54 protein-coding genes (2 of these 54 running past the window's edge) are annotated in these 56,028 nt (G+C 61.1%); 31 read left to right on the top strand and 23 right to left on the bottom strand.

Features of this window, described 5'->3' with window-relative positions:
• A protein-coding gene (locus AB4Z15_RS01995; protein WP_442015814.1) for an FAD-binding monooxygenase crosses the window boundary here: on the top strand, positions 1 to 1,527 show its 3' portion. Its footprint begins 390 nt before the window's first position; the window shows 1,527 of its 1,917 coding nt (coding positions 391–1,917); its start codon lies off the left edge, out of view; the stop codon is at positions 1,525 to 1,527.
• Positions 1,528 to 1,688: 161 nt separating this feature from the next.
• A complete protein-coding gene (locus tag AB4Z15_RS01990) occupies positions 1,689 to 2,315 on the top strand; it encodes a helix-turn-helix domain-containing protein (protein WP_442015813.1) in 627 nt (208 codons plus the stop codon).
• 116 nt (positions 2,316 to 2,431) lie between these two features.
• On the opposite strand, the gene AB4Z15_RS01985 is transcribed toward AB4Z15_RS01990, so the two are convergent.
• The 3 genes from AB4Z15_RS01985 to AB4Z15_RS01975 all read right to left on the bottom strand — a co-directional run bounded on the left by AB4Z15_RS01985 (position 2,432) and on the right by AB4Z15_RS01975 (position 6,103).
• Entirely contained in the window at positions 2,432 to 3,565 is a 1,134-nt protein-coding gene (locus AB4Z15_RS01985; RefSeq protein ID WP_442015812.1) for a tyramine oxidase subunit B, read from the bottom strand.
• Between the two features lie 147 nt (positions 3,566 to 3,712).
• A complete protein-coding gene (locus tag AB4Z15_RS01980) occupies positions 3,713 to 4,966 on the bottom strand; it encodes an allantoate amidohydrolase (RefSeq protein WP_442015811.1) in 1,254 nt (417 codons plus the stop codon).
• Entirely contained in the window at positions 4,967 to 6,103 is a 1,137-nt protein-coding gene (locus AB4Z15_RS01975) for an FAD-dependent oxidoreductase (RefSeq protein WP_442015810.1), read from the bottom strand. It lies immediately after the preceding gene.
• Positions 6,104 to 6,224: 121 nt separating this feature from the next.
• Here AB4Z15_RS01975 and AB4Z15_RS01970 point away from each other — a divergent pair, with 121 nt between their 5' ends.
• Positions 6,225 to 7,109 carry a LysR family transcriptional regulator gene (locus AB4Z15_RS01970; RefSeq protein WP_442015809.1) on the top strand — a complete coding sequence of 295 codons (885 nt, stop codon included), beginning with the start codon at positions 6,225 to 6,227 and terminating at the stop codon, positions 7,107 to 7,109.
• Positions 7,110 to 7,197: 88 nt separating this feature from the next.
• Here the strand turns inward: AB4Z15_RS01970 and AB4Z15_RS01965 are convergent, their stop codons facing one another.
• Positions 7,198 to 7,614 (bottom strand): winged helix-turn-helix transcriptional regulator, encoded by a 417-nt coding sequence (locus AB4Z15_RS01965; protein WP_442015808.1) that lies wholly within the window; start codon positions 7,612 to 7,614, stop codon positions 7,198 to 7,200.
• A 50-nt stretch (positions 7,615 to 7,664) separates the two neighbouring features.
• Here AB4Z15_RS01965 and AB4Z15_RS01960 point away from each other — a divergent pair, with 50 nt between their 5' ends.
• Both AB4Z15_RS01960 and AB4Z15_RS01955 read left to right on the top strand, forming a co-directional pair.
• Entirely contained in the window at positions 7,665 to 7,967 is a 303-nt protein-coding gene (locus AB4Z15_RS01960) for a RidA family protein (RefSeq protein ID WP_442015807.1), read from the top strand.
• Positions 7,939 to 8,073, top strand: coding sequence for a hypothetical protein (locus AB4Z15_RS01955; protein WP_442015806.1), 135 nt, complete (start codon positions 7,939 to 7,941; stop codon positions 8,071 to 8,073). Before AB4Z15_RS01960 ends, AB4Z15_RS01955 begins: the two co-directional genes overlap by 29 nt.
• Before the next feature lie 109 nt (positions 8,074 to 8,182).
• Here AB4Z15_RS01955 and AB4Z15_RS01950 read toward each other — a convergent pair whose 3' ends face one another.
• Positions 8,183 to 9,700 carry a sensor histidine kinase gene (locus tag AB4Z15_RS01950; RefSeq protein ID WP_442015805.1) on the bottom strand — a complete coding sequence of 506 codons (1,518 nt, stop codon included), beginning with the start codon at positions 9,698 to 9,700 and terminating at the stop codon, positions 8,183 to 8,185.
• Entirely contained in the window at positions 9,697 to 10,407 is a 711-nt protein-coding gene (locus AB4Z15_RS01945) for a response regulator transcription factor (protein ID WP_442015804.1), read from the bottom strand. The genes AB4Z15_RS01950 and AB4Z15_RS01945 overlap by 4 nt, the downstream gene beginning before the upstream one ends.
• A 169-nt stretch (positions 10,408 to 10,576) precedes the next feature.
• On the opposite strand from AB4Z15_RS01945, the gene AB4Z15_RS01940 reads away from it, so the two are divergent.
• The 4 genes from AB4Z15_RS01940 to AB4Z15_RS01925 are packed head-to-tail and all read left to right on the top strand — an operon-like array spanning position 10,577 to position 12,670.
• Positions 10,577 to 11,083: a hypothetical protein gene (locus AB4Z15_RS01940; protein WP_442015803.1), complete on the top strand. Its 507-nt coding sequence runs from the start codon at positions 10,577 to 10,579 to the stop codon at positions 11,081 to 11,083.
• A gap of 55 nt (positions 11,084 to 11,138) precedes the next feature.
• Positions 11,139 to 11,354, top strand: coding sequence for a cold-shock protein (locus AB4Z15_RS01935; RefSeq protein WP_442005047.1), 216 nt, complete (start codon positions 11,139 to 11,141; stop codon positions 11,352 to 11,354).
• A gap of 58 nt (positions 11,355 to 11,412) precedes the next feature.
• The gene (locus tag AB4Z15_RS01930; protein WP_442015802.1) at positions 11,413 to 12,015 is read left to right on the top strand and encodes a DUF1214 domain-containing protein; all 603 of its coding nucleotides are present in this window, start codon (positions 11,413 to 11,415) and stop codon (positions 12,013 to 12,015) included.
• Between the two features lies 1 nt (position 12,016).
• Complete coding sequence (locus AB4Z15_RS01925; protein ID WP_442015801.1) at positions 12,017 to 12,670, top strand: DUF1254 domain-containing protein; 654 nt, start codon at positions 12,017 to 12,019, stop codon at positions 12,668 to 12,670.
• A gap of 368 nt (positions 12,671 to 13,038) precedes the next feature.
• On the opposite strand, the gene AB4Z15_RS01920 is transcribed toward AB4Z15_RS01925, so the two are convergent.
• Both AB4Z15_RS01920 and AB4Z15_RS01915 read right to left on the bottom strand, forming a co-directional pair.
• Entirely contained in the window at positions 13,039 to 13,569 is a 531-nt protein-coding gene (locus AB4Z15_RS01920; protein WP_442015800.1) for a TetR/AcrR family transcriptional regulator, read from the bottom strand.
• A gap of 98 nt (positions 13,570 to 13,667) precedes the next feature.
• A complete protein-coding gene (locus tag AB4Z15_RS01915; RefSeq protein ID WP_442015799.1) occupies positions 13,668 to 14,822 on the bottom strand; it encodes an epoxide hydrolase family protein in 1,155 nt (384 codons plus the stop codon).
• A 63-nt stretch (positions 14,823 to 14,885) separates the two neighbouring features.
• Here AB4Z15_RS01915 and AB4Z15_RS01910 point away from each other — a divergent pair, with 63 nt between their 5' ends.
• Positions 14,886 to 15,836, top strand: a complete 951-nt coding sequence (locus tag AB4Z15_RS01910) for a helix-turn-helix transcriptional regulator (RefSeq protein ID WP_442015798.1) — start codon at positions 14,886 to 14,888, stop codon at positions 15,834 to 15,836.
• Between the two features lie 108 nt (positions 15,837 to 15,944).
• Here AB4Z15_RS01910 and AB4Z15_RS01905 read toward each other — a convergent pair whose 3' ends face one another.
• The 7 genes from AB4Z15_RS01905 to AB4Z15_RS01875 form a co-directional block, all read right to left on the bottom strand.
• Positions 15,945 to 16,241, bottom strand: a complete 297-nt coding sequence (locus AB4Z15_RS01905) for a hypothetical protein (RefSeq protein WP_442015797.1) — start codon at positions 16,239 to 16,241, stop codon at positions 15,945 to 15,947.
• A 172-nt stretch (positions 16,242 to 16,413) separates the two neighbouring features.
• Complete coding sequence (locus AB4Z15_RS01900; RefSeq protein ID WP_442015796.1) at positions 16,414 to 17,487, bottom strand: LacI family DNA-binding transcriptional regulator; 1,074 nt, start codon at positions 17,485 to 17,487, stop codon at positions 16,414 to 16,416.
• Between the two features lie 152 nt (positions 17,488 to 17,639).
• On the bottom strand, positions 17,640 to 18,818 hold the full coding sequence (locus AB4Z15_RS01895; protein WP_442015795.1) for an NAD(P)/FAD-dependent oxidoreductase: 1,179 nt from the start codon (positions 18,816 to 18,818) through the stop codon (positions 17,640 to 17,642).
• Between the two features lie 56 nt (positions 18,819 to 18,874).
• On the bottom strand, positions 18,875 to 19,921 hold the full coding sequence (locus tag AB4Z15_RS01890) for a Gfo/Idh/MocA family oxidoreductase (protein ID WP_442015794.1): 1,047 nt from the start codon (positions 19,919 to 19,921) through the stop codon (positions 18,875 to 18,877).
• A gap of 189 nt (positions 19,922 to 20,110) precedes the next feature.
• Positions 20,111 to 21,451: an MFS transporter gene (locus AB4Z15_RS01885; RefSeq protein ID WP_442015793.1), complete on the bottom strand. Its 1,341-nt coding sequence runs from the start codon at positions 21,449 to 21,451 to the stop codon at positions 20,111 to 20,113.
• Position 21,452: 1 nt separating this feature from the next.
• Positions 21,453 to 23,153, bottom strand: a complete 1,701-nt coding sequence (locus AB4Z15_RS01880; RefSeq protein ID WP_442015792.1) for a hydantoinase B/oxoprolinase family protein — start codon at positions 23,151 to 23,153, stop codon at positions 21,453 to 21,455.
• Positions 23,146 to 25,212, bottom strand: coding sequence for a hydantoinase/oxoprolinase family protein (locus AB4Z15_RS01875; protein ID WP_442015791.1), 2,067 nt, complete (start codon positions 25,210 to 25,212; stop codon positions 23,146 to 23,148). The genes AB4Z15_RS01880 and AB4Z15_RS01875 overlap by 8 nt, the downstream gene beginning before the upstream one ends.
• A gap of 509 nt (positions 25,213 to 25,721) precedes the next feature.
• Here AB4Z15_RS01875 and AB4Z15_RS01870 point away from each other — a divergent pair.
• Positions 25,722 to 26,762, top strand: a complete 1,041-nt coding sequence (locus AB4Z15_RS01870; protein WP_442015790.1) for an AAA family ATPase — start codon at positions 25,722 to 25,724, stop codon at positions 26,760 to 26,762.
• A gap of 407 nt (positions 26,763 to 27,169) precedes the next feature.
• Here AB4Z15_RS01870 and AB4Z15_RS01865 read toward each other — a convergent pair whose 3' ends face one another.
• The 5 genes from AB4Z15_RS01865 to AB4Z15_RS01845 all read right to left on the bottom strand — a co-directional run bounded on the left by AB4Z15_RS01865 (position 27,170) and on the right by AB4Z15_RS01845 (position 31,892).
• Positions 27,170 to 27,991 (bottom strand): mesaconyl-C4 CoA hydratase, encoded by an 822-nt coding sequence (locus AB4Z15_RS01865; protein WP_442015789.1) that lies wholly within the window; start codon positions 27,989 to 27,991, stop codon positions 27,170 to 27,172.
• The gene (locus AB4Z15_RS01860) at positions 27,951 to 29,399 is read right to left on the bottom strand and encodes an MmgE/PrpD family protein (protein WP_442015788.1); all 1,449 of its coding nucleotides are present in this window, start codon (positions 29,397 to 29,399) and stop codon (positions 27,951 to 27,953) included. The genes AB4Z15_RS01865 and AB4Z15_RS01860 overlap by 41 nt, the downstream gene beginning before the upstream one ends.
• 8 nt (positions 29,400 to 29,407) lie before the next feature.
• Complete coding sequence (locus tag AB4Z15_RS01855) at positions 29,408 to 30,592, bottom strand: cytochrome P450 (protein WP_442015787.1); 1,185 nt, start codon at positions 30,590 to 30,592, stop codon at positions 29,408 to 29,410.
• Positions 30,589 to 30,780: a ferredoxin gene (locus AB4Z15_RS01850; RefSeq protein WP_442015786.1), complete on the bottom strand. Its 192-nt coding sequence runs from the start codon at positions 30,778 to 30,780 to the stop codon at positions 30,589 to 30,591. Before AB4Z15_RS01850 ends, AB4Z15_RS01855 begins: the two co-directional genes overlap by 4 nt.
• Before the next feature lie 200 nt (positions 30,781 to 30,980).
• A complete protein-coding gene (locus AB4Z15_RS01845; protein WP_442015785.1) occupies positions 30,981 to 31,892 on the bottom strand; it encodes a LysR family transcriptional regulator in 912 nt (303 codons plus the stop codon).
• Positions 31,893 to 32,009: 117 nt separating this feature from the next.
• Between AB4Z15_RS01845 and AB4Z15_RS01840 the strand changes: the two genes are divergently transcribed.
• The 12 genes from AB4Z15_RS01840 (at position 32,010) to AB4Z15_RS01785 (ending at position 42,419) form a co-directional block, all read left to right on the top strand.
• Positions 32,010 to 33,215, top strand: coding sequence for an FAD-dependent oxidoreductase (locus tag AB4Z15_RS01840; protein ID WP_442015784.1), 1,206 nt, complete (start codon positions 32,010 to 32,012; stop codon positions 33,213 to 33,215).
• 54 nt (positions 33,216 to 33,269) lie between these two features.
• Positions 33,270 to 34,418, top strand: coding sequence for a CaiB/BaiF CoA transferase family protein (locus AB4Z15_RS01835; protein WP_442015783.1), 1,149 nt, complete (start codon positions 33,270 to 33,272; stop codon positions 34,416 to 34,418).
• Positions 34,415 to 35,284 (top strand): HpcH/HpaI aldolase/citrate lyase family protein, encoded by an 870-nt coding sequence (locus tag AB4Z15_RS01830; protein ID WP_442015782.1) that lies wholly within the window; start codon positions 34,415 to 34,417, stop codon positions 35,282 to 35,284. Before AB4Z15_RS01835 ends, AB4Z15_RS01830 begins: the two co-directional genes overlap by 4 nt.
• Complete coding sequence (locus AB4Z15_RS01825; RefSeq protein WP_442015781.1) at positions 35,281 to 36,078, top strand: SDR family oxidoreductase; 798 nt, start codon at positions 35,281 to 35,283, stop codon at positions 36,076 to 36,078. Before AB4Z15_RS01830 ends, AB4Z15_RS01825 begins: the two co-directional genes overlap by 4 nt.
• 31 nt (positions 36,079 to 36,109) lie before the next feature.
• Positions 36,110 to 36,826 (top strand): alpha/beta fold hydrolase, encoded by a 717-nt coding sequence (locus AB4Z15_RS01820; protein WP_442015780.1) that lies wholly within the window; start codon positions 36,110 to 36,112, stop codon positions 36,824 to 36,826.
• Positions 36,827 to 36,886: 60 nt separating this feature from the next.
• A complete protein-coding gene (locus AB4Z15_RS01815) occupies positions 36,887 to 37,801 on the top strand; it encodes a dioxygenase family protein (protein ID WP_442015779.1) in 915 nt (304 codons plus the stop codon).
• The gene (locus AB4Z15_RS01810; RefSeq protein WP_442015778.1) at positions 37,798 to 38,862 is read left to right on the top strand and encodes a maleylacetate reductase; all 1,065 of its coding nucleotides are present in this window, start codon (positions 37,798 to 37,800) and stop codon (positions 38,860 to 38,862) included. The genes AB4Z15_RS01815 and AB4Z15_RS01810 overlap by 4 nt, the downstream gene beginning before the upstream one ends.
• Before the next feature lie 119 nt (positions 38,863 to 38,981).
• Positions 38,982 to 40,217, top strand: coding sequence for an NAD(P)/FAD-dependent oxidoreductase (locus tag AB4Z15_RS01805; protein ID WP_442015777.1), 1,236 nt, complete (start codon positions 38,982 to 38,984; stop codon positions 40,215 to 40,217).
• On the top strand, positions 40,214 to 40,372 hold the full coding sequence (locus AB4Z15_RS01800) for a hypothetical protein (RefSeq protein ID WP_431114909.1): 159 nt from the start codon (positions 40,214 to 40,216) through the stop codon (positions 40,370 to 40,372). Before AB4Z15_RS01805 ends, AB4Z15_RS01800 begins: the two co-directional genes overlap by 4 nt.
• A gap of 20 nt (positions 40,373 to 40,392) precedes the next feature.
• Positions 40,393 to 41,721, top strand: coding sequence for an MFS transporter (locus tag AB4Z15_RS01795; RefSeq protein ID WP_442015776.1), 1,329 nt, complete (start codon positions 40,393 to 40,395; stop codon positions 41,719 to 41,721).
• 23 nt (positions 41,722 to 41,744) lie between these two features.
• Positions 41,745 to 42,050 carry an antibiotic biosynthesis monooxygenase family protein gene (locus AB4Z15_RS01790; protein ID WP_442015775.1) on the top strand — a complete coding sequence of 102 codons (306 nt, stop codon included), beginning with the start codon at positions 41,745 to 41,747 and terminating at the stop codon, positions 42,048 to 42,050.
• A 180-nt stretch (positions 42,051 to 42,230) separates the two neighbouring features.
• Entirely contained in the window at positions 42,231 to 42,419 is a 189-nt protein-coding gene (locus AB4Z15_RS01785; RefSeq protein WP_442015774.1) for a hypothetical protein, read from the top strand.
• Positions 42,420 to 42,438: 19 nt separating this feature from the next.
• Here AB4Z15_RS01785 and AB4Z15_RS01780 read toward each other — a convergent pair whose 3' ends face one another.
• Complete coding sequence (locus tag AB4Z15_RS01780) at positions 42,439 to 44,850, bottom strand: LuxR C-terminal-related transcriptional regulator (protein WP_442015773.1); 2,412 nt, start codon at positions 44,848 to 44,850, stop codon at positions 42,439 to 42,441.
• 466 nt (positions 44,851 to 45,316) lie between these two features.
• Here AB4Z15_RS01780 and AB4Z15_RS01775 point away from each other — a divergent pair, with 466 nt between their 5' ends.
• From AB4Z15_RS01775 to AB4Z15_RS01745, 7 genes are all read left to right on the top strand, one after another.
• Positions 45,317 to 46,507, top strand: coding sequence for an acyl-CoA dehydrogenase family protein (locus tag AB4Z15_RS01775; protein WP_442015772.1), 1,191 nt, complete (start codon positions 45,317 to 45,319; stop codon positions 46,505 to 46,507).
• Positions 46,508 to 46,519: 12 nt separating this feature from the next.
• Positions 46,520 to 47,026 (top strand): flavin reductase family protein, encoded by a 507-nt coding sequence (locus tag AB4Z15_RS01770; RefSeq protein WP_442015771.1) that lies wholly within the window; start codon positions 46,520 to 46,522, stop codon positions 47,024 to 47,026.
• An 81-nt stretch (positions 47,027 to 47,107) separates the two neighbouring features.
• The gene (locus AB4Z15_RS01765) at positions 47,108 to 48,586 is read left to right on the top strand and encodes an aldehyde dehydrogenase (protein WP_442015770.1); all 1,479 of its coding nucleotides are present in this window, start codon (positions 47,108 to 47,110) and stop codon (positions 48,584 to 48,586) included.
• A 66-nt stretch (positions 48,587 to 48,652) separates the two neighbouring features.
• The gene (locus AB4Z15_RS01760) at positions 48,653 to 49,027 is read left to right on the top strand and encodes a nuclear transport factor 2 family protein (RefSeq protein WP_442015769.1); all 375 of its coding nucleotides are present in this window, start codon (positions 48,653 to 48,655) and stop codon (positions 49,025 to 49,027) included.
• Positions 49,028 to 49,086: 59 nt separating this feature from the next.
• Positions 49,087 to 50,097 (top strand): fumarylacetoacetate hydrolase family protein, encoded by a 1,011-nt coding sequence (locus AB4Z15_RS01755; protein ID WP_442015768.1) that lies wholly within the window; start codon positions 49,087 to 49,089, stop codon positions 50,095 to 50,097.
• Positions 50,098 to 50,161: 64 nt separating this feature from the next.
• Positions 50,162 to 51,367, top strand: a complete 1,206-nt coding sequence (locus tag AB4Z15_RS01750) for a VOC family protein (RefSeq protein ID WP_442015767.1) — start codon at positions 50,162 to 50,164, stop codon at positions 51,365 to 51,367.
• A gap of 71 nt (positions 51,368 to 51,438) precedes the next feature.
• A complete protein-coding gene (locus AB4Z15_RS01745; RefSeq protein WP_442015766.1) occupies positions 51,439 to 52,380 on the top strand; it encodes an NAD(P)H-binding protein in 942 nt (313 codons plus the stop codon).
• A 215-nt stretch (positions 52,381 to 52,595) separates the two neighbouring features.
• On the opposite strand, the gene AB4Z15_RS01740 is transcribed toward AB4Z15_RS01745, so the two are convergent.
• Positions 52,596 to 53,405 carry an alpha/beta fold hydrolase gene (locus tag AB4Z15_RS01740; RefSeq protein WP_442015765.1) on the bottom strand — a complete coding sequence of 270 codons (810 nt, stop codon included), beginning with the start codon at positions 53,403 to 53,405 and terminating at the stop codon, positions 52,596 to 52,598.
• Positions 53,406 to 53,513: 108 nt separating this feature from the next.
• Positions 53,514 to 55,085, bottom strand: coding sequence for a GMC family oxidoreductase (locus AB4Z15_RS01735; RefSeq protein ID WP_442015764.1), 1,572 nt, complete (start codon positions 55,083 to 55,085; stop codon positions 53,514 to 53,516).
• Positions 55,086 to 55,271: 186 nt separating this feature from the next.
• Between AB4Z15_RS01735 and AB4Z15_RS01730 the strand changes: the two genes are divergently transcribed.
• Positions 55,272 to 56,028, top strand: partial view of a helix-turn-helix domain-containing protein gene (locus tag AB4Z15_RS01730; RefSeq protein WP_442015763.1) — the 5' portion only. The gene runs 251 nt beyond the window's last position; the window shows 757 of its 1,008 coding nt (coding positions 1–757); it begins with the start codon at positions 55,272 to 55,274; its stop codon lies off the right edge, out of view.

Here is a 56,028-nt window from a genome sequence, read left to right as displayed (position 1 = left end):
AGCGAGTTCCCGCACCTGATCGTGAACCAGGCACGCGTGCTGGACTACTTCGCAGAATTCATGGCCAACTCCCCCACGCGCATGACGCCTGACTACGGCTACGAGTTCCGCAGTCTCGAGGTCACTGGTGTTGGTGACTACCCGGTGGAGGTGACTCTTGGGCACACCTCCGGGCCCAATGAAGGACAGGAGAGGGTGATCCGGGCCAAGTATGTCGTCGGTGCCGATGGGGCGCGCAGCAAGGTCCGCGAGTCCATCGGGTGCCATCTGGCCGGGGATCAGGCAAACCATGCCTGGGGTGTGATGGATGTTCTCGCCGTCACGGACTTCCCGGATATCCGCACCAAGTGTGCCATTCAGTCCGGTGCGGGCGGCAGCATCCTGCTGATCCCCCGCGAGGGCGGACACTTGTTCCGCATGTATGTGGACCTGGGCGAGGTGAAGCCCGAGGATCACGGCGCCGTGCGGAAGACGACCATTGAGCAGATCATCGGCAAGGCCAACGACATCCTGCACCCGTATACGTTGGATGTCCGCAACGTCGCGTGGCACAGCGTTTACGAGGTAGGTCACCGGCTCACGGACAGGTTCGACGACGTCCTGCCGGAGGAACGCGGCACACGGACCCCGCGGGTGTTCATCACTGGCGATGCCTGCCACACCCACAGTGCAAAGGCCGGCCAGGGCATGAACGTTTCCATGCAGGACGGCTTCAACATCGGCTGGAAACTCGGGCACGTCCTGGAGGGCCGCAGCCCCGAGTCCTTGCTGGATACCTACTCTGCTGAGCGGCAGGTGGTGGCGAAGAACCTGATCGATTTCGACAAGCAGTGGTCCACGCTGATGGCCAAGAAGCCCGAAGAGTTCGAAGACCCGGCAGAATTGGAGACTTTCTACACCAGCACCGCGGAGTTCCCTGCCGGTTTCATGACCCAGTACGCCCCGTCGATGCTGGTCGCCGAGCCGCGGCACCAGGAACTCGCCGCGGGCTTCCCGATCGGTAAGCGCTTCAAATCCGCACCGGTCCAACGGGTCTGCGACACGAACCCGATGCACCTGGGCCACCATGCCAAGGCCGACGGGCGCTGGCGGATCTACGTCTTCGCCGATGCCGCACCGGCAGGCGCCGAAGGCCCGGTGGCGGACTTTGCCGAGTGGATCGCGACCTCGCCTGACTCGCCGCTGGCCGCGACGCCGTCGGACGCTGACCGCGACGCCTGGTTCGACGTGAAGGTGATCTACCAGCAGGACCACACCAACGTGGACATCAACGCCGTCCCCGCAGCGTTCAAACCCACCGTCGGACCGTTCAAACTCACCTACCTTGAGAAGGTCTTCGGCACGGACCCCAAAGCAGACATCTTCGAGCTGCGCGGCCTCAGCCGCAACGGCGTAGTGGTGGTCGTCCGCCCGGACCAGTACGTCGCCAACGTCCTGCCCCTGACCGCAACCGCGGAACTGAAAGAGTTTTTTGCACCACTGTTCACGGGGCACCGGACGGCGCAATCAGCTCTGGCTGAGGCCTAAACGATAGAGGCGACGCCTGAAAACGGTCTAACTGCCGGGGGATCCTATGGATTCCCCGGCAAGACTCAGGGTTTAGAGGCGGAGCCCCAAAGCCCCATGTGTCAGGCGGGTCTCGGTGGGGCCCCGCCAAGCATTCTGCGCGGCCTGCCTATACTCAAATCATGACAACTGAGAGCGCCCCGAACACATCCTCTGCGGGGGACTCGTCTCCTCCGGAAAGTGGTCAGCAGGGCGCTCTGGAAGCCATCATCGCGCTGCAAGTAAGGCGCCACAGAGTCGAAGCCGGCATGTCCGCCGCGGAACTTGCCATCCGCACTGGGCTTTCCAAGGCCATGGTTTCCAAGATCGAGTCCGCGAGCACTTCATGTTCGCTGACGACCCTTCAGCGGCTGGCGTTGGGGCTTAACGTTCCTGTCACCGCCCTTTTCCAGGGGGCTGATACCGAGCGCGAGGCCTCTCTCACTCGTGCCGGGGAAGGGAGCGTCACGGTACGGACCGGGACCCGGCACGGGCACGAGTATCGTTTGCTGGGCTCTCTTAAGCGGCGGGAGCATGCCGTCGAACCCACTCTGGTCACCCTTTCGAGTGCCTCTGATGTTTTCCCGCAGTTCCAGCACACGGGTACCGAATTCATCTACATGCTCGAAGGTCGAATGGTTTACAGTCACGGATCCTACGAGTATGAGCTCGCACCAGGAGACTCGTTGTTGTTCGAGGCTGAGGGACCGCATGGCCCACTTCGGCTGATGGAACTACCCATTCGTTTCCTGGCAGTTGCTTCGCATTAATTGCCAGTAGCTGAAAGCGGGAATGTGCCCCACGCCGGTTTGGCGGCGTGGGGCACACATCTTTACTTATGGACCGCAATCTCCGGGCGCGGCCCAGTGGTAGGAAGCCCTTGGGATCAGGCGAGAGCCGGGGTGTCCCAAAGGTTCAGGACGGTGCCGATGTTCTTCTCCTCGGCAGCGCGGTAGAGATCGGTGGCCCAGGCGACATCCTCAATGGGCATGCCGCCCACGGAGTAGAGGATGACTTCTTCATCGTCGCGGCGGGCAGGGAGCTTGCCGGTGGCAATGTCCGCGATCTCCTCGATTTTCGAGGCCGGAATCTTTCCTTCCTCCAGAAGCCCGAACCAGTGTGATCCCGGAATGCCGAGGATTTGGTAGGCAGTGGGTCCATATTCCTCGAGCCACGCCTGGTAGAGGCCTCCGGCGTCGATGACCAGGCGGGCATCGCCCTGCAGGAAGTCGTCGTCGAAACGGGCAGCGGCGGGAAGGAGCAGTAGCGCTCCCGGCTTGATGGCTGATTTCGGGAAGTACGGGAAGGCGTCGCTGCCGGCGGCATCGGTGGATGTGGTCGCCATAACCACATCGGCGTCGGCGATGGCGTCTTCGATGGTTTCAGCTGCGGTGACATTGGTGAGTTGGGGGAAGGTTGCTTTCGCCCAATCCACAAAGGTGCCGGTGCTTCCTTCGCTGCGGCCCTTCACGTACAGGGTGTCGATCGAAGGGCGCAAAGCCAATGTGGTCGAAAGGACCGAGCGGGCGATGACACCGGGGCCAACCACTGCGGCGACTTTGGCGTCGACCTTGGCCAGGTGCTTGACGCCGACGCCGGGAACGGCGCCTGTGCGGTATGCGCTCAGCAGGTTTGCGCTCATGATCGCGAGTGGTGCGCCAGTGTCGCTGTCGTTCAGGACGAACACGTGGATCGAGCGTGGAAGTCCCTTTTTGCGGTTTTCAGTGTTGGAGCCGTACCACTTCACGCCTGAGGTGCCGAAGCGGCCACCCAGGTAGGCGGGCATAGCCATGAAACGGCGATCCGGTCCATCCTTTGGCATGCCTTCGAACTCAGGAGCGGCGGGGAAGGTGATCATGGCGCCGTGGGAGTTGCCGTTCTCGCCGGCCATTCGATAGTCCCCTTGACGCAGTAGAACAAGGGCTTCCTCCATGACGTCCGTGCATCGGACGAGATCGCCGACGCCGGCCTCGATCATGTCGGGCTCGCTGAGGTAACGGAAGTTGATCTGTGTGGACATGACACTCCTTAGTGATTGAACTTCATGAAACAGGAATTACTGACAGTAAACTGGCCAGGGATTTCTGATGAGTCAAGCCCGTGTTTCCGGCTTGTTACTTCTTTCTCGGGGACAATTTTTATAAGTCCGGGTGTTTTGGTGAACGCCTCAGTTCATGAGGCTCGCGAGTGCGTCCGCCAGGGCCTGCGCCCCGAGTTCGGCGTCCTCGTCCACCACGTATTCTTCGGGGGAGTGGGAGACGCCGCTGGGGTTTCGGACGAACACCATGGCGGTGGACACGAGCGGTGAGAGGACGCCTGCGTCGTGGCCTGCTCCGGTGTCGAGGAAGGGTGCATCCGGCAGTGCTTGCTGCAGTTGATTCTGCAGGCCTATGTCGAAGTGAACGGTGGGGCTGAGGGATTCTTCTGTCATTTCAACGGTGCAGCCTTCTTCAGCAGCGATCAGCTGGGACTGGTTGTGAATGGTTTGGACCAGTGCCGCGGTAGTGGCATCGTCCGGGTGCCGGACATCGAGCCAAAAGTCCACCCTGGAGGCGATGACGTTGGTTCCACCCGGGATCGGCTGAAGCCGCCCGACAGTTGCCCGGGCGTGGGATTGGTTCTTCGCGGCGTCTCGGATGGCTACAACCATGCGTGAGGCGGCGACCATGGGGTCGTTGCGGTCTGCCATGAGCGTTGTCCCGGCGTGGTTGCCCTGTCCTTGGATGCTGAGCCGCCAACGGCCGTGTCCCAGGATGGAGGAGGCAATGGCGATGGGCCGGTCGAGATCGATGAGCCCACGGCCTTGTTCCACATGGAGTTCAACGAAGGCCCCGATACCGCCAAGGAGCTGGTCATCCTTGCCGATGTAGCGGGGGTCCAGGCCGTTGGAGCGGGCGATGTCCGCAAAGGTGTTGCCGTCCGGATCCCGCAGGTTCCGGGCTTTGTTGGGGTCGATGGCCCCCGTCATCAGGCGTGAGCCAAGGCAGGCAACCCCGAAGCGGGAACCTTCTTCTTCCGGGAACACGGCGATGGCCAAGGGTCGGGTGGGAATGGCGTTTCGGGCTTTGAGGATGTCGACGGCGACGAGGGCCGAGGCGACGCCGAGGGGTCCATCGAACGGGCCTCCTCCGGGGACGGAGTCGAGGTGGCTGCCGGTGACAAGGCTGTTGCTTCGATCCCCGCCGGGGGTGTCCCACCAAGCCCAGATGGTGCCGTTTCGGTCCGTTTCCACGGACAGGCCGCGTTTGGTGGCTTGATCGATGAACCATGCCCGAAGGTCCAGTTCGGCGGTCGAATAGACGGGACGGGTGTAGCCTCCGCGCAGTGGATCGGTGCCAATGTCGGCGATGTCGGACAGCAACCCGGTGACGGTGGCCGCCGTCGTGCTTGTCTCGGCGGTGACAGGCGTGACGTGTTGCATTTAGTGGGCTCCTGCTGATGCGGCTGCGAGGCGGAACTGTTCCGGGACGGTTCCCGTGCCAGTGGCCAGGTCTGCGGCCAGTTGGCCGATAAGCGGCGCGAATTTCGCGCCGTGGCCCGAACAGGGGGAGAGGAGGGTGATGCCCTCCGCGCTGTCCAGGAGGAAGTCCTCGGTGGGCGTATTGGTGAAGAGGCACGTGGTCTCGGCGTACGGTTCGGGGACCAGCCCCGGGAGGTATTTCTCGACGTAGTCGATGACTCGACGGCGGTTTGCCGGGTCGATCTGTCCGTCCTGGTCCGCTGCGGAAGCCAGGACTTTGCCGCCGTTGTACTCGGCGACCTTTTGTCCGCGGAAGCCCGCATCGCGGCCGCCGGGCAGACCGTAGGCCTGCCAGCCTTCGCGTTTGTGGATGAACGTGGGCCACGGCGAGCTGCTGTCGGCGTAAGGGAAGTGGTATGCCTGCTCCTGCCGCACTTTAAGGGCAGGGATGCTTTCCAGGAATGAAGACGGCAAGGACAGGGAGCCCAGCAGCTGCGGGAGCCAACCGCCGACGGCGACGATCACCTTTGCGGCCATCATTGAACGGCCGTCTTCGGAAGCCAGTGTGTAGTGGCCGGCTGATCCTTTGATGGAGGCCACGGCCCAGTTGGTGTGCAGCGCTGCGCCGTGGGCCACTGCCTGGTCAGCCATGGCGGCCACTGATTCGTGGGCGTCGATCACCCCGGCGCCGAGGTGCCACAGTACTTGGGTGTCGAAGGCAATCTGCGGCCATCGTGCCTGCGCTTCGTCGGGGGACAGGAGTTCATGGTCAATGCCGTGTGCGAACAAAGCCGCGGCAAGGCGTTCGGGTTCCCTGACGGTTCCGTAGTCGACGGCGCCGGTAGGTGTAATGAGCTGTTTGCCGCTCAAGAGCGCGAGCTCGTCCCAACCGGCCTTGGCCTCCTTGACCAGACCCGTGTAGAAATCGCCCGGGTAGGCGTAGCGGAAAATCCGCGCCGATCCATGCGAGCTCCCGGCGTCGTTGGCCGGCGTCGAGCGTTCAAGCAGTGCGACTTCGTGTCCTCGGGCGGCAAGCTGCCAAGCCGTGGCCGCACCTGACAACCCGGCTCCGACGACGACGTATTCGATCGATTCCATGGACGGCTCCCGTACGTGGTTGTTGATGCGTTGTTTTGCTTCAACCAGTTACCCATCTCCCGTTGGGGTGCGTCCAATATCATTTGTGTAGCAATTATTAGCGTCAATTGAAAGAATCATCATGGAACTGCGACAGCTCCGCTACTTCCTCGTGGTCGCGGAGGAGCTCCACTTCGGCCGCGCGGCAGAACGCCTGCACCTTACACAGCCACCGCTAACTGTCGCCATCAGGCGGCTGGAGCGTGAGCTCGAGGTTCAGTTGTTTGACCGGACCACACGACGCGTTGCACTGACCCATGCTGGGGAGGCGTTCAAGCGGCGCGTTCAAGACGCAGTGACCGAACTCGATGAAGCGGCGGGCGACCTTGCCAGTGTCGCGGCGGGCCTCAGTGGCCGGATCAGGGTGGGCTTCGTCAGTTCGGCCAGCTACACCACCATCCCCGAAGCCATCAGGGCTTTCCGCCAACAACGCCCCCGCGTGGAACTGATCCTGAGCCCGCTCACCAGCGGTGAGCAGATCGAACAACTCCTTGACGGTGATTTGGACATAGGGCTGATTCGGGATCCCGGAGAAGTTCCGGGACTGACAATGGAACTCGTGGGCACCGAAGACCTCGTTGCCGTCCTGCCTGAGGCCCACCCACTGGCGTCGCGGGAGGAAATTCGACCCGCAAATTTGGAAGGGGAACCGATGATCCTGTTCCCCTACCGCCTGATGCCCGGATTCGTGACCCGGGTACACCGGTTGTTTGACGGATTGGAGAGTTCCCCGCAGGTGGTTCAGCAGACCATCCACCAGGAAACTGTCCTCGGACTGGTAGCTGCGGGCTTGGGAATCTCCATCCTTCCCGAATCCGTCCGGCGCTTCCAGATGCCCGGCGTCGTGAGCCGACCCATCGCCGGCAATCCGCAGACAGCCCTCTACGCGGCCAGGGGACGCAGCCATTCGCCAGCAGTGGACCATTTCATGTCCGGCCTTCTGAGCAGTACGAGGCTGCGGGGCTGAAACTCTATTTGGCGCGGTGGACGGATGGACGATCCGCTTCTACTGGGTGGCCCGATCCCTCTGCGGCGTCTCACAGAGTCGCCCATCGTCAGGTGCCTTCGCCCAGGTCCTGGACGTCGAAGGTCTCGCGTGCCTGTTCGATGCGGGGCATGTGCGCTGCGGCCCATTCCAGGAGCACGTCGATAGGGTGGCGAAGTGTCTTACCTAATGGTGTGATGCGGTACTCGATCGCCACGGGGCGCGAGCTGAGCAGCTCGCGTTCGATGATGCCGTTGCGTTCGAGGCGACGCAGCGTCGCCGTCAGGGACTTCTGCGACACCGATGGGATCGCGCGCCGCAGTTCGCTGAACCGGCACGGCCGCTCGCAGAGTTCGTTAAGCACGCTCAATGACCACTTGTCCAGAACTTGATCGAGCAATTCCCGGTGCGGGGTGCTGATCTCCAGAGGGTCAGCATGGCTGGTGGTATCCGGCATGAAACCTGGTCTCGTTGAAGTGTCCTGCATGTACCAGGTATCAAAGATATACCAAGTTCATTTCTTTTGTCAGGAGTCTCATGTCTGTTCAGCGTTTCAGCCCGGAAGGCCTGATGCAGCCGACCCCGTACCACCACGTCGCCGTCGGCACCGGCACCCGTCACGTTCACGTCGCCGGCCAGATCTCCCGCCTGGCCGATGCTACGCCCGTCGCTCCGGGCGACCTTGCCGGCCAAGTCGCCCAGGCTCTCCGCAATACCGCGACCGGGCTCGCCGGCGCCGACGCCACCTTTGACGACGTCGTGCGTTTGACGTTCTACGTCACTGCCTGGGCTCCGGAGAAGATCCGCTTTCATGGAAGGTATCGAAAGCGTCGCCGCTGAGATCGGACTGCCGACGCCGATGCCGCCGACCTCGCTGATCGGCGTCGAGTCTCTGTTCGAGCCCGATGTGCTCGTCGAGGTCGAAGCAACTGCACTACTGGATTAGGAACGCCAAATAGCCCGACCGCCGTCGGGTTATGAGGGGCAAGGGTGCGGACCGTTCCCGTCCCTGCGCCCCGTGGCACTTGGCGGTGGAGCGCCAGCAGCAGGAGCGCCTACAAGGCGTCCCGCGGTGAGGTAGCGGGCATGCGGGGGACCCGGATGCAAAAGCAGGCACCTTCGTCGGGGAAGTGTGTGGCTTCTGCGGTGAGGGCGAGTCCCATCCGTTCTGCGAGCCGTGCTGCGATGGAGAGGCCGAGGCCGCTACCGGTGGGGCGTTGTCCGTTGTAGCGGTGATAGAGGACGCCGCGGTCGAAGGCGACGGCGGTGTCTTCGGCCGTGAGGCCCGGGCCGCTGTCTCGCACCTCGATGACGATCACGTTGGAGGTGACAGGGAACTGCTCAGGGGATTGCGCCACGCCCTCGGTTGTGGGGCGCTCTTCGAGCCCGACGCGGAGGATGAGCGGTTTCCCGCGCGGGGTGACGCGCAGTGCGTTGCCTACGAGCCCGTCGATGATCTGGCGTAACCGTTGCGCGTCCGTAACTGCCAGCAGGGGTTCACTCATGGCCGCTTCCGGCAGCTGGAGGGTCAGCTCCACCCCGGCCTCCGTGGCTGCGCCCTGCCATGTCCGCTGTACTTGTCCCAAGAGCGCTGCGACGTCGACGGGTTGGAGGTCCAGGGTGAAATCGTCCGCCTCCAGTCGGGCCAGTGCGAGAAGGTCACGGACAAAACCATCGATACGGTCTGTCTCCGCAGAGAGAGTTCGCCCGATCCGGGCGGTGTCCTCCGGAGGGATCAGCCCGTCCTCCAGGGCTTCGGCGTAGCCGCGCACGGCGGTGAGGGGCGTGCGGATCTCGTGGGAGATGGAAAGCAGGAATTCACGTTGCCTGCCTTCGCTGGCCAGCAAGGCGTGATCCAGGGTGTTGATGGCTTCTCCCACATCGCGCACTTCAGTAACTCCGGCCGGGTCAATGCGAACGGTCCGTTCGCCGGCAGCCATCCGCCGCGCGGCTGCAGCAGTCCTGACGAGGGGGCCGGAGAGGCGCCGGGCGAGCAGTGTTCCGGCAAGCACCGCGATTAACAGGCCAGCCGCAAGGGCCAGCAGCGTGCGTTGGAGGAGCTGGGAGGAGGCGGCGTTCACGTCGTCCAAGGACCTGCTCAGCACGATCCCCCCGCTCCTGGGGAGGGCCCTTGCCTCCACAAGGAGTTGGGCACCGTCATGGACAACTGTCGCGGACACCTTGTGGCCGGAAAGCACTTGTTGAATGTCGGCTGGACTCACGAGCTGTGTGGCTGGCCCCCGAACGGTGCCGGTGGCGGTGATGGTGGACAGTTCGTAGGTGTCCGGTCCAAGAAGGTGCCTCTCGCGAAGGTCCAGCGCCTGGGAGGCAACGGGTGCCGCGGCGAACGCGTCGGCCTGGCGGAACAGCTGCTGTCTGGCCTGCTCAACCGCCGCGGATCGTATCAGTGGGTAAGCGGTGCCTCCAGTGACCAGTACCGCCAGGACAGCCACTGCGGCGGTAACGAGCGTGATTCGTCCTGCCAGCGAGCGCAGCCAACCCGACGCCGGATTCCGGCTTTCGCGGTCAGTGTGACCCTCGAGCCCCCCGTTGGCAGCATCATGGATTTTCACGTGCGGCCGCCATCTACAGAGTATCCAACCCCTCGCAGCGTACGGATGGGGCTGTCATCGCCCAGTTTGGAGCGAAGCTGGGCTATATGTACGTCCACGGTCCGCCCACCCGCGTAACTGGCCTGCCCCCAGACCGATGACAGGAGCTGCTCACGGCTGAACACCCTGCCCGGGCTGGCCATCAAAAAGGCGAGCACGTCGAATTCCCTCGCGGTCAGCTCCACCGCTGAACCATCGATGCTGACAGTGCGGCTGCCCCGGTCCAGGGTGACGGAACCAACACGCAGGACACCGCTGCCGGGGGCGCCCGTGCTTCGGCGCAAGACCGTTTTGAGCCTGGTAACCAACTCCCGAGGTGAAAACGGCTTAGTCATGTAGTCGTCTGCGCCCAGTTCCAATCCCAAAAGCATGTCCACCTCCTCGTCGCGGGCAGTGACAAAAATGATCGGTGTCCAATCCTCCTGGGTGCGCATCCGACGGCATACCTCGATTCCGTCGATGCCAGGCAGCCCGACGTCCAACACGACAGCGACGGGTCGAAGACTTCTCACCCGCTCCAGGGCGCCTTCACCGGTGGGTTCAACGTGTACGCCGAACCCCGCTTGACTCAGATACAGCCGTTCCACGTCGGCGATCGCACGCTCATCTTCCACGATCATCACGAGACCACGGGACGGCGTCGCATCGGGAGTGGATGGTTGTTCCATGCTTCCATTGAACGCTCTGTTCTGGTCGGCGACGCAGGAAGGGCCCCATACTTTACCGTCCCCTTACATTCCCCGAACCTGTCCCGGACGTCGGCAGGCGATAGTGGAACGGTCAGGACCCATCCTGGCCCAACCCACCAGGGTCCCAACGGATCACTCAGGAGAAGTCATGAACAACAAGCAAATGCCAAGCGGTGACGTTATCCGTCGATGGCGGATGCGCGCTGCCGCCTTGGCGGCAGGTGCTGTCCTTCTCGGGGGAGCAGCAATTGGGGCAACAGCTGCCTCGGCAGACGGTCAGAGCCCGCCCCCTTCTCCAAGCGCGTCATCCTCAGCCTCGACGGCGGGACCGGACAGCGCGAGCCACGCTAAACATCCATTTGCCCGAGCCCTTCCAGCCGTGCTGAGGGTCACCATCCGGGCCGAGGCCGGGTTTGGGGACAAAGCCCATGAGGTGGCGTACCTCTTGATCCACCACCCCAAGGCGTTCGGCAAACTGCCCGCAAATCTGCAGACCGACCTGAAGACCTTGGAAGCAGCCCCGGCATCAGAGCGCGACGCAGACGCCTCAAAAATCAAGGACACCGCCCTCAACGGAGGCTACGGCGAGCAGATACAGAAACACGCAAAAGACATCCAGACGAAACTGGCCCAGACACCAGCAAAGTCCCAATAGAGGGCTTAGGTCAGCAAAGTCCCAAGGCTCAAGTACCGCAAGGATGGAGCATGAAATGGCGACTGGTACGGTCAAATGGTTCAGCACGGAAAAGCGTTTCGGGTTCATTGCCCCCGACGACGGTTCAGATGAGGTCTTCGCCCACTACTCGGCGATCGTCAGTGGCGGGTACCACTCCTTGGAAGGGAACCAGCGTGTCCAGTTCGATGTTGTGCAGGGCTCCAAGGGACCCCAAGCGGAAAATATTCGTCCTGTCGGGTGGCCGCGATAGCCAAGCTGCTCCGTCCCTCCCCAGCTTCACTCAGTGCTGCCGGTGGTAGCTTGCGGTCATGGTGAATGCCCTCGCTTGGTTCTCGCAGTCCGGCATTGTGCAGGGCTTGCTTCTTGGTGGGGTGCTTGCGTTCTTGACAGCGATCGTCGTGATGAATGCCGTGGGCGGGGCGATCACGACGACGGTCAACGGCTGGAGTGCCATCCCCAGGTGTGGCCAGCGTGGAAACGGAGTCTTTGTGCGGGCCGCCTGCGCGAAGGCCCTGCCTCTGGTTAATGTGTTTGAAGAGGCCGCGTATTGGACCACGAAGGTTGATGGTGCAGGACAAACCTTGAGCGGCCGGAACGGATATGTGCTGCGTTTTCGTGCAGGGCAACTCCCGCCCCATAACGCTTTCTGGTCGCTCATTCCGACCGATGTCGTCGGATACATGGTGAAGAACCCGACTAACCGGTACAGCATTGGCGACCGTTCACCCCTGGTGCGGAACGCTGACGGTTCCCTCGATATTTATCTCCAACACCAAGCCCCGGGCAGAAACGAGCAAAACTGGCTGCCGATTCCCTCGGGGAAGTTCAAGCTGACGTTCCGTGTGTATCTGCCCGGGCCGGCAATACTCGAGGGCACGTACCATTTGCCGCCTGTCATGAGGGCGCACTAACATGAACCGCCTCATCCTGAAGTACGGACGTCCCCTTACTGTTGCCATACTGCTGATCTTCGGCTGGGTCATCTTCCGGCGGATCGTCAACGGGGACGACATCATCCCCTTGGCGTTAGCCGCAGTCATCATCTGGGGGCTGGGGACGCCGGCTTTCATCTTCTTCTGGCCGCGGCTTACGGTCCATGGCTACAAGAAGGCAATTCTCAAGCATGGTCTTGGGCAAGGCCCGATCCCTGTCAACACGCTGTATGCCGTGCCTGGAACGTCGTCCCCTTCGGCCTCCCATGGGAGCCTCATGGCGACCGGAGCCGATGATCTTCTCTACATTGGCGGCTGGCTTGACTTGGGGAAGGGGCCGCAAGTTCTGCACGTTCCGGACATGGCCGAACGCTACTTCAGCTTGCAGTTCACCGACCCGTCGACGAGCGCCAACTTTGCCTACGTCGGCAAACGGACCACGGGAACCGAAGTCGGTGACTATGTTCTCAGCGGGCCAGGTTGGAAGGGGGTGATGCCCACAGGCATGACACAGATTTCCTCACCAGCCAATTCAGTGCTCGTCATTGGCCGTGTTTTCGTCGAGAACGACGACGACCTGCCGGCCGCTTACTCGCTTGCGAAGCAGATACAGCTGGCCGCGCTGAAGCAGTAGAAGTCACCAAACCCGCAGTTCGCATCGGCCATCAAGACTGGTGCCGGACAACGTTCGTCCTCAGAGGAGCTGACTGCAGGGCGAATGGGTCAAACTAGCTAGATGCCGATTGTTGAGATTCACAGCCGAACAGCTTGGCCGATCAACCGTAAGGGCGAATGTGCGAGAAGGCAGCAGGGGAGATGCCCTGCAGTTCGCGATCGAGAACGCACAGCAGCAGAGGAGCCTTTCACGGGAGCAGATCATGGAGGCCATCGCGCGCCGCGGGCGTCGACCAGAAAATCTGTAGACGCGGCTAAAGAACGTGAAGGGTCACAGCGTTCGGAGAGCCGCCGTTTCCCCCTGACGGGCGTCGGAGGTGCCGGCCGTTATGGCGACCAGAGCGCACATGGCTTTAACCGCATCCTCGTGGAAAGCCAGTTGTCATGGCACAGTGACCGCCACGTCCAGAATGAAATAGCGTGGCCCATGATGGCACCGAGCCGGCCGGTCCTGTCTTGCTGTGAAAACGGTTCGCAAAGGACGTCGCGGAAGTAGGCGTCGCGGGTTTCGAGGTCCTCTCGGTGTCCTTTCGGGAGCGCATCCTTGTCCGCATAGATGCGCGTCAGCATGGCCTCGCCGTCGCGATAGAAGCGGTAAAGGTCGGACAAGCCGAACTTCAGCCGTTCCAGGGGATCGGAATGCCCGGACCAGTCGGCAGGGTCCGGAAGCTGCTGCTGTCCGCGCCAGTGCGAGGAGCACGCGGAGAATAACGCCTCATCGTCAGGAAAATGCCGATAGACCGTCAGGCGCGTGACACCGGCCTTCTCGGCGACTCCGGCGATCGTCGTGCGCGCCGGTCCCACCGAACCGTGGAGGGCCACTGCGGCATGGACAATACGCTGCCGTGTGCTGTCCACAAGTTCGGCCCGCCTGCTCATCTGATAGCGGCGGGATTCGCCGCCGGGCCCAACCTGATCGACGTCGGCCCTGATCGAGGCCGGCGCCCGCAGTGGTTTCAGCGCAGCTTCCTGAAGAACTCCCGGACGTCGTCGACGAGCCGGTCGGGGGCCTCCATGGCGGCGAAGTGGCCGCCGCGGCTGAATTCGGACCAGTGCACGAGAGTGTGTTCGAGCTCGACAGTGCGCCGGATCGACACGTCCATGGGGAACACCGCGACCCCGGTCGGCACTTTGGAACGTTCACTCGCGCCCCAGGCTCCGGCGTGCGCGGTTTCATAGTAGCAGTTGGCCGAGGACCCGGCGGTGCCGGTCAGCCAATAGAGCATCACGTTGGTGAGTAACAGATCCCGGTCCACCGCGTCCTCGGGCAGTTCGGCGGCCGGATCGGTCCACTCCTTGAACTTCTCCACGATCCAGGCCAACTGCCCGACCGGGGAGTCGTGCAGCCCGTGCGCCAGGGTCTGCGGCCGGGTGATTTGGATCATCATGTAGCCGGACTGCTCGGTCTTCAGGTACTGCAGGTGATCCAGCCTCGCCCGCTCGGCCTCGGTCAGCTCTCCCGCCTCGTCCGGGTTGACCTCGGTGAACGCAGAGAGCCCGTTCGCGTGCACGCCGGCGACCTTGTCGGGGTTGAGCCGGCCGAGCCCCGGGGAGATGACCGCGCCGGTGTCCCCGCCCTGCGCGCCATAGCTGTCATAGCCGAGCCGGTTCATCAGCTCAGCGAAGGCCCTGGTCACCCGGTTGGTGTCCCAGCCAGCCTCGCCGGTGGGTCCGGAGAATCCGCTGCCGGGGATCGACGGGATCACCAGGTGGAACGCGTCCGCCGGATCTCCGCCATGTGCCCTGGGGTCGGTCAGCGGGCCGATGACATTCAGAAACTCCACAATCGAGCCGGGCCAGCCGTGGGTCAGGATCAGCGGCAGCGCGTCCGGCTCGGGCGCGAGGACGTGCAGGAAGTGGATGTTCTGTCCGTCGATCTCGGTGGTGAACTGTGGGTACTTGTTCAGTTCCCGCTCGTAGACGCGCCAGTCGTAGCCATCGCGCCAGTACTCGGCCAGATCCTTGAGGTAGCCCACCGGCACCCCGCGGCTCCAGCCGACATTGGGCAGGTCCGCGGCCCACCGGGTTCTGGCGAGCCGGTCCCGCAGGTCGTCCAGGTCAACCTGGGGAATGTCGATGGTGAAGGGCCGGATCTCTGTGTTGTTCTCCATGCCGATAACTCTAGGAACCGGTTAGGTCAGATTCGGTCCTAGGACTATGGCAGACTTCAAATCATGTGGGAAACCTCGGCACGGCTGCTGCGACTACTCTCTCTCCTGCAGACCCGACGCGACTGGTCCGGCACCGAATTGGCCGAGCGGCTGGAGATTACTCCACGTACCGTGCGCCGCGATATCGACCGGCTTCGCGGCCTCGGCTACCCGGTGATGGCCACCGCGGGCACCGCCGGTTACCGGCTGGGCGCAGGCGCGGACCTGCCACCGCTGCTGCTCGACGACGACGAAGCCGTCGCGGTCGCGATGGGCCTGCGCACGGCCGCCGGCGGGTCGATTACAGGCATCGAGGAGACCTCAGTGCGGGCACTGGCCAAGCTCGAACAGGTACTTCCGTCCCGGCTGCGCCACCGGATCAACGCCCTGCAGTCGATGGTCGTGCCGATGGCCAGCTCCGGCCCCACCGTCGACCCGAGCACGCTCACGGCCATCGCCGCCGCCTGCCGTGACTCGCTGCGCCTTCGCTTCGACTACCGCACCCACGACGGAACCAGCAGCATCCGCACGACCGAGCCGCACCGGGTGGTGCACGCGGGCCGGCGCTGGTACCTCATTGGCTGGGACGTCGACCGCCGGGACTGGCGCACTTACCGCGTGGACCGCCTCGATCCGCGCACGCCCACCGGGCCCCGGTTCACTCCGCGCACCCCGCCTCACCCGGATATCAGCGGCTATACCTCGCGGGCGATCTCCACGTCGGCTTACCGCTACCAGGCTCGGTTCACCCTGCATGTCAGCGCCGAGACCGCGGCGGAGCGGATTGCCCCCACCACCGGGGCGCTGGAGCCGATCGACGAGCACAGCTGCACCCTGCGGGCCGGTTCCAACTCGCTGGACGAGTTGGCCATCTACGTGACAACCAAAGGGTTCGACTTCCAGGTGCACGAACCCCGAGAGCTTGTCGAGCACGTCAGGACGCTGGCAGCCAGGCTCGCCAACGCGACCGATTAGGCGGTCCAAGACGTCCGGTAGGCTCTGCGCATGCTCGATGAACTCAGGGCCTACCGGCTCTTGGAGCTCCGCGGGTTTCGGAGCTGACACAAGTCGAGCTTCGAGCTGCTAGGGCATGACCTTGTACAGATCGATCACGGTCTCCTCGGGCTGCGCTGCAAACCCGCCATCGATTCCCTGCTGCATCCGGGGAAGGAGGATGCCATCACGGAATTTCTCCCAGCTCTCCTTCGACTCGTGGACGGCCATGATGGTCCAACCTCCCTCCGAGGCACCCGCAGCGTGGAAGGTCTGCCCCTCGGGCAAGAGCCCTTCCCCCGGGTGGACGGCAGCAATTGATGCCTCGTATTGGTCCTGTGTGCCTCCTGGGAAGAAGTGCACAACTCCATAGCCGTTGGCTTCCATGTCCGCTCCTTGGATGTGGGAATGCATTCAACATGCCAAGCAGTAGACCCCATTACTCGGGAAGTCAAGGACTTCGCGTTAGATGCTTTGTTGCTGCCATGGGGGCGGATTCTCCGATGGCAGCAGCACCTGCCATCCCTCTGGATTGGGAGTCGCATTGTGATTTTCAGTATCAGGCGGAGCGGCTCCTGGCCGTGGATTCGCGAACCACCAGACGGCCGCCCAGGATACGGTTGCGCCGTCTCTCGTTTGGTGTGAGCATCGAAGCGGTCAGCTCCTTGAAAGCCGTCCTTCCCAGCTGATAGCTGGGCTGTTCCACGACAGTGAGTCGAGGACGTACCAGGGTGGCCCAGTCCTGATCATCGAAGCCGACCAAGGACAGGTGACCTGGGCAGTCGATACCCATGTCCTGGAGCGCGGCAAAGGCGCCGGCACTCATCTCGGCATCGGTGCAGTAGAGGGCTGTGATGCTGGGTTTGGACTTGAGAAGATAGCGGACTGCGTCTCCAGCGGAGTGTCGCGAATAGGAACTTGAAGCCACTAACGCCGGATCATAACGAATTCCTGCGCCCCGCAGCGCCATGGCGTAGCCCAGTAGGCGGGCAGTTGCGGGGCGCAGAGATGCAGCGACCTCAGGGTGGATCTGCTCAGGTAGCAGCGCTGTCGCTTCCGTGACAATGCCGATGTTCCGATGCCCCAGGTCAAGCAAGTGTTGGACGGCCAATTCAGACGCTCCAACGTGATCCACTGCCACGTAGGACGCGGATGTGACGTTCGGCGCAGGACGGTCGAGGAGGGTGACAGCAATTCCTTTAGCCTCCAACTCCTCCAGATGGGCTGTGTCCTCATTCGAAACCGGGGCGACAATGACGCCGTCGGCCCTTTTTCCCGCAAGCACCGATACTGCCCGACGCTCCAAGCCCAGTTCCCCTTCGGTGCTGCTAAGGAGCACGTCATATCCCGCTTCACGGGCGGCGGTCGAGATGCCCCTGACGGCGTTGGCAAAAAAAGGATTGCTGATGTCCGGAATGACGACACCCACCGTTGTGGTTTTGCCGGTGATCATGCTTCTGGCCAGGGCGTTGGCCTGGTACCCCAGGGTGTCCGCTGCAGCTTCGACAGCTTGCCGCGCCTTACTGCTGACGGAACCGTATCCAGCCAGCGCCCGTGCCGCGGTTGATTTTGACACCCCTGCCAGCTGCGCCACGTCTATGATCGTTACTGACTCCGAGACGGGCTGGGCCATAGTCGCGTTCCTCCTTGGTCCATTTGGGATCGTTACCAGACTTTATACCCACTGTAGCCAGCCCCTGTCACGCCGCACCGGCCCTAAGCCCAGAGGCGGCGGACACCTTGCGTCCACCGCCTCTCTGACCCTTGTACGTCCTGCTTGGTCTTCTACTGCCTTACCGGTTCCCACGCTCCCGTGCCCAGGGCTTCGTGCGCAGGATCGTTGGAACCGAAGCGGTCCGGTCGGAAGGACTCAAGTACGGGGGAGGGAGTGCCTGTAAGGATCTCCTCTGCCAGCAATTCCCCGAGGATCAAACCGAGAGTAGCGCCGGAGTGACTGAAGACTGTGTACAAGCCCGGAATCCCTGGAATGGATCCAACCACCGGCAACCCGTCACCTGGGATCGGCTTGAGCCCCGCGGCGACGCGGTGGGCTGTCAGGCGTGGGTTGCCTGCGAGTACCTTTGAAGCTTCCTCCAGCAGGCCCTGCACCGACTCCCGCGGCACAGTGAACGAACCATCGTCCTCGACCAATACCGTCTGCTCTGCCCAGTCCGAGTCGAGCACAAGACGGCCATCGGGCGTGGGGCGCACCGCAACACGCGGGGTGTTAAGCACTGTCTTGACTTCTACATCGACCGGATCGGTGAGAAGCACAAATGCGGCCGTGGTCCTGTCCGGAACCGTGACGCCAAGGGCGGCGAGCTGGGCCGGAACGTCACCGCCGGTAGCGAGCACAACTTCGTCAGCAAACAACCGCGTCCCGCTGCCGAGGATCACACCGACCGCGATCCCATCCTGCACGTCGACCCGCACGTCGCCGGCGTCGCTGATCACATCAGCTCCCGTGGCCACGGCCTCTGCAACCAGCACTGGAATGAAGTCCGGCATATTCACCCAGCCCTCACCGGGGTTGAAGATGGCACCTTCTTCGGCCACGGCCTCGGCGTTCACGTCCGGCGCGACTGCTGCTACGTCCGCCTGCTCGACCCAAACCGACTCGTACCCATGATGGCGTTCAAATGCATAGGTATCCCGGAAGGTTTTTCCCGGAGCGGCCCATTTCATGGCGCCGTTGAACTGGATGTAGTGGCGGCTTTCCGGGTGGTGCGCAGTCCAAGTGCGGTAGCGGTCAATGGCCAACAACCGCAGGTAGTGGTATTCGGCCGAGCGGGCACCGGAGGAGTTTAGCCATGCAATCGAACGGCCGGACGCCCCGTTTGCGAGGGACCCGGCGGTCACAAGTGTCACCTGGGCACCGCCGCGGGCGAGATGCAGGGCCGTGGAAGCGCCAAAGATGCCGCCGCCGATGACAATGACGTGCTTCTTGGGAGACGTGGAGGACATGATTCTTTACTTTCTTCGTTCTTCTTGTTGTCTGCTGGCTGCCCGGCTTGGAGTCTCTACGAGAGACCCCTGACGGACGAGTGGATGTTTTCGATGATCCGAAGCACTTCAATGGATTCGCGCGGATCCACAGGAAGCGGGCCGGTACCTCGGATGGATTCGACAAGTTGCGTGTAAAAGCGCGGATACGCTCCCCGCTCCGCGGGGATTGCTGTTTCCATGCTGCCCGTGCCGAGAATGCCCCACGCTTCTTGGTTTTCGACGCCGAAGGAAGGATCCGTGGGCAGAACCCCGGCAGCGAGGTCCGTCTCCTGGCTGTCCAAACCCCATTTGGTGTAGCCGGCGGAGGAACCGAGGACGTGGAAACGAGGTCCCGTCCGGGCGGCCATGCCGTTCATCCAGAGCCTGGAACGAACTCCCGACTCGTGCAGGAGGGACACGAATGCTTCGCTTTCGCCCCCTTCAGGGTTGGGCCCGTGGTTAGCCGTTTCACCGTAGGTGTCCAGGACCGGGCCAAACAACTGGATGGCCTGATCGATCAGGTGGGCGCCGAGATCATGAAGGAGGCCACCGCCTTCGGCCTGCGTCGCCGCATCGCGCCAGTTGCCGAAGCCCTCTGGCCGCCACCACTCGAAACGGGATTCGAAGCTATGGACCTGACCCAGATCTCCGCCGCGAACGAGCCTTTTAAGAGTGAGGAAGTCAGCATCCCATCGACGATTCTGGAAGACGGACAACTGCACCCCTGCACGGGATGCCAGATCGAGAAGGCGCTCCCCTTCCTGCGAGGTGGGCACGAATGGTTTGTCCACCACCACGTGCAGACCTTGGGCGATCGCTGCGGACGCGAGGTCCATATGTGTGGAAGGCGGTGTGCACACGGCCACCAGGTCGAAGTCATCCGCGGAAGCAAATATTTCGTCCGCGCCGGCAAAAACTCTTGCCGCCGGGTAGAGGCGGGCGGCCTCGCGGGCACGCTCTGCGTTGGCTGTGACAATGGCGTCCAGGGAAAAGTCCGGGTCCGCGGCGATCAGAGGCGCATGGAAGACCTTGCCTGACACTCCGAATCCAACAATGGCGGTCCGAATCGGTGTTGCAGCCATCAGAGCACCGCCGACCGGTCGGTCTGGGCAGGCATGGCTGCCACTGCTGTCGCAGCCGCCTTGCGGACGTTTGATCTGATCACTGCTTTTCCAATCATGGATGCGGCCCACCCGGGCTCCGGGATTCTTGAGGCTGGGTTCGGTCTCATTCGGAATGAGTGGGACCGAACCCGGCAGGTTTGCATACTGCTAACTCACGGCTGGGGCCGCCGACGGATTGATCGCCGTCTTGCTGTGCTGGAGTGCCTTGGGAAGGGCGAAGACAGTCACGAGGATTGAAACGACGCACGCGACGGTCATGTACCAGCCGAAGGACACGTTGGAACCCGTAATGGAGAACAGCCACACAGCGACGAGGCCGGCAGTGGCGCCGATCAAGGACGTTCCGACGTTGAAGTTCAGTGCAGATGCCGTGGACCGTACTTCCGGGGGGAAGCTGAGGACGTAGGCCACGCTGAGCGGGGCAGCAACCAGGTTGTTGATCAACGTGAAACCGATGACGCTGACTGTTGCCAGGAGGATCGACTTCTCGCCGATCGCGAAGAAGGCCGGCACGGTAAGGACAACAAAGAGCCCGTAACCCGTCAGCAGTACCGGACGGGCACCAAACCTGTCGGCGAGGGAGCCGCCCCAAATGCTGGTAATGGGACCCACGGCGTAGGTCAGCATCGAGGCGAGCAATGCCTGGGATGCCGGGAACCCCGCGGTGATCAGTGCTGTTACGAAGTACGCCTGGATTGTGTACGAGCCGATGCGCTGGCCCGCACCAAGACCGATGACCTTCAGCATGTCTGCCCAGTGGTAACGCAGAGCAGTACGCAGAGGGGTTTGCTTGACCTTCTCGGTCGCGGCTTCCTTGAGAACCTTCTGGAACTCAGGTGTTTCACTTACATGGTTACGCATGTAGACACCAATGAACGCGATCGGAATGGAAAGCAGGAACGGGATGCGCCAACCCCAGTCCGCGAACGCGTGGCCGGGCATCGCAACGCTCAAGATGTAGGCGATGCCTGCGGCGAGGAACGATCCCACCGAGGCCGTCGAGTTCAGCACGCCCGCGACGAAGTTGGGCCGACGGCCTTTCTCATGCTCAAAGAGGAAGTTGGCAGCAGTTGTGTATTCCACGCTTGCACCAATGCCCTGCAAAAGACGGGACAGCATCAGCAGTACCGACGCCGCAACACCGATGGCTGCGTAGGTCGGCAGGAAACCGATACCGGCCGTACCGATGCTCATCAGGGCGATGGTCAAGATCAGAACGAATTTTCGACCCTTGATGTCACCGAGCGGGCCGAGGATCAGCCCCCCGATGGGTCGGATGGCATACGAGAGGACGACGCCGATGTACACGGCCAGGAGGGCGGCGGTCGAATCGCCGGAGGGGAAGAACTGGGTTGAGATGATTGCTGCCAGGGTCCCATACAACGTGAAGTCGTAGTACTCGACGACGTTGCCGAGCATGGTCGAGATGAAAACGCGACGCCGGGTGGCTGCAGCCACGGGGGCCGTGGCGCTGGCTGTATTTGCCATGTTATTTCCTAGAGGTGAGGGCGGACTCCGAATGTCCGCTGGTGATTTGACTGAACTGCTCTGGGTAGACCTCCCGGGCAAATGCCTCTGAAATCTTTCCCTCTGCGAGGTCTCGGGCGACCTCATCCACATTCCTGAGTTCCGGTGGGCCGTAGCCTCCGGCTCCGGCTGTTTCGATCGCTACGCGATCGCCGGTCTGCAGGACCGTGTATCCGTGGTTGATGGGCTGTGCCCCCTCGCTGAGGACCGCCCGCGCGCCCTCACCGGCCAGTCCGCCGTCGAGTCCCCACGGACGGGATTTTTGACGGCTTGTATCGAGCCAGAAATGAATGTCGGGGTCTTCAACACGAACTGCACGGCGGATGCCGAGGCCGCCGCGGTGTTCCCCGCCGCCGCCGGAGTCTTGAATCAGTTCGTAGGCATCAATGACAAGTGGGTACTCGGCCTCGAGGCTTTCGACCGGCAGGTTGGAGGTGTTGGTCATGTGGACTTGGACACCGTCCATGCCGTCCTTGGTAGCGCGGGCCCCGCATCCGCCGCCGATGGTCTCCAGATAGACGAACTCTCGCCCAGTGCGGGAGTTCCGTCCGGAGAAGTGAACACCGGTGTTGGCGCCATTGCTTGCTGCGGTGACCCGCTTGGGGACGGCCGTGGCCAACGCGCCGTGGATGAGGTCAACGATCCTCTGGCATGTTTCGCTGCGGCCGTTGACCGCTGCTGGTTCCTGGCAGTTGATGATGGATCCGAGCGGCGCCTCGATTTTCACGGGCCGGTACAGGCCCGCGTTGGGGACGATGTCGGCGTCGATCAGACTCTTGAGCGAGTAGTAGACCGAGGCGTACAGCGCAGTCCAGACGACGTTGACGCTTGCTCGGACCTGCGGGGGATTTCCGTCGAAGTCGAACGAGATGTTCTCGCCGTCGATCACGATACGCACTTGGAGTTCCAGCTCGTCATCCAGTTCCGGGCAGTCGAACTTGTCCCGGAAGGAGTACTCGCCGTCCGGCATGGCCGAAATCGCTGCCCGGGTGCGGCGTTCGGTGTAGTCGAGCAGATCTTCGCCTGCCTGAACCATGACTTCCCGGCCGTAGCGATCGCAGAGGTCCTTGTAGCGCTGGCATGCAAGGCGATTTGCGGCCTGTTGTGCCCGCAGGTCTGCCTGCCGCTCGTGCGGGACCTGGCAATTCAGGAGAATCAGGTTGAGCATCTCCTCCTGCAGCACGCCTTGACGGATAAGACGGACCGGCGGGATGCGCAGGCCTTCCTGGAAAATGTGCGCATGACCGCGGTCGCCGAAGTCGGCGTGGTGGGCGAGGTTTGCCGCCCAGGCGGTCAAGATACCATCGACGAAAACCGGCGTGGCCAGAACGATGTCAGGCAGGTGCGATCCGCCGCCGCTGAATGGATCATTGCCGATGAAGGTGTCACCGTCTTTGATCTCGTCCAACGGATAGCGGCTCAGGATGCCGTCCACGATGCCCATCAGTGAACCGAGGTGCAGGGGCGATCCGCCTTCGTCCTGGGCAATGCCCTGCCCTTTGGCGTCGAAGAGGGAAGCCGTGCAATCCCGGCGTTCCTTAATGTTGGTGGAGTAGGCGGCGCGGACAAGCGTTTCGCCCATTTCCTCGACGACGGTCGCAAGCGCGGAGCCGATGACTTCTGCAAGAACGCTGTCGAGCTGTTGCGTGGTTTTGTTATTCATTGGGGCTCCTTCGGATTTCAATGACGAGGTTGCGCACGTCGTCGACGACGCAGACATCGGAGGGAAGCAAGAGGGTTGTGGTGTCCATCTGTTCGATGACGGCAGGTCCCACGATGCGGTGGCCGACGTCGAGCAAGCGCCGGTCGTAGACCGGGCATGAGACGTAATCGCCTTCTTCGGCAAGGTAGACGTCACGATGGGCGACGACGGCGTCCTGCGCCTTCCGTCCGGTGGCGGCAGCGCGTACGATCTCGGCACGGGGGACGTCTGCGATGGCCTGAAGCCGGAAGGTCACTGCCTGCACGGACTCGTCGTGGGCACTGTAGCCGTACATGCGGTCGTGCGCGCGCTGGAAGCCTTCGGTAATGCCGGCGATCGCTGCGGCATCGATGTCGCCTTCGGGGAGCTCGACAGGAAGTTCATAGTTCTGCCCCGCGTACCGCATTTCCAGCCGACGGACGACGCTCCGGCGTTCTGTTTCAATCCCTTCCTCATCAAACCAGTCCGAGGCATGGTCGGAGAGTTCAGCGAAGATCTTAGCGATGTCTTCCGCATTTTCAGGGGATACATGCGTGATCTGGGTGCGCATGAAATCGCTGCGAATATCCGTCATGAGCAGCCCGAGCGCGGACTGGGCGCCCGGCGTTTCCGGCACCACGACGCGGTCCACACCCAGCTCAATGGCCAGCCGGGAAGCATGCAGCGGGCCGGCGCCACCGAACGGCACAAGGGCGTAATCACGGGGATCGTAACCTCGCTGCACCGAGATGACACGTATGGCCCGTGCCATGTTCGCCGTGACTACCCGGATAATGCCCTGCGCCGCCTCCGGAACGCTCATGCCAAGGGGATCTGCAATAGCCTTGACCGCCCTGTGGGAGGCCTGTGCGTCGATCTTCAGCTGGCCGTCCAGGAGATACTCCGGATTGAGGACTTGGAGAACCACGTTGGCGTCCGTCACGGTGGCATCCTGTCCGTTTCCGTAACAGGCCGGGCCGGGGAAGGCACCGGCGCTCGCCGGGCCGACCTTGAGGTGGTTACCACTATCGATCCAGGCAATTGAACCGCCGCCAGCACCAACAGTGTGGATGTCCAGCATGGGGGACCGGATCGGACGGCCGTCCAGCTCCATGCCGGAAGTGACCTTGGGTTCGCCATTCTGCACAAGGGAGACGTCAGAGGACGTGCCACCCATATCGAACGTGATGATGTCCGGGCTACCTGCCGCGCTGGTAATTGCAGCGGCGCCCACAACACCGGTGCTCGGTCCGGAGAGAACCAGACGGACCGGCATCTTCTCGGCCGTTGCGAAGGGGATAATTCCACCGTTGGACTGGGTCACGTGCGGGATGCACTTCAGTCCGTTCTCGGCAAGGCGCTGACGCAGGCGACCGAGATAGTTTGCCACCACAGGGCCGATATAGGCGTTCGTGACGACGGTGGAAAGGCGTTCGTATTCACGGAACTCGGGGAGAACGTCACTGGACAGGGACACATACGCCTCAGGGAATTCCTCAGCGATGACAGCAGCTATCTGCTGCTCGTGCTCTGGCCGTAGGTAGCTGTAGAGGAGGCAGACCGCAATGGATTCAACCTGCTGTTCCTTCAGTTCCCGCACGGCAGCCCGGACTTCATCGAGGTCCAGAGGCGTTTCGATGCGTCCGTCGTGGCGTACGCGCTCGGTCACTTCCAGACGAAGGTCACGTGGAACGAAAGGCTCCGGCTTGTCGGCCTGCAGATCGTAGAGGTGCGGGCGCCGACCGCGTCCGAGTTCCAGCAGGTCCCGGAAGCCCTTGGTCGTGATAAGCCCTGTGCGCACGCCGCGCCCAGTCAGGAGTGCGTTCGTGCCCACTGTGGTGCCGTGCGCGAGGTAGGTAACCTCCTCGATTGAGCGCCCGCCCATTTGTTCGAGCAGTTCCTGGATGCCGAGCACAATTGCGCGTCCGGGATCGTCGGGTGTCGATGAGACCTTACGGACGTGTACTTGTCCGTTCGCCTCATCGAACGCACAAAGGTCGGTGAAGGTACCACCGGTGTCTACGCCGATTCTGAGAGTCATGATCTTCCTGTCATCTGATTTCGCTTTTGCCCGAAGAGGTCTGGCGGCAACGTCGGCCAAGATCCACTAGTGGGGACGGATGCGGTAGTTGCGACTTTGGGGAACGTTCCCAAATCTGCTGAACAAAATTCTAGGGACGTGATGCAGGCCACGTCAATACCCTTTTTTGATGTCACTTTTGAGCGATTCCGTGCCGGTGAGAAGCAGCCCCGTCTCCTGAGGTCCGCGAGGGGAGACTGCCCGGAACCTGGGAACTCATCCGGAATCCCTTGACCTCGACGGTGCAGGGCGCCTAATCTCAATGAATCTTGGGAACGTTCCCTAAAAGTTCGCTTCACGAGGAGAGAGTGGCGAGAGTGATGAAGAAACACAAGCCGAAGTCGCCAGTAAGACTAAGGACGGGAGAGCACTGCCATCTGCGCGGTTGGTGGCGGTCCGAGAGGGATGACTTAGTTGGCACCGCTCGGGCCAACCTCACCCCCGTGGAAATCGAGTACTACAGTTGATGTATGGCTGCCAGCCGCAGTCCGCTTGATGACCTGCGTGAAACCATCGGTCATCTGGCCAATCAGCTCAAGCTGCCCGGTTCGGAGCGAGTCGACGACCTGGTGGGCGATCTCATCGGGGCAAGGCCCGGGCCGGCCCGGCCGCTGTCAGAGGTGCAGGCCGAACTCGACGCGCTCGTTGGGCTGGAGACCGTGAAGGAACAGGTGCGGGGCCTGGTCGCATTGCTCCAGGTCCAGGCCCGTCGTAAGGCGCATGGCCTTCCAGAGGTGGCAACATCCCAGCATCTGGTTTTCCTCGGAAACCCGGGCACAGGCAAGACGACCGTGGCGCGGCTCCTGGCGGAGATGTATCGCGCAGTCGGTCTGCTGCAGAAAGGGCACCTGGTGGAGGTCGACCGTTCGGGTCTGGTGGGGCAGTACGTGGGTGCGACCGCTATCAAGACGGACAGGGTGATCCGGCGTGCGCTGGACGGCGTCCTGTTCATCGACGAGGCCTACGCGCTGGCACCGGAGGACGGCCGGACTGACTTCGGTCCAGAGGCGATCGAGGTCCTGCTCAAGCGGATGGAGGACCACCGCCACCGCCTCGTGGTGATCGTGGCCGGGTACCCGCGGCTGATGGAATCCTTCTTGCTCTCCAACCCTGGACTGCGCTCCCGGTTCGCTCGCGAGATCACGTTCCCCGACTACTCCGTCGACGAACTCCAGACGATCTTCCACCAGATGCTGGCCCAACACGAGTACACGCTGGAGCCGGGCGCGGACCAGATGCTGCGACGCATCCTTACGGGCCTCCACGCGGGCGAGGACTCCGGCAACGCACGGTTCGCCCGGACGCTGTTCGAGCAGGCGCTCAATCGCCAGGCGCTGCGGCTGTCGCTCGACGAGGAACAAAGCCTCGACGCGCTTGATCGTGAGGCCGTCATGACGCTCACTGCGGAGGACATCGCCGAGGCCGCGCTGGCCTTGGGTGAGGAGCCAGAGCCAGAGCCGGAACCGGCGCCGGAACGGGAACAGTCACGCTGGTGGCGCTGGCTCGTCTGATCGGATCCGGGGGGACTCGGGCTCGAGTCTGTGGCACGCTTCCGGAAAGCCTTCAGTCACGGCAGTCGGGCCAGAGTTGGCGGCACGTTTCCTGAATGCCAGAGCCACAAGATTTGGGTCGAGGGTCCGTCTCGGAGGGAGTCCTGCACCCCGTCGTCGGATGTGCGGCTCCGCTCGACACTTTGACCGGTGAGCTTCCCTTGGGGGCTCCGCCAAAGTTAGGGGTGGCTGTTATGCGCTTCATGGCTCCTCCTGCATCCTGCTGGTTCAACCATGCTGCAGCTGGATCAAGAGTTCCCCTGGTTTTGCGCAGCTTCGGCAAAGTTTATGGACAGGAAAAAGGGGCAAGTCATAGGGGAGGGTCAGGGCGTAGCGTTGTAGCAACGCCATCTTGTTCTTCCGGCCTGCTAGATCCCTGACAAACTGCTGACTGCGCAGATTGCTCCTCCAGCGCTGCGCGCCTCGGCGCCGTTGGCCAGGCCATCCGGCCCCGGGACGATCGAGAATGTCTGGGGCTTGGTCATCGGGGAGGCCAGCCGGTAGCTGAAGGTTTTACCCATCAGGTCGATTCCTTCACGACGCATGTGCTCGCCCATCATCAGAGCCAGAAGAGGCCCGTGGATCACCAGTCCGTCGTAGCCCTCATTCAGGCACCAGTCGAGGTCGTAGTGAATCCTGTGCGCGTTATACGTCAGTGCGGAGAATCGGAACAGCAGGCGTTCATCGGCGGCTTGCTCCAGCACAGCGCCCCCGGGTGGGGGCGGCGGTGTTTGCGGGTTGGGCAGTGAGCCGCTACCAGGGGCCCGGTAAACAATGTCCTGTTCTTCGCGGATCACCAGCTCGTCGGCTTGGAAGATCTCGTGGCGCACGGTGGTGAATGTCAGTGGCCCGGTGCGGCCCGCCTTCTCGACTGATCCGGCCACGGCAATGACTTTTGTGGCCGGGGTTCCGATCTTGAGTTGGCCGAAGGTGGAGACGCGACCCCCGGCAAACATCCTGCGCCGCCCGGGCCCAGGTGGGGCGGGAATACCCACAGTGGGATGACCATCCGGCCCCAGTTCGCTCTGCCGGTTGCGCTCCAGAAGGTAGAGCCAGTGCCAGAGCGGGGGGACTGTTGTGCCCTCGTCGAAGGGGACGTCTATGTCCAGTGCGGCCGCAAGGGATTCAACGGGTTCCGCGGCGATGAGTTCAGTGCGTTCGACCCGCTCGGTCAAGGTAGTTGTTGTCATAGTGAGTCTCACTCCAGATGGGTAGAGGGGTTGCGCTGAGGGCGTTGATCAGTTTGTCGAGGGTGGATGCTGAATCCAGGTTCTCCACCGCCTCGATTAGCTGCGCTGCGGCCTCGTTGCCATAGGGGCGCAGAAGGGCCTGTGCTTTGGCGACGACCTCAGCGTGGGTCATGGGGTTCTTTTCGGAGCCTTTGGCATCGGTGGGGTTTCCGGCGAGGAGCGTGATTTTTTCGCCGGACTTCTGGTCAAAATCGAGGCGGGGCCCGTCTTCCAGTTGGATCGAGGAGTCCAACACCATCGAGATCTTGGCGAAGGTCTCTTGGATCCGGGGTTCCGAAATGCGCGGTGGGTCAAATTGCTCCAACCCTACTGAGCGGTTCTCCAGCGCCACGCTGATGGCGTAGGGCAAGCTGAATTGGGCATCAAACACGGTCTCAATGGGGTCAACATTGAGCATGTTGATCGCAGTTTCGCCCGCGGTCACGGTGATGGAGAGTACATCGGAGGGTTGGAGATCGCGTTCGGCGATCAGCTTCAGCACCGCGTCAACCGCTGAGTGGCTGCCTCGGCAACAGGCATAGGGCTTGAGATAGGACGTGGAGACGTTGAAGATCTCACCAAGACCTGCGGTGACCCGTTCCGGGAAGCCCCGGCCGTCCCCATAGGTGGCAAAAATCCCACCCCATGGAGCCTCGAAGAGCCGATGAGGGCCGGTAATGCCAGCTCGGGCCAAAAACGCTGCGTCGATTCCTGACTCGCCGGCTTTGCCTGGGTGCACCCGCTTGGTCCAGGCGCCATCTTCTATGAAGGCCCAGACCCCTCCAGTGAATGAGCCTGCAACGCCGAGTGCATTCGCGAAGGTGGCCGCGTCAAGATGCAGGATTTTTGCGGACGCCGCAGCCGCAGCAAAGGTGCCAAATGTGCCCGTAGAGTGCCAGCCCCGGTCGGTATGCGCGGCAAATCCGCCGATGCCCTGCAAGAGCCGATAACTGACGTCATAGCCCGCACAGGCGGCGACAATCAAGTCCTGGCCGCTTGCGCCGACCAGTTCTGCGGCAGCGATCGCGGCTGGCAAAGTTGCCGAGCCGGCGTGTCCTGGTCCGCCGCCGTCGTCGAAGTCCCGTGCGTGGGCCGAGGTTCCATTGGCAAGAGCCGCGTGGGCCGGGTTCAGCCGTTCCCGGGTGCCCCAGACGAGGCATGGACCACCGTTTGACATGCCGGAGAGGGCATTGCGGACACGGCGGGATTCCTCCGAGGGGATACCGGCCATAGCCACGGCCAGTGTGTCGAGGATGTGGTCTTTCATAGCGGAAACCACATCCCGTGGGAGGTCGTCGTAGGTGGTTCCGGCCCAGTATTCGGAGAGAACTTCTGTGATGGATGGTTCGGAGGGGGATTCAGTTGACATGAATGACCTCAGCTTCTGGGGCCAAGATCGACGGTTAGTTTCTTAATCGTCCACCGCCCGGCGGTCTGGCCTATGGCTGATTCGGATTCGACGACGCTGGCCTGGGGGTAATGGCGCGCGAGGTGTGAGACGACCTCTTCGATTTCCACCTTGGCCAGTCCTTGACCCAGGCAGTTGTGCGGGCCCGTGCTGAATGTGAGTGGCTGGTTTCGCTCGCGGCCCAGGACGAATTCGCTGGGGTTTTCGAACCGTTCAGGGTCTCGGTTGGCTGACCAGACGGCCACGTGCACATCGGCGCCGGCCGGGATGGTGACCCCGCCAACCTCCATGTCCTCAGTCGCAATCTTGCTGATAACGCCGGTCCGGGGATACAGGCGGAGCGCTTCCACCACTGCGCTAGGTATCCACGTAGGGTCGGCAACAATTTGATCCCAGACTTCCCGGTTGAGCAGCAAATTCCAGACGACGAGGCCGATCTGGTGGCCCGTGTTCACGGAACTTGCTTCAAGCATCGAGGTTGCCTCGTCGAACAGTTCCTGTGCGGTGAGCTTTCCCTCGTCTGCGAGTGTCATCAGGTGGGAGAGCATGTCGTCGCCAAGGCCCAGACCACGCTTGCGCTCCATCAGATCGTTGAGGTACAGGAACAGTTCGTCGTAGGCCGCGAGGATGTCGGGTTTCAGACTGGGATCCCTGGCCAGAAGCGCCAATGTCCGTTCTGACAATTCCTGTACCTTGGGTGCGTCGGATTGCGGAGCTCCCGCTAAATGGCAGTAGACCAAGGAGGGGATTCTGCGATCAACCCCGGCATGGAAATCCACCGGCTTCGTTTCCTCGAGGTCGTTGAAGATGCCTGTCACGATGTCCGTGAGGACGTCGCGGGTGTTCTGCACGGTTGCCGGGCCCATGAAACGGGCAAGCGGAGTGCGCAACCGCAGTTGCTGGGCTCCGTCTTGCATGATGATGCTGCGGGCTCGAAATCCGTGGACGGAGCCGTCGTTGATGCCGAACTCTTCCATCAGCCGCAATGCTGAGTTGGCAAACCGTGGATTGCGCAGCACCTCGGTAGAGAGTTGGTAGGACAGAACGGCGTAACCATCGGATCCGACCGCGATTCCTCCATCGGGAAGTGCGCCGCCCGGGTGGTCGGTTGCCTGTGGAGAGAAGAGGTCGAATGCTGGCACTGTGGTTGTCATGACCGCGAGATCGCTCCCATCGGGCAGCAAAGGATGACTTCTTCAAGCTCCCTTTCGCGATCGTCTTCGACGTCGGAAGCCAGCTGTACCAGCGTGCCATCCTTCTCTATTTGGAACACGTCCGGCATTAAGGCTGCGCAGGTGCCGTTGGCATCGCAGCGCTGCAGGTCCACGTTGACTTTAATCATGGGGTTGCCCTTCCTCGGAATTATCGGGCCGGAGCAGCCCGGGTTTCCGGGCAAGGGGTGCGGCGACCATCTCGGTGTTTCAAGGTCTACCTTGCTGCCGGCCGCGACATTTCACAAATACCTAAATTCGGGGATACCCATCTATTCCGCATATACCTGAGATCGGAACCGCATCGGCTCGAGAGCGAAAGGCTATTCGCTTATACGGGGGTTTGATCGCCGGAAAACAGGGCTGCAAACCTCTCAGCTACCGGAGTTACTACGCCTTCCCGTCGCGTGACGATGGCAATTGGCACGTTGGGCCAGCCCCCAACCACAGGAATTTGTGCGACATCCGGGTGGAGGCGGGCCATCTCCAAGCTGGAGAGGGATACTCCGACTCCGGCACCCACCAACTGTGCGGCAGTCATGACGGTCGGTACTTGGATCACCTCTGTCGGGTTTGCCCCCGAAGATGAGAACTTGTCGGCCCAGATTCGCCAGAGGATGCGCACTCCCGGAATTCGGGCGGGCAGGATCCAGGTGGCATCCGTCAGCGTCGCAACGTCCACTGGCGCGGTTTCCGAAAGGCCCCAGGATCTGGGTGCGATGAGCGTCAACGGCAGTTCATCCACAACCCTGATGTCGAAATGCACTCCGTTGATGGGTTGCAGCGGCTCCTCGGCCACTATGGGCATGATTGCCAGGTCAAGGGTGCCATCGGCCAGCCGGTCCAGCTGCACTTTGGGATTGGCGTCTGTCAGGTCCAGGGTCACGTTTCGGTAGATCGAGAGGAACTCCGAGATTTTGGTACTGCCGATCCGCCATAGGCACATCGGTTCGCACCCGAGGTGGAGTTCGCCCGCAAGCCCCTGCCCCATGGCTTTGAGCGTGTCTGAGATTCTTCGCTCTTCAGCCAGAAGCCGGCGTCCGGCATGGTGCAGATACTCGCCCGCGGCGGTCAGTTCGATGCCCCTGGGCTTCCTGTCGAACAGGGTCACTCCGAGCTCTTTTTCGAGCTTCGCCATAGCCATGCTCAAGGGTGGCTGGGATATCCGCAAGGCTTGGGAAGCCTCGGTGATGGAACCGTTCTCCGCCACCGCGATGAAATATCGAACATTCCTGAGATCCATGCATTCAGTATATGGAAACCTCTACTAATTGGTATTTGATGTATGGCCGGATGTGGACGACCGTTGGTTGAGGGCAGCGACGCTCACGTCATTTCGCAGGTTTACAACGGAGGCATCATGGAATACCAGCAGCAGGTAATTGTGGCCGGAGCCGGTCCTACTGGTCTGCTCAATGCGCTGGGCCTGGCACAGCAGGGACTGGACGTTACCGTCGTCGAACGCTCAAAGGAGCCAAGTGACGCCCCGCGGGCGATTCTCTACCACTGGTCCACACTCGATGGGCTCGAACGTCTCGGTCTTTTCGACGACGCTTCACGGGCCGGGTTCCTGAAACAGGATTACGCCCATCACGTCCGGGACACCGGTGAAACCATTAATTACGGTTTGAAGGCGTTGGAGGGTCGCGTAACCCACCCCTACAACCTGCACCTCGGCCAGGGTGCGCTGGCCACGATCATTCTTCGCCACCTTGAGCAATTTCCCAACGTCCGCATCCTCTGGGGCCACCAGATCAGGGGGCTGACCCAGGATGAGGCAGCAGTGACAATCACGGCGGAGCACGAAGGGAATTCGGTCCAATTGCGGGCTCCTTGGCTCATAGGTGCGGACGGTGCGGGCTCTGCCGTCAGGAATGCCTTGAACCTGCCTTTTGAAGGTTTTACATGGCCCGAGCGCTTTGTTGCCGCCAACATCCGTTTCCCCGACGACCGCAAGGGCTGGGCTCAAACGACGTTCTACGTCGACGATGTTCTCGGAGCAATCATCGTGAAGATCGATAATTCCGGGCCCCACGGGCTGTGGCGCTACACCTACATGGAGGATGCCGTTCTACCCGAAGCAGGCGTGGTGGACCGTCTGCCTCGGTTCCTGGAACAGATATTCGGCCCTGAGGTGGCTGCCGGCACCACCCTGGATGCCATTGCGCCTTATCGTATGCACCAGCGAAGTGCTCCAACCTACCGGCTTGGCCGCGTTCTGCTTGCCGGGGACGCGGCCCATGCAACAAACCCGACAGGCGGCTTCGGGCTGACCATGGGGCTGTTCGACTCCTACCTGCTGAACGAGGCATTGGGCGCCGTGATTGCGGGAAATGCCGATGAGTCGGTTCTTGATGCCTACTCCGAACTACGACGCGCCGCTTTCATTGACAAGGCCAGTCCCCGCGCCACCGCAAATAAGCGGTTGATCTTTCACTCGTCGGACCCTGTTCAGAGGGATAAAGACCTGGAGCTGTTCCGGAGGATGGGCAACGATCCAGAACTGGCCGCAGAAGTCCTCTACTTCACCAAGACACTCGAGACGCCCTCGCTTGTTGCCGCATAGGGCGCCTTCGCGTTCGTCAGCAAGCCGGCATTATCTACTTCAGGAGTTAACCTCATGCTTCCTCTGAGCGGCATCACAGTCGTCTCGCTTGAGCAGGCGGTCGCAGCACCGTTTGCTACACGCCAACTCGCCGATTTGGGGGCCAGGATCATCAAGATCGAGCGTCCAGACGTGGGAGACTTCGCCCGCGGGTACGACGAAACCGTCAAAGGCATGGCGAGCCACTTTGTTTGGCTGAACCGGTCCAAGGAGTCAGTCGCCTTGGACCTGAAGAGCCCGGAGGGTCACCATGCCGTGCACGAGTTGGTTCGCAATGCTGACATCTTCGTGCAGAACCTGGCCCCGGGTGCGGCAGAACGTCTCGGGCTCGGCGCCGATGCCCTGCGTGCTGAGCGTCCGGAGCTGATCCACGTCTCAATTTCCGGCTATGGTGCCGACGGCCCGTATTCGTCAAAGAAGGCTTATGACCTCCTGGTGCAGTGTGAAGCCGGTCTGGTGTCTATTACCGGCTCTGAAGAGACCCCATCCAAAGTGGGGATTTCGATTGCGGATATCGCCTCCGGTATGTACGCGTACTCAGGCATCCTGACTGCGCTGCTTCAGCGCGGGCAGACCGGGGAGGGGGCAACCATCGAATTATCGATGCTCGAGGCGCTCGGTGAATGGATGGGATACGCCATGAACTATGCGGTGTACGGCGGAACCGCACCACAGCGGACAGGTTCATCACATGCTGCCATCGCCCCGTACGGTCCTTTCACGTGTGGTGACTCGCAGCAGGTGTTCCTGGGAATCCAGAACGAACGTGAGTGGGCAACCTTTTGTGAGCGGGTCCTTGGCCGTCCGATGGTCGCATTGGATGAACGCTTCGCGCGAAATTCCCTGCGTGTAAAGCACCGAGCGGACCTCACGTTGGTGATACAGGAGGGGCTGTCCCGGTACACGGCGGACGAGGTTGTGGACTTGCTTGAGAAGGCCGGGATAGCGAACGCGCTGCTGCGTGATATGCAGGGCTTCGCTGACCACCCCCAACTGACGGCACGCAACAGATGGCGGGAATATGACTCGCCGGTCGGGCCCTTACGTGCCCTGATTCCTCCAGCCACGTTCGTCGGGCAGGAGCCTGTGATGGGTCGGGTTCCCAACGTGGGAGAAGACACCGAACGCGTTCTGGCAGAGTTCAAAGTGCTGGAAACAACATGAGCAAGGACTCTTTGGCGTTGCTTCAGAGCGCCCGCTCGTTCCTGTTCGTTCCGGGGGACCGGCCTGAGCGGTTCTCAAAAGCTCAAACTTCCGGGGCTGATGTGGTCATCCTCGATTTGGAAGACGCCGTCAGCGCTCGCAATAAGGATTCGGCCTTGCTGGCCGTCACCTCCTGGTTGTCAGGAACAGGTCAAGCCGTGGTTCGGATCGAGCGGGACCAGGAGCTTGCTTCTTTGAGGGGCATCCCTGGACTTATTGGGGTCATGGTGCCCAAGTCCGAAAACCCGGACCACGTGTCCAGAGTCCATCAAACGCTGGGATGCCCTGTCATAGCGCTCATTGAGTCAGCCTCCGGCGTTGTGGCCGCCCACTCACTGGCGAGTGTTCCGGGCGTGGCCCGACTGGCTTTTGGAGAGCTCGATTTCGCGGCGGATATTGCTGCGCAGCCGAACCAGCGCGCAATGTTGCTGGCGCGTTCATCACTGGTCCTTGCCTCCCGTGCGCAAGGCCTTCCAGGTCCCCTGGACGGCGTAACGCCAAAGTTCGACGACGACTCCGCGCTGACGCAGGACCTGCACGCCGCCCTCGAGTTGGGAATGTCGGGAAAACTCCTTATTCATCCCCGTCAGGTCGCCGTAACGCACCACGTCTTCCGTCCCAGCGACCACGAGGTCGCGTGGGCGGAGCGGATTGTGAAATCCATCAGCGACGGGGGAGCCGTGGTCAAGGTTGACAATGCCATGGTGGACGCCCCGGTGCTGCGGCGCGCGCAAGCTATTCTCGCGCGCCTGGCGTCCGATGCACGCGCGCTGGTCAATCACCGGGAAGCAAACGCCGGCGGCAGCCTGGCGGAGGAGGACAAATGACTCACCCTATGAATCATCGCCCTGTTGCCGTCATCACCGGCGGCGGCGGTGGCCTCGGAAATGACATCGCCGATCGCCTGGCGGACGACGGGTTCGACCTCGCGCTCCTTGACGTCTCGTCGTCGGCACTACAGAGCGCAGCAGCCCGACTCTCGGAGAGATCGTCGAAGCTCAAAGTGCTGACATACGCGGGGAACCTGGCCGAGGAATCAGTGGTCGCCGAGACCTTCACCCGTATCGAGGAGGAGTTTGGACGCATCGATGTCCTCGTCAGCGCGGCTGGAGGCAGTGGCACTGCCAAGGTCCGTGAACTCTCGGAACTGAGCGCCGAGGTGTGGCGTGCAGTGATCGAAAGCAACCTCACCAGCACTTTCCTGTGCGCGCAGCAGGCTGTCCCGGTCATGCTGAAGCGCGGCTACGGACGGATCGTAAATTTCTCGTCGCTGGTTGCCGATGGCCTCGATGGGCCGTCAGGAACTGTAGGCGCCCGGCTGGCCTATGCTGCGTCCAAGGGAGGCATCGTAAGTCTCACCAAGCAGCTCGGCAAAGACCTCGGTGGCACCGGGATTACCGTGAACGCTGTGGCTCCTGGACTCATCCTCCCCACCACTGGGCGGGTCCGGGACACCTTCGAGGTGATGGGGGCGGAAGAGAAGGCCGCCACCTCTGCCGCCATCCCCGTTGGCAGACCAGGAACCGGCCGCGAGATTGCCGCGGCCGTGGCATACCTCGCCTCAGCGGCAGCTGCATTCACCTCAGGCACCGTCCTCCACGTCGACGGAGCAGCATCTTGACCACCAACCCCACTTGCAACGGAGACTTCAGATGAAACACCCCCCGCTGATCATGCTTCCGGCCCTGGGTGCCGACTCCCGGCTATGGCAGCCGGTGATTGACGAACTCGGGGCAGAGTTCGAATGCTCGGTGGTTCGTGGTGAGGGGCAGACGATCCAGGCCATGGCGGACCATGTGCTCTCAGCAGCCCCCAACGAATTTGTCCTGGTTGGAATTTCGATGGGAGGGTATGTCGCCCTTGAGATAGCGCTAAGGAAGACCGGAAGAGTCAAGGCTTTGGCGTTGTTCAACACCTCGGCCATCGCCGCGCCGGAGGATCGTAGGAAGAACTCCCAAGGCCTTATCTCGCTCGTGAATTCCGGAGGATTTCTGGAAGCGATCACGCGCACGGCCCCGGCCGTATCGCGGGGGATCCCCGAGGTTCAGCGGGTTGTGGAGGCGATGACCGAAGAACTGGGCGAGCAGGTTTTCGTCGATCAGCAGCTCGCCGTGATGCATCGGTCCGACCGACGCGCGGAACTGGCCGCCATGGACTGTCCCACCCTGGTGGTGGGCGCTGCCGAAGACATCATTACGCCGCCGGCTTTGAGCGAGGATCTCGCTGGACGACTCCCTGATGCGCGCTTTGTCCTTATCCACGAGAGCGGGCATTTCGTTCCACTGGAGCAACCACAGGCGGCCGCAACCGCGCTGCAGGCTTTTCTTCGGAACCACGCGGAAGGTTCGCCGCAGGTGGTCGGCAGGTGAGCATCACTTCCCTCCTTCCATCCTGAACTGGAGCACCACACCATTGAAAGGAAGTCCTCCATGAGCAAAGACCTAGGTCCGGAATCGCTCACTGAGGCTGTCATCGACAGTTTCAAAGACACTGCTGACCCGCGCCTTAAGGCCATTCTGGAAAGCCTGACCCGCAACCTTCACAACTTCGTTCGTCAGGTGAGTCCCAGCATTTCCGAATGGGAAGCGGCAATCAACTTCCTTACCGCTACAGGCCGGAAGTGCGATGACGTGCGCCAGGAGTTCATCCTGCTTTCGGACGTACTGGGAGTTTCCATGCTGGTGGAGACGATCAACGATCAGGAAACCCCGGATGCTACGGATTCGACCGTCCTCGGGCCTTTCCATATGGTCGAATCACCCGAACGGCATCTGGGCGACAACATTTCTTCCGAAAGCGATGGTGACGTGTGCGTTGTCAGGGGGAGGGTCCTCTCGGTCACCGGACTGCCTATCCCCAATGCCCGGATCGACGTGTGGCAGGCCAACACCACCGGCTTCTATGACGTCCAGCAGCCGGGCATTCAAAGCGTCGGCAACGGCAGGGGACTCTTCCGTACCGACGAAAACGGTGCGTTCCATTTCCGCAGCGTTGTACCGAGCTTCTATCCGATTCCAACCGATGGTCCGGTTGGAGGTCTGTTGAAGGCCAGTGGAAGACACCCCTACCGTCCAGCCCATATCCACTTCATTGTCACCGCGGCGGGTTTCAAGGAGCTGACGACCCACATCTTCATTGGGGGAAGCGAATACATCGACTCGGATGCGGTCTTCGCTGTCAAGGAAAGCCTCATCAAATCCTTCACCCCCAACGAGGACCCTGCGGCGGCCGCGGAGTTTGGGGTGGATTCTCCGTTCATCGAGGGAGTCATCGACATTCTGCTGCACCCGGAGAGCCAATCTCCCAGCTCACGTTTCCAAGTATCCGAGGAGGTAGTCCGGTGAAGGAATTCCGTTATGAAGCCCTGCCGATGCGGGTAACTTTCGGCGCGGGGTCGCTCAAGACTCTCCCCGAGGAGGTCCGTGCGTTGGGCCTGCGGCGTGTACTGGTCCTGTCCACTCCGTTTCAGGAAGATCTGGCCAGGAACGTATCCAGGCAATTGGGTGAGTTGAGCGCCGGGGTGCACGCCGAAGCCGAGATGCACGTCCCGATTGAATCAGCCCACAGGGCACGTGATGCAGCAAGGGCAGCGGATGCCGATGGTTATGTAGCAGTAGGGGGTGGATCCACCACGGGACTTGGGAAGGCAATAGCTTTGGAGTTTGGCGCCCCCATCATCGCCGTGCCCACCACCTACGCCGGATCGGAAATGACGCCGATCTGGGGGCTGACAGCCGACGGCGAAAAGAAGACCGGCCGTGACCCGCGGGTGTTGCCTACAAGCGTCATTTATGACCCGGAACTTACGCTGACCCTTCCGGTGGGCATGTCCGTCACCAGCGGTTTCAATGCGATAGCCCATGCGGTGGAAGCGCTCTATGCCCCTGACGGATCTCCTGTCATCTCGCTCATGGCAGAGGAAGGAGCCCGTGCAATGCTCAACGCCTTGCCGAAAATCGTCAAGGATCCAGCCCATGCGCAGGCCAGGTCAGATGCGCTGTACGGGGCATGGCTTTGTGGTGCCACTCTGGGAGCGACCACGATGTCGCTGCACCACAAGCTCTGCCACATCCTCGGCGGGACCTTCAACTTGCCCCACGCTGAAACCCATACGGTAGTGCTGCCCTATGCGCTGAACTTCAATGCCGGGCATGCTCCCGATGCCATCGCTGCTTTGCAGCGGGCCACTGGGGCACAGAATCCTGCCCGCCACATACGTGAACTCGCTGTGAACCTGGGCGGTCCGCGTTCTCTGCGTGAACTCGGCTTCACCGACGAAGACATCGACACGGCCGTCGAACTGGCAACCCACAATCAATATGCCAACCCGCGTCCATTGACAGCAACAGGCCTCCGGGGCCTCCTCACCGCCGCGCTTAACGGTGACGCCCTGACATCTCCCTAGGCATACATCAAATAGATGCCTAGCGGAATTAATTGGTATTTGTGCAATACCAACTGCGGTCACAGAGTAGAGGAAAGCAGTGATTCACCTCACGCAAACTCACAACAGAAAGACAGGCCATGGTCCAAACCACTACCGACATTGTGATTGTTGGGGGATCGACGGCGGCACTTAGGGCGGCTGAGACCGTCAGCCGCCGGGCACCGGGCTTGAAGGTCACGGTGGTCAGTGCCGAGCAGCATCTGCCCTATGAATTGCCCCCCTTGTCGAAGATCCCCTTGAAGGAATCCGTTGACATTGAAGCGTTGATCTACCCCTCTGCGCGCGCTCTGCAGGAGAGCGGCGTGGAGTTCCGACTCGGAGACACGGCCACGGCCCTTGACCCGCAACGTCAGGTGGTGACCACAGGCAGTGGCGACATCAAATACCGGGCAGCAATCATCACCACAGGATGTCAACCGATCATGCCTCCAATATTCGATGGGGAACGGGACGTGTTCGTCTTGCGGCGCTTTGAAGACTCCGTAGGACTCCGCGAAGCCCTCAACGATCGCCGTCGCTCCGTGGCCATCGTGGGTGCAGGATTCATTGGTGGAGAATTCGCCTCGACCTTGATCGGGGACGGCCGCAAGGTATCCCTGATCGATCTCTCCGAACACCCGCTTATCCGCTTCGGTGAAGAAGTTTCCAGGGTTTACGAGGACCTGCATCGAGGCAAGGGAGTGGAAACATTCTTTGGATTGGGCGCAACGGGCACCATCGAACGGAACGGCCGTCGATTCCTGAAGCTTAGTGATGGCCGTGAAGTTGCCGCTGATGTGATTGTGGTGGGAGTCGGGGTGCGGCCCGCCGTTTCCTGGTTGGCTTATTCGGGTATCGAACTGGAAAACGGCATTCTTGCAGACGAATATCTGCAGAGTACCCGGGGCGTCTTCGCCGCAGGTGACGCCGTCCGGTGGCCCAATAAACGATTCGATGCAGCCATGCGCATTGAGCACTGGACCACCGCAGCCGAACAAGGGCGAGCAGCCGGACTGAACGCGGTGAACTATCTTGAGGGATCACCACTGGTGCCCTGCGCTACTGTTCCCTTCTTCTGGTCCGACCAACATGGTCAAAGGGTGCAGTGGGCCGGACATCAGTCCGGAGGGGAACAAGTGTATTCCAGCCAGAATGACAACGGATCACTTTTCCTCTTCCGTCAGGGAGGTTTCCTCGCCGGGGCCTTGGCCTTCGAACGGCGCCAGGAGTTCGTGCAATTGCGCGCAAAACTACGCCAGCCTCTCGCCTGGGAAGTAGCCATGGGCATGGTCCCGGGGCTCGAGCCCATGAGCAGCGCGGTCCTGGTGCCATGACTGTTAATCGGCGCCGCTATGTCTCATGCCCGTGCGGCATCCTCCTGGATGGGGTGGACGATGAGGAGCTGGTCATCGCGGTGCGTGCCCACTTGAACGAATCTCATCCAGGACTGGACTACACACGGGACCAGATCCTTCTCATGGCTTATTGACATCAAACAAAGGAGTTTCAATGTCTGTTAAAACACCTGGCCGAATGAAATCGGTACTCTTTTCAAGTTTCATGGGAACAGCCATCGAATTTTACGACTTTCTGCTCTATGGACTGGCTGCCAGCCTGGTTTTCGCTCCGCTCTACTTCGCCAATCTCTCACCCGCTTTGGGCATCGTGGCATCATTCGCGACCCTGGCAGTGGGGTACCTGGCGAGACCACTGGGTGGTCTGATCTTCGGCCACTTCGGTGATCGGATCGGACGAAAACAGATGCTCGTCCTGACCATGCTCCTGATGGGCGGTGCAAGCTTCTGCATCGGTCTCCTCCCAACCCAGGCAGCAATCGGCCAGCTGGCGCCCCTGCTGTTGATTGTGCTCCGCGTGATTCAGGGCATCGCTGTCGGAGGCGAATGGGGTGGGGCTGCCCTTATGGCCATGGAACACTCGACGCCGGAGCGGCGGGGCTTCTCCGCCAGCTTCGCCAACATGGGTGGCCCTGCCGGCGCAGCCTTGGCAACGGTGGTCTTCAGCCTCTGCAGCATGATGCCTGAGGAACTGTTCATGACCTGGGGATGGCGGTTGCCGTTCCTGTTCAGTGCAGTCCTCGTTGGCGTCGGACTCTTCGTGCGCCTCAAGGTCGCTGAATCGCCAGTCTTCCTGGCAGCGCAGCGCAAGGAAGCTGCGTCGCAACACCGCCGGGTGCATCCGCTCCTGGAGGTAGTCCGGAAGTATCCGGGCGCCGTCGTGATCGCTTGCCTGGGTACGATCATGGCCTTTGCCATGCAGTCACTTCTCGCCACCTTTGCCATGCCGTATGCCGTTGCCGCCGGGCACAACCGCTCGGAAGTCCTCTGGATCAGCCTCGCAACGCAGCTAATCCATGTGTTCACGATCCCTATGTTCGCAGCCTTGTCAGACAGGGTAGGGCGACGCAAAGTGATGATGACCGGCGTAATCGGCATGATTTTGCTCATCCATCCCATCTGGTTGATGATCGCTGCAGACAACGTTGTGCTGATGTTCGTGGCTTTCCTGATTGGAAATCCACTGCTCCAGGCCATGGTGTACGGACCCACAGCGGCCTACATCTCCGAGATGTTCGGCGCCGAATCCCGCTATACAGGTGCATCCTTGGCGTATCAGGTGTCCGCGACATTGGGTGGCGGACTCGTTCCCCTTGCGGCAACCGCGTTGTTGGCAGCCCGTGGTGGAAACGACCCCGTCTACGTGTCGGGCCTGGTCATTGCCATCGGCATTTTCAGCCTGTTGGCCTTGTTGCTACCCGGCCGCCGTCAGAACAATGATCATGCTCAGGCGGCCACCGAGGCGTCGATTTCCGTGCAGTAATCGGGACAAACGAGAGGATCAAAATGATCTACGAACATGCCGATCTCCGGATCAATCCTGACACCGAGGAGAAATTTGTCAGGGACTTCAGTGCCGTCAGGAAATTACTGGTCGAGGCGGAAGGGTGTCATTCAGTTGAGTTGCTGGTCAGCGTGGACAGCCCCAATACATATCTTTTGCGGGTAGGTTGGGAGAATATTGAAGACCACACCGTAAGATTTCCAGGCACCTCGGAAGCAAACGAGCTACGCCGGGTCCTGATGGAACACTGCGTCACTCCGCCACAGGTTCTCCATTTCAGTGGACAGGACGTTTTGATCTCACTGTGAGGCAGGTGTCTTCAGCTCAAATCCAAGCGTGTATGCATCGTTTTGCAGCTCTTTTCTGGCATATTCTCAACGTATGGCCCATCAATGAATATTGTATTTGTGCTCAAGGCGGATGAAGCACAGGCTGGACTTAGTCCCGCATTGTTGCGAGGCAATCACCACACTCAATGAGGAGTACAAATGGGTACCATCGGCATTTATCTTGGAACAATACTGAGCTTGCATTCCGTGTCACCCTCCAACCCGGGCCCCTCGTCCTGGAACGTGGGCCACCACGGGCCCTCGGGGCGCATAGTGGCCCATCCATGGGCAGGCTGGTTCATCGAGGACAGTGCCGACGCAGAACCAGAAACCGACATCGTCGCGTAACGCGGAAGGATCCGGTCCGCTATTGCGCCGTGGTGCGACCTGCCAGCCAGGATGCGACTTGGGTTCGTGAAGTGAAACCAAGCTTGGACAATATTCGCTCGATGTGGCCACTGACCGTCCTGGGGGACAGAACCAGTTCGGCAGCGATTTCCTTGTTGCTGCGCCCTTGGGCAACAAGGGCCGCCACTTGCGTTTCCCGCTCGGTCAGCTGTGGCCCGCCGGGGCTGTATAGACCAACAAACTCCGCCTTGTTGGTACGACGCACTGCAGCACTGTGCCCGCTGTCAACGGAGTCCGCCCGGGGCGAAACATAGGAGCTTTTGGCCAGGTTCAATGCGATCTCAACAGCCTGGTCCTTGGACAGAGCCGGCCCGCCGTCGAGTATTGACCGGAACCGCGCCTCCCCGAGCTCCCGTCGAATCTGGCCCACAGTCTGCTTGAAATCTGTTTCCAGCGGACCGAAGGCAGAAACGGTGGTGCCGATCCCTTTCCAAACCGATTGAGCTGCGTGAAGAAGTGCTGCTGCCGATTCAAACTGCCTGTTCGAAGCGGCTGTCCACGACATTTGCTCGATGGTCAGGGCAATGCAAAGCCCATCGTGAAAATCGCGTTGAATTTCCAGCGCCGAGATCTGGCATCGGCGGGCATCCTCGAGCTGACCAAGGTGCCAGTGGCAAAGGCCCATGACCGCGTGCCCATACGCACGGCTCCACCGCTCACCGTGCCTGCCGCTTTCAGTCAGTACCCGCTGGCAGGTCGCGAGGGCTTCCTCTATCCGCCCGGCATACATCTGTGCCCAGGCCAAAAGGAAAGTCGCCGTAAGTTCTGAAGCGCAGTCCTCCTGCAGCCGGTGGACGGCTGCTGCGCGGTTAAAGAGCCCTATAGCCTCTTCGAGCCGACCTCCGAGGACTTCGCTTAAAGCCTGCCAATGGTCGGCATGAGCTGCCAGCACCGGATCATCCAGGTCATGAGCGATTTCACGGCATTCGGCCAAGTACCCCTGTGCGGGTTCCGGATCGCCCTGAAGCAGGGCTACCCAAGCAGCTACCCAGAGGACATTTCCACGTTCTCGCGTTCTGCCCGTAGCCAGGCCAAGCATCCGCTCAAGCCACCGACGGCCATCTGAAAGGTTGCCCCCAGCGATCCAGTGGTACCTGAGAAGGGCCGCCAGATTCATCCCTGCCAGCTCCTCACCCGGAGTGGTTGCCGACCATTCCAACGCCGAGAGAATATTCGTATGATCCCGCCGCGCGGCAGCGAGGCGCGCTGATTGTTCCGGACCGCACCAGAGCGCAACAGTTTCGGACGCCTTTCCGAGATAGTGGTCGCGTTGGCGACGGCGGAGCTCGGAAGATTCGCCGTTGCGGTCAAGCAACGCCGCACCGTATTCCCTGAAGGTCATCAGTTGCCAGTACCGCCTTGGCTGGTCGCCCGCAGACATGACGTCAATGACGTTTTCTGCGACCACCAGAGACTTTGCAACGAGGTGATCCAGAAGGTCCAGGACATCCACTTTGTTGATCTCGCCGAATCCGCAGACCTCCTCCGCGGCCTCGACGTCGAAGCCGGCCGGGAAGACCGCAAGCCTGGCCCACAAAATCTGTTCCTCCCGGGTACAGAGTTCATAGCTCCAGTCCACCAGCGCCCTCAGCGTCTGCTGCCGGGGAATTGCTGCCCTGTTTCCGCCCTTAAGGATGTCAAAGCGCCGGTCCAGCCGTTCCACGAGTTGAACAACCGATAATGAGCGCAGTCGGGCAGCTGCAAGTTCAATGGCAAGAGGTATGCCATCCAACATCTGGCACAGTTGGGCAACGGCCTGACGGTTGCCATCGGTGATCTCAAATCCAGCGTTTATGCTTTTCGCTCGATCAACCAACAACCGAACAGACTCAAAAGCCTCAATCGTTCCGGCTTCGATGTCGGACGACGAAGGGGCACTGAGCGGCGGAACTTGGTAGACCTGCTCACCGAAGATCCCCAGGGGTTCCCTGCTGGTCGCAATGACACGCAGCTCTGGTGCAATTTCCAGGAGCCTTGCCACCAAGGCCGGTATTGCATCCAGAAGATGTTCGCAGTTGTCCAGGACCAGGAGCAGCTGCCGTTCCTGGACGTAGTCCGCAATCCTCTCTGCGGGTGATCGGTTCGACTGGTCGGGCAGTCGGAGGGAAGCGGCAATCTGGGAAACAACCAAGGAGGCGTCTTCCAAGGCTGCAAGTTCAACTATCCAAACGCCATCGCGAAACGCCTTCCGGGTTCGTGTGGAAAGCTCCGCAGCGAGGCGTGTCTTACCAACGCCTCCGGGTCCGGCGAGCGTGAGGAGGCGGGAGCGTGACATCAGCTCCCTTGCTGCGCCGAGCTCATTGCGTCGTCCAATAAAGCTCGTTAGGTTATGGCCCCCCAAGGAGCCAATGGTCACTGCTTCGGTACTCATGACCCTCCTGTGATGCAGATAACAATACAGGTAGCGGATGGGGTCATTTGACCCGTCCGCTGCCAGTCGTAGCGGCGCACACTGAATGCAGTCAGAACGACTCTTTGGAGCAATCGGAAGGCAAGCGCGATGAGGCGCAGAGCAGCAAATCCAAGCACCTGCCGGAACGGCGGCAATGGATCAAGTCCAAGCACTGATCCAGCCACTGTACTTTCCGGTTTCTCCAAAGACGGCAGTCGTGCTGACGCCGTTTCCAATCCGTGGGCGGCGGACAATTTCTGGCCGGACTGTGTTGACAGACACGCCCGCGAATTCCTACCTGTGTTCCCCACAGGATACAGCAGTAAGAAACGCTATCTCGATATCTGAGGGTTATTTCCTCAATCCTTAGGACAAAATGCGCGGCGGGAATTCGCCCGTGTTATTCCACGGTTTACCACAATTACCCAGCAATGAAAGAGGCGCCATGACAGCGACGTCAATCACCGAATTGTCAGATATCAACGTTCCGGATGCTGAATTGGTGGCCCGCGCTGCCAATTTGGTGCCGTTGGTCCGGGAGTTCGCAGCGCAGGGTTCCGAAGCCCGCCGCGTTGCCCCGGAAGTGGTATCGGCACTGGAAGGCGCCGGACTTTTCCGGATGTTGGTTCCGAAGCGATACGGGGGCATGGGTGCTTCATTGCGCACAGCCGTGGAAGTGACGAAGGAAATATCCCGCGGTGATGGTTCCACGGGGTGGGTCACCACGCTCATGATGGTGGGAACAGGTTTCGCCTCGACTTTTTCGGAGCAAGCCCAGGAAGAGGTCTTTGGAAGCAATCCCTTGGCGAAGGTGGCTGGCACGTTCAGCCCGGGAAGCAAGAGTGAACGCGTTGACGGTGGCTATCTGATCAGTGGCCGGTGGCCATATTCCTCCGGTTCCTTTGCTGCGGACTGGGCGACGCTTGGTGTGTTGCTTGATGGCGATGACCCGATGGCGCTGGCCCTCATCCCCGCCGAAGCGTGGACCATCGAGCCGACCTGGTTTGTCGCGGGTATGAAGGGCACAGGCAGTGACACGATCGTGGTGGAAGACCACTTCGTGCCGGAGCACCGGGTGCAGCGACTCAGCAACATGCTCACCTCGAATTTCCTGTCCCCGTACAAGGACGAGCGCATGGCAAATGTGGCCTTCAACGCCGTGGCAGCCGCTATCCTCATTGCCCCGCAGATCGGCCTGGCGCGGCACGCACTGGAAATCACCTTGGCCAAGCTGCCCGGCAAACCGGTGGCCTACACCATGTACAGCAACGCCAAAGATTCCCCCACCCATCAGTTGGCTGTTGCGAAGGCAGCTTCAAATCTGCATATCTCTGAGCTCCTGCTTAACAGGATGTGCCTGGACATTGACACAGCGGCCGACGCCGGTGAGAAATTGGACCTTCCCACAAGGGCCCGCATCCGCAACGACACTGGAGTTATCGCCGAATTGATCGGGCAGGCCATCGATGCGCTGATGACCGCCAACGGTGCAGGGTCCTTTGCCGAAGCCAACGTCCTTAACCAGATCTGGCGCGATTCCGAAATTGCCGCACGGCATGCCTTTGTGACACCTGAAATCGGTAAAGAAGCCTACGGCCGGGTCCTGATGGGCCTGGAACCCACCATCAACCTCTAAGGCAAGGTCAACATGTCCATTCCCACGATCCCCGAAGCGCCCGCTGAAGACCCCGCACGAACCTACCGGCACGTTCTCGGGCACGTCCCCACGAGCGTCGCGGTAGTAACAGCCGGCTTAAGGTCCGGGCCTGTCGGCATGACTGTGGGCTCCTTCACATCGGTGTCACTGGAACCACCCCTGGTGGCGTTTTTTGTAGACAAGTCGTCCAAAACATGGCTTCGGCTCTATGAGGCAAGCCACTTTGGCGTCAATATCCTCGGCCAGGACCAGACCGAGCTCTGCAAGGCGTTTGCCCGCCGTTCGGAAGACCGCTTCAACGAAGTGGACTGGACGCCCTCCGAGCGTGGGGTGCCACTGCTGAACGATGCCATAGTCACGCTTGAATGCACCCGTTACAAAATCGATCTCATTGGAGACCACTACCAAGTCGTCGGGCGGGTCGAGTCCCTGGAACTGCGAGCCACCAACCCACCCTTGATCTTCCTTCAAGGCAGCTTCCTCAACCTCTCGGATTAGTGGCGAAGAACGCCGCCGGAAGGACCACCCAGCCAATTTTGGGCAGCCCTTCGTCCCACCAACTTTTAGCAAGGAGAACGCATGTCTCTCATCGTTGAGAAGCCAAACGATCTGGACCGCAAGCATTTCTTTATCGACGGCCTTTGGGCCAAGCCCACAGGAGGTCGGACCCGAAACCAGGTGGAGGCAGCAACCGGAGAGGTCATCGGCATAGCCGCTATGGGTTCGGAAGCAGACATAGACGCCGCGGTCAGGGCAGCCCGGCGAGCCCTGGACGATGGGCCTTGGGGTAAAACGTCTCCCCAGGAACGCGCTGAGGTGATGCGACGATTTGCCCGTGAGCTCGACCTCCGATCCACCTACACATCCGAGCTGGTCTCCCGCGAGAATGGGATGCCAATCGGGTTGTCGCAGATGTTGAACGGCGGGGCGCCATCCGTCCTCCTGAATATCTATGCGGACGTCATCGAGAACCTCGCCTTGGAAGAGGTGCGCGCCAGCCAGGCTGGCTCCACCATTGTCCGCCGAGAGCCCGTGGGCGTGGTCGGTGCGATCGCGCCATGGAACTTTCCACAGGCGTTGGCCATGTTCAAGATTGCGCCAGCCCTTGCGGCCGGCTGCACGGTGGTGCTCAAGCCCTCGCCGGAAACAGCACTGGATTCTTATGTCTTTGCCGATGCTGCAAAGGCCGCCGGTCTGCCTGATGGCGTATTAAACATCGTCCTGGGTGATCGGGAGGCAGGCGCAGCGCTCGTCTCGCACCCTCTGGTGGACAAAATCGCATTTACGGGTTCAACCGCAGCGGGCAGAATTATCGGCGCCGAGTGCGGGCGTTTGATCCGCCGTTGCACGCTTGAACTTGGCGGCAAATCCGCAGCTGTCTTCCTCGAAGACGGCGACGTCAACACCCTGCTGGCTGGCCTGGACAATGCCTCCTTCCTGAACAACAGCCAAACCTGCACCACCCAATCACGAATTCTCATCGCTCGATCCCGGTACAACGAAGTCGTTGACGCGATCGGGAGCTTCGCCGACTCGTACAGGTTGGGGAACCCGCTCGATCCAACAGTGACCATGGGGCCAATGGCCACGCATGAGCACCTGGAACGGGTGATGGAGTACATCGATATGGCAAAAGCCTCCAACGCCCGGTTGGTGACAGGAGGCAGCCGCCCTGATGGCCTTGATAGCGGGTGGTTCGTTCAGCCCACAGTCTTCGCCGACGTCGATAATAATGATCGCCTCGCACGTGAGGAAGTCTTTGGTCCCGTCATGGCACTGATTCCTTTTGATGATGACGACGACGCCGTTCGGATGGCAAACGACAGCAACTACGGTCTTGGAGGATCGGTGTGGAGCGCCGACGAAGACAGGGCCTTGTCCGTTGCGCGGCGGGTAAGGACCGGAACCATTGGACTCAATTACTACACCTTGGACCTGGGGGCGCCGTTCGGCGGATTCAAGGATTCCGGTGTCGGCAGGGAACTCGGGCCTGAGGGTATCAACGCATATCTGGAATACAAGTCAATCTATGCCTCTACCAGGTATCTCAGCGTCTGACCCCAATAGCCCAGTAACAACGCCATGCAACCTTCAACGGGTTGCAATGGAAGGAGATCGAACGGCATGAGTAATTCAGCTGAGATTGTCGCCGCCTATTTCGACGGCGTGAAAGCGGGCGATGCGGATGCAGTGGCCGACCTGTTTGCCCCTGATGCGCAGTTGATCAATGCTGCGGGGATCCTCAAAGGGGCTGATGCCATCAGACGGATGTACCAAAACGGACTGGCGCCCGGAGCGATGACGCCAAGCCCGCATCCGCCGGTGGTGCACGGAGAGCACGTAGCCGTCGAGATAGACCTGTATGCCAACGGAGCCAGCCTCAAACTCGGAGACTTCTTCACCATTCGCGATGGGAAGATCCACAGTCTGACCATCTATAGCCTCACCCCATCCGACGCGCGCCTCTTCGACGACGTCGGAATAGACCCTGCGCGGTAGGCCCGGATCCATCTACCAACCGCAGCCAGTCCGAATTCGTGAAAATACCAGGAGAACACATGAAAATAGCTGTCTTTGGCCCTCATCGTCGCGTGGGTGTCATCAAGGATGATAAGATCGTCGACGCCAATGGAGCCTACGCAAAGTTCCTGTCCGAAACGTCAGAGCTGACGCGCCCCCAGGCACAAGCCGACGCTGACGTCCCTTCGGAACTCGGGGCGTTTATCGCAGAGGGGGACGGGGCCCTGGAAGGTGCCCTAGCCGCCGTCGAGTACTTATGGGCCAATGCCCAGGATGATCGTGGGCTCGCGGGGGAGCCGCTCTTCTTTAGCCTCGGTGAGACTGAACTTCATGCCCCGGTGGCCCAAGGTTCCCGGATCTTTTGCGCTTTGGCCAACTTCTTCGATCACATGGAAGCCGCCAGCAAGAACAGTGCAGGGAATGACACAGCTGAAGTCCTTGACCGGCTGGTCCAGGGTGGACCCAAATACTTCCTGAAGGACCACCGGGCAGTAGGAGCTGACGCCCAGCCGGTGCGTTACCCCGCAAGGACCCGTCGCTTGGATTACGAGGCCGAGGTGGCGATTATCGTCGGGAAACAAGGTCGCGATATCGGCCGCGACGATGCTCTTCCCTATATCTGGGGATACACATTGCACAACGACTGGTCGATCCGCGACAACGTGTCCTTCGGGCCGGACTTCATTCACTCCAAGAACTTCGATACGTCGGCAACCATTGGGCCCTGGATCGTTGTCAATGAGGGCATTGACCCACAGGACATTCCCATTGAGTGCCGTGTCAACGGGGAGGTCCGGCAAAGCGGCAACACCAAATCAATGGTGCATGATTTCTCCGCCTTCATCCAACACCTCTCAGCTGACACCACCCTGTATCCGGGCGATCTCATCAGCAGCGGAACGCCAAAGGGAACCGCCGTCGATTCCAGCCGGCAACAAACTGACGGATCTCATCCGGACACGCTGTTCGTGAAGCCCGGCGACGTCGTCGAGGTGTCCTCGAGTCTCATCGGCACGATCCGGAACGAAGTTATCAGCCCCGCCACGTGAGATTTCAGATCAGCGTGAAGTCTTCAGCCATTGCTCCCCTTGGCACACACAAAGAAAGATAACCATGAGCGAACAGCAGCACAACGTGGGCGGTGTTCTCTACGACCGCCCCTTCAAAATCCGCCGGCTCAACCATTTTGGCATCAGCGTAGAAGATACAGGCGCGTCGCTGGCCTTCTACCGGGATCTCCTCGGATTCCAGGTGGCCGATGCCCTTGACCTGGAGAAGTACGACCCAGGGGTATGGCTTGATGGCCTCGCCGACAGACATATCTATTTTCTTCGCCACAACAGCGATCACCACACCTTCGTCCTGATGCCAAAGGCCTGGGTGGACCACATGGATTCCCCGGCCAGGGGTGACCTGACCATCAACCAGATCACGTGGCAAGTTGGAAGCCTTCGCGAGGTGGTCCAGGCACGGCTATGGCTTGAGTCCTTGGGTAACAGGATCGAACGCTATGGCCGGGACCCCGGATCCAATTGGCACACTTACTTCCCCGATCCCACAGGGCACACGAACGAACTGGAATATGGCATCGAACAGGTCGGTTGGGATGGCCGGAGCAAACCCGAAGTCTTGTGGCCATGGGCGAACGAGCACCCTTCGCTTCCCACGACGTCGGAGGGCAGCGAGCTGGCTGCCGCCGAGGCGGATGGTGTGGATCTCACCAGCGGTTACCGGTGGGTGGACGAGTTGCCGAAGACGTTCGATGTAGGCGGTGTGCTCCTTTCCCGCCCGTTCAAACCCGTTCGCATCGGACCTGTCAGCATCTTCGTTGAGGACGTCGCCGGTGCAGAGGAGTTCTACACGCAGCGGCTTGGCCTGGTGAAGAGCGAGGAAACGGTGGTCCATGGTCACCGCGCCGTCTTCCTGAGGGCAAACACGGAACACCACAGCCTGGGACTCTTCCCGATGGAACTCCGGAAAAACCTGGGAGTCAGCGAACACACCACGTTGCTCTCCTTCGGCATCCAACTCGGCTCGTATGAACAGTTGAGAGCAGCGCGAAGCCACCTCGAAGAGCGAGGTGTCAAGCTCCTGGACCTGCCACAGGAGATCCACCCCGGTGTCGACTACACGCTTCACGCAGTCGATCCCGACGGCCACGTCATGGAGTTGTACTACTACATGGAACAGGTGGGATGGGACGGGACCGTGCGGACACCAGCACAACGACGCGTTATCGATCCCGAGGTTTGGCCCGAGGCGCTGTCTCCCATGTCCGATACGTACGGCGGCGAAACCTTCTGGGGTCCCCTCGGCTGACGCCGGATCACTTGCACCACCGTTCCCGCCAAAGAGGCCGGGAGAAAGAAACTACAAAAAGGAGGCCTGAAGTGGGCCGTATCATCATCAGTGGGGCGTCGGGGGATCTTGGGCGCAGAGTCACAGAACTGCTTCTGGCGGCTAACCCGGACATAGAACTAACGCTGGTATCACGTACGCCGGAAAAGCTGTACAAACACAAGAATCCGGGCATCCGCGTGATGCGTGGCGATTACCAGGAACCTGAATCCCTCAACGAGGCCTACATCGGCGGCGAAGTTCTGTTCCTCATCAGCGGACTCAATCTGGGCCGTCGGGTTTCCGAGACGAGGAACGCGATTGCCGCGGCACAGCATGCCGGTGTCCGGCACATTGTGTACACGTCCGTGGGCGGCATTCACCCTAACAACCCGGCTCTTTCAGCCAGGGACCACTATCAGAGCGAATTGGATCTCCGGAATTCGGGCTTGGCCTACACCTTCCTCCGCAACGCGCTGTACGCGGAGATCATCAGTAACATTCTTGTTGCTCCTGCGGTAGCCAGCGGAGTGATGGCACAGGCAACGGGTCATGGACGGCTGGCGCCGGCCGCCAAAGCCGATGTCGCCCGCAGCGCAGCCGCTGTATTGCTTGCTGCAGAAAGGCATGCCGGTGCTGTCTATGAGATCACCGGACCTGAACTGCTGACTTTTGAAGACATTGCGCGCATTGGTTCGAAGGTACACGGCGCGCCAATTGATTATCAGCCGATTTCCGATGATGAGCGGCTCGCCTTCTTCGATTCAATCGGTATCCCAAGGACTTACGATCCCTCCATGCCGCCGAGTGCCGACGGCCACATGTGGGCAAGTGATGAGTTGGTTACTGCTGAAGTCGCCATTGCCGAGGGGTATCAGACCGTTCTCTCAGGACACGTTCAGCTGATCACCGGGCGCAGTCCCGAACCGCTGCAATCGGTGATGGAAGCCGTCAAATCCGTGCCGTACGACCAAATCCCGGCACAGGTGTCCTAACTCTTTACTTCAGGCATGCGTTCCACAGGACGGCTTCGCTCATAGGGATATGGGCGAGGCCGTCTGCGCGGTATGACCCGGGGAAGGATCCAGGATATTGCCGTTGCCCAGCCCAGGGACGTGGCGAGTGAACCATTGCGGAGATGATCAGGGCCTGGCTGGTTGGCCCTCGGCTGGCTCCTATGTTGCAACTGGTTGCAGCCCTCGTCCTACATCTACTCAACGGCACCAAGCACGGCGCGAACAAATGCTTCGGGACGCTCGTGATGCATGAGGTGTGAGGTCAGCGGTACTTTCTCAACACGCACTGACGGGATTTGGCGGGATGCATCCTGTGCGATGCGGTTGTACCACCTGCCGCTCTCGCCACCAACGAGCCATGTGATAGGCAACCCTGATTTGGCGAGCGCCTTGTAGTCCACATATTCTCCGAGCGGGCCGAATCTGCTTGCACCCAGTTCTGCCAGGATTGTTTCTGTGTTAGCCAACAGGGAAGCGCGCGATTCGGCAGGTGCACGGTCGAAACCGTTGCCGCCGTCGACGGTTTTGGAAGCGAACTGAAGAAACAGTGTCACAGCTTCTTCCCCGCGTCCGCGGCTTTGGAGCCATCGAACTCGGGCAGCGATTCTGAATAGCTCCATGGAGCCATTCCTGATGCCGTGGACAGGCGCTTCCATAACAACCACATGGGAAATCAAGTCGGGCCGCCGACCGGCCAGGTCCAAGCAGACTGTGCCTCCGGAACTCCAACCCACCAGGCAGGCAGGGCCGGCGGCCCGTTGTTCGATGAGAGCCTCAAGGTCGTGACTGTGGACCCGATAATCGACCACGGCGGGATGCACGGAACTTCCGTATCCGCGCCGGTCGTAGTCAAGGACCCTGTGGTCTTTAGCGAGGGATGGCAACACCCCATCCCAGGTGCTGCCATCGGCGCCCGTGCCATGGACAAGAATCATGGTGGGACCGTTGCCTGATTCGCGAACGGCTATATCGGCTCCGTCCAGTTTCAGCGTTGATCGTTTCACTGATTGTTCCTTGCTGTGTGACAAACGTTGGGATGTGGGGATGCCCGTGGCCGGCAGGGCGTAGCCATGGGCGACTGACCACGGGCTGGTCAGTCGCCCACGGGCCAATCAGTTTGCAGTTGCCGCAAGGATGGTTTCATCGCTCGCGGAATTATGGGTGGCGGCCGACAGGATCAAATCGGCCGCTTTCTCACCAATCATGATGGCTGGGGCGTTAGTGTTGCCGCTGGGAACGGACGGAATGATGGAGGCGTCCGCCACCCTCAGGCCTGCAATCCCGTGCACTCGGAGCTCTGGGTCTACTACAGAGAGGTCATCGATGCCCATCTTGCATGTTCCAACCTGGTGATGATAGGTCCCGGCCACTTGGCGCACAAACTCCCGGAGGGTGTCCCTGTTGGCGACGCCCGATGGGCTGAACTCGGACTTCCGGAATGGGGCGAAGGCGTCCTGCTGGCCGATTTCCCGACAGATTTCGACCGCATCAACGAGCGCCTCAACGTCATACTCGTCTGCCAGAATGTTGGGGTCCACCACCGGCGCCACTGTGGGGTCGGCTGACGCGAGCCGGAGTGATCCGCGGGAGCGGGGGCGGACGATGCCTGGTGCAATGGTGTAGCCGTGCGCCGGGGCAGCTCCACCGTCTGTGGGGTATGGCAGATGAAGGAACAAGGGCTGAAGATCCGGCGCTTCCTCGTCGGTTTGCTTGCTGTGAGCGTACAACTGGCTCTCGAGCAGGTTGTGCTTTCCCGCCGCTAGTGGCTGGCTGGCTTCATAGATGTTGCCTGCCAAGAGGTGGTCATGCAGGTTTTCGCCGACGCCGGGAAGGTCCGCGACGGAAGCTATGCCAAGTCGCTGTAGCTCATTCTTGGGTCCAATTCCGGAGAGGAGCAAAATCTGAGGAGACCCGATGGCCCCTGCGGAGAGCACTACTTCGGAGTTGGCGGCTGCACGGTGCTCGCCATCGGCTGACTGGTACTCGACGGCGATCGCCCGCCCGCTCGCCACCACAATCCGCGTGACAAGTGCACCAGTGGTGACGGTCAGTCCGGGATGGTCCAGCAGGGGCGCCATGAAGCTCTGCCAAGCGCTGGCCCGTTTCCCGGCACGGGTGGTGGTGTGATTAAAGCCGACGCCGGTCATGCGGCTTCCGTTGAAATCCTCCGTTTCCGCGTGGCCAAGCGCCTTTGCGGCATCCACAAAGGCTTGAGCGGTTGGATGACGGTTGATGATGCGTTCGACGTGGAGCGGACCGCCCTCACCGTGGAACTCGTTGGCTCCGTCCGCATGGTCCTCTGAGCGCTTAAAGAGCGGGAGTACTTCATCCCAGGACCAACCCGCGGCCCCGTTCGCTGCCCAGACATCGTAGTCGTTGCGGTGGCCGCGGATGTAGATCATACCGTTGAGGGAGCTGCTGCCGCCCAGAACCTTGCCCCTTGGCCAGTAAAGAACCCGGTTGTTGGCGTGCTTTTGTGGCGTGGTCATCACGGCCCAGTCATTGGCGCCTGTGAGCAGCGCTGGCCACCCTTGGGGGCTATGGATGTTTGGATCCGTATCCGCGGAACCGGCTTCCAGGACGTGGACGCTGTAGCCGGCGTCGAGCAAACGCCGGGCAATTACACTACCCGACGAGCCTGCCCCGATGATGATGTAGTCACTGGCAATGGTGTTATTAGCCATGAGTTCCTCCTTGAACGTAGGCGTGATGATGGATGGCGATGTATTCAGAACTTTGCCGTCCTTGCCTCGGGAAGGCTTTGGCCTCAGGCGCACGGGGCTTTGCACGATGCGCAGGATCGTGATGCGGATCACGCTAAATCGCGCTCGTGTGCCAGACTGAACGGGGTGTTGTAGAGGAGGATGTCCGTGACCGAAGTTGCGCTCCCAGAGCCGCTGCAAGTCTTTAACGCTTCCCTATTGGACAGCGGGGAACGTTTCGAGGCTTGGAAGGAAGCGGTTAACGCTGCCTTTGTGCCCTTGACTGTCACAACCACTGAACCGGGTTGCTTCAGCGGCTCCCTGGTCGGCCAAAGTGTGGGTGCAATGCATGTCAGCGAAGTTTCCGGAAGCGCGAGTCAGGTCCAGCGGACTTCACGTCAAATTGCCGCAAATGATCCTGGCCTGATAAAGCTGGGCCTGCAAGTGCGCGGCTACTCGGTGGTTGCCCAGGACGGCCGCGAGGCTGCCCTGACGCCCGGCGACTTCGCGATTTACGACACCAGTAGACCCTACGACCTGTACTTTGACGATGCTTTCCGGATGCTCGTGGTCATGTTTCCACCGGACTCGATGCAGCTAAGCCGCCGTCACATCGCTTCCCTGACGGCCTCCCGTGTCTCCGGGCGGCACGGCTTTGGCTTACTGATGTCCACACTTCTGGGCGCGTTGGGGCAGCAGCTGCACGACGGTAAGATGCCGGGAACCGCAAGCGTCTCCGATGCACTGCTTAGCCTTGTCTCAGCAGTATTTGCCGAAAGGATTGATCCGGGTTCGCCGCAGAACTCAGCGCGATTAGTTCTGCTGGCCCGTATCCAGGCATACATCTCCTCTCATTTGGGAGATGCGGAATTAACGGTCGTTCAAGTGGCAGCTGCACACCACATCTCCGTTCGCTACTTGCAAA

This window comes from Paenarthrobacter sp. 2TAF44 (genome assembly GCF_052114885.1).
GTDB lineage: Bacteria > Actinomycetota > Actinomycetes > Actinomycetales > Micrococcaceae > Arthrobacter.
Note: the sequence above shows the minus strand (reverse complement) of the source record. Positions and strands in the feature narration are given on the sequence as shown.

Excerpts from the sequence above, each read along its gene's own strand:
- AB4Z15_RS01990 (WP_442015813.1), top strand. The coding sequence starts at position 1,689 with ATGACAACTGAGAGCGCCCCGAACACATCCTCTGCGGGGGACTCGTCT.
- AB4Z15_RS01985 (WP_442015812.1), bottom strand. The coding sequence starts at position 3,565 with ATGTCCACACAGATCAACTTCCGTTACCTCAGCGAGCCCGACATGATC.
- AB4Z15_RS01980 (WP_442015811.1), bottom strand. The coding sequence starts at position 4,966 with ATGCAACACGTCACGCCTGTCACCGCCGAGACAAGCACGACGGCGGCC.
- AB4Z15_RS01975 (WP_442015810.1), bottom strand. The coding sequence starts at position 6,103 with ATGGAATCGATCGAATACGTCGTCGTCGGAGCCGGGTTGTCAGGTGCG.
- AB4Z15_RS01970 (WP_442015809.1), top strand. The coding sequence starts at position 6,225 with ATGGAACTGCGACAGCTCCGCTACTTCCTCGTGGTCGCGGAGGAGCTC.
- AB4Z15_RS01965 (WP_442015808.1), bottom strand. The coding sequence starts at position 7,614 with ATGCAGGACACTTCAACGAGACCAGGTTTCATGCCGGATACCACCAGC.
- AB4Z15_RS01960 (WP_442015807.1), top strand. The coding sequence starts at position 7,665 with ATGTCTGTTCAGCGTTTCAGCCCGGAAGGCCTGATGCAGCCGACCCCG.
- AB4Z15_RS01955 (WP_442015806.1), top strand. The coding sequence starts at position 7,939 with ATGGAAGGTATCGAAAGCGTCGCCGCTGAGATCGGACTGCCGACGCCG.
- AB4Z15_RS01945 (WP_442015804.1), bottom strand. The coding sequence starts at position 10,407 with ATGGAACAACCATCCACTCCCGATGCGACGCCGTCCCGTGGTCTCGTG.
- AB4Z15_RS01940 (WP_442015803.1), top strand. The coding sequence starts at position 10,577 with ATGAACAACAAGCAAATGCCAAGCGGTGACGTTATCCGTCGATGGCGG.
- AB4Z15_RS01935 (WP_442005047.1), top strand. The coding sequence starts at position 11,139 with ATGGCGACTGGTACGGTCAAATGGTTCAGCACGGAAAAGCGTTTCGGG.
- AB4Z15_RS01930 (WP_442015802.1), top strand. The coding sequence starts at position 11,413 with ATGGTGAATGCCCTCGCTTGGTTCTCGCAGTCCGGCATTGTGCAGGGC.
- AB4Z15_RS01925 (WP_442015801.1), top strand. The coding sequence starts at position 12,017 with ATGAACCGCCTCATCCTGAAGTACGGACGTCCCCTTACTGTTGCCATA.
- AB4Z15_RS01915 (WP_442015799.1), bottom strand. The coding sequence starts at position 14,822 with ATGGAGAACAACACAGAGATCCGGCCCTTCACCATCGACATTCCCCAG.
- AB4Z15_RS01910 (WP_442015798.1), top strand. The coding sequence starts at position 14,886 with ATGTGGGAAACCTCGGCACGGCTGCTGCGACTACTCTCTCTCCTGCAG.
- AB4Z15_RS01905 (WP_442015797.1), bottom strand. The coding sequence starts at position 16,241 with ATGGAAGCCAACGGCTATGGAGTTGTGCACTTCTTCCCAGGAGGCACA.
- AB4Z15_RS01900 (WP_442015796.1), bottom strand. The coding sequence starts at position 17,487 with ATGGCCCAGCCCGTCTCGGAGTCAGTAACGATCATAGACGTGGCGCAG.
- AB4Z15_RS01895 (WP_442015795.1), bottom strand. The coding sequence starts at position 18,818 with ATGTCCTCCACGTCTCCCAAGAAGCACGTCATTGTCATCGGCGGCGGC.
- AB4Z15_RS01890 (WP_442015794.1), bottom strand. The coding sequence starts at position 19,921 with ATGGCTGCAACACCGATTCGGACCGCCATTGTTGGATTCGGAGTGTCA.
- AB4Z15_RS01885 (WP_442015793.1), bottom strand. The coding sequence starts at position 21,451 with ATGGCAAATACAGCCAGCGCCACGGCCCCCGTGGCTGCAGCCACCCGG.
- AB4Z15_RS01880 (WP_442015792.1), bottom strand. The coding sequence starts at position 23,153 with ATGAATAACAAAACCACGCAACAGCTCGACAGCGTTCTTGCAGAAGTC.
- AB4Z15_RS01875 (WP_442015791.1), bottom strand. The coding sequence starts at position 25,212 with ATGACTCTCAGAATCGGCGTAGACACCGGTGGTACCTTCACCGACCTT.
- AB4Z15_RS01870 (WP_442015790.1), top strand. The coding sequence starts at position 25,722 with ATGGCTGCCAGCCGCAGTCCGCTTGATGACCTGCGTGAAACCATCGGT.
- AB4Z15_RS01865 (WP_442015789.1), bottom strand. The coding sequence starts at position 27,991 with ATGACAACAACTACCTTGACCGAGCGGGTCGAACGCACTGAACTCATC.
- AB4Z15_RS01860 (WP_442015788.1), bottom strand. The coding sequence starts at position 29,399 with ATGTCAACTGAATCCCCCTCCGAACCATCCATCACAGAAGTTCTCTCC.
- AB4Z15_RS01855 (WP_442015787.1), bottom strand. The coding sequence starts at position 30,592 with ATGACAACCACAGTGCCAGCATTCGACCTCTTCTCTCCACAGGCAACC.
- AB4Z15_RS01850 (WP_442015786.1), bottom strand. The coding sequence starts at position 30,780 with ATGATTAAAGTCAACGTGGACCTGCAGCGCTGCGATGCCAACGGCACC.
- AB4Z15_RS01845 (WP_442015785.1), bottom strand. The coding sequence starts at position 31,892 with ATGGATCTCAGGAATGTTCGATATTTCATCGCGGTGGCGGAGAACGGT.
- AB4Z15_RS01840 (WP_442015784.1), top strand. The coding sequence starts at position 32,010 with ATGGAATACCAGCAGCAGGTAATTGTGGCCGGAGCCGGTCCTACTGGT.
- AB4Z15_RS01835 (WP_442015783.1), top strand. The coding sequence starts at position 33,270 with ATGCTTCCTCTGAGCGGCATCACAGTCGTCTCGCTTGAGCAGGCGGTC.
- AB4Z15_RS01830 (WP_442015782.1), top strand. The coding sequence starts at position 34,415 with ATGAGCAAGGACTCTTTGGCGTTGCTTCAGAGCGCCCGCTCGTTCCTG.
- AB4Z15_RS01825 (WP_442015781.1), top strand. The coding sequence starts at position 35,281 with ATGACTCACCCTATGAATCATCGCCCTGTTGCCGTCATCACCGGCGGC.
- AB4Z15_RS01820 (WP_442015780.1), top strand. The coding sequence starts at position 36,110 with ATGAAACACCCCCCGCTGATCATGCTTCCGGCCCTGGGTGCCGACTCC.
- AB4Z15_RS01815 (WP_442015779.1), top strand. The coding sequence starts at position 36,887 with ATGAGCAAAGACCTAGGTCCGGAATCGCTCACTGAGGCTGTCATCGAC.
- AB4Z15_RS01805 (WP_442015777.1), top strand. The coding sequence starts at position 38,982 with ATGGTCCAAACCACTACCGACATTGTGATTGTTGGGGGATCGACGGCG.
- AB4Z15_RS01800 (WP_431114909.1), top strand. The coding sequence starts at position 40,214 with ATGACTGTTAATCGGCGCCGCTATGTCTCATGCCCGTGCGGCATCCTC.
- AB4Z15_RS01795 (WP_442015776.1), top strand. The coding sequence starts at position 40,393 with ATGTCTGTTAAAACACCTGGCCGAATGAAATCGGTACTCTTTTCAAGT.
- AB4Z15_RS01790 (WP_442015775.1), top strand. The coding sequence starts at position 41,745 with ATGATCTACGAACATGCCGATCTCCGGATCAATCCTGACACCGAGGAG.
- AB4Z15_RS01785 (WP_442015774.1), top strand. The coding sequence starts at position 42,231 with ATGGGTACCATCGGCATTTATCTTGGAACAATACTGAGCTTGCATTCC.
- AB4Z15_RS01780 (WP_442015773.1), bottom strand. The coding sequence starts at position 44,850 with ATGAGTACCGAAGCAGTGACCATTGGCTCCTTGGGGGGCCATAACCTA.
- AB4Z15_RS01775 (WP_442015772.1), top strand. The coding sequence starts at position 45,317 with ATGACAGCGACGTCAATCACCGAATTGTCAGATATCAACGTTCCGGAT.
- AB4Z15_RS01770 (WP_442015771.1), top strand. The coding sequence starts at position 46,520 with ATGTCCATTCCCACGATCCCCGAAGCGCCCGCTGAAGACCCCGCACGA.
- AB4Z15_RS01765 (WP_442015770.1), top strand. The coding sequence starts at position 47,108 with ATGTCTCTCATCGTTGAGAAGCCAAACGATCTGGACCGCAAGCATTTC.
- AB4Z15_RS01760 (WP_442015769.1), top strand. The coding sequence starts at position 48,653 with ATGAGTAATTCAGCTGAGATTGTCGCCGCCTATTTCGACGGCGTGAAA.
- AB4Z15_RS01755 (WP_442015768.1), top strand. The coding sequence starts at position 49,087 with ATGAAAATAGCTGTCTTTGGCCCTCATCGTCGCGTGGGTGTCATCAAG.
- AB4Z15_RS01750 (WP_442015767.1), top strand. The coding sequence starts at position 50,162 with ATGAGCGAACAGCAGCACAACGTGGGCGGTGTTCTCTACGACCGCCCC.
- AB4Z15_RS01735 (WP_442015764.1), bottom strand. The coding sequence starts at position 55,085 with ATGGCTAATAACACCATTGCCAGTGACTACATCATCATCGGGGCAGGC.